Source organism: Nostoc sp. (assembly GCF_036917375.1).
Lineage (GTDB): Bacteria > Cyanobacteriota > Cyanobacteriia > Cyanobacteriales > Nostocaceae > Nostoc.
Genome location: NZ_JBALDN010000001.1, coordinates 1 through 57,671, shown reverse-complemented (window position 1 = coordinate 57,671; position 57,671 = coordinate 1). Strand labels below are relative to the sequence as shown.

The following is a 57,671-nucleotide window of genomic DNA, read 5'->3' as shown; positions in this document are numbered from 1 at the left end:
GTACTTGCGGGGCGTAACAACGTCAAAGTGATTTCTAAAGATTATTATTTGATGCCCAACCAATGTAGAAATCTGGTAATTCAGGAATCTAATCCTCATGATGATTTCTTGTGTTTCATTGAGAATGATGTTCTTGTCGAAGATGGTTGGCTATCTTATCTCATCCAAGCTTGTGAAGAACATCCGGCTAATGTAGCCATTCCCCGTATTATCGAAGGTGGTTTTGGTGCAACTCAAATTCACTGCGATCCAAACTTAGGCAAAGTTAATTCAGTAAAAACAAAGGATGGAATTAAGTTAGAAATTCTGCCACCTACAGGCGATTTACAACTCCATAAAGGTTTCCATCGCCGCAAAATAGAATTATCTGGAGAGGTTCATTGTCAACTATATCGCCGTAGTGTTTTCGAGCGAGTCAACCCTTTTGATGATGTCGTCTATTTAGATTGGATTGATTCTACTATGGCTTTGTATAATTCAAACATTTCAGTTGTGTTTGAACCGAAGGCTGTTGTTCACTTCTGGCATCCTTTTCCTCCAGAGCGTGACAACCTAGATTATTTCTTTAAAAGATGGGACCTGCAACGAGCTGCCACCGAGTTAGTTGAGATTCAAAAAAAGTGGAATCTAGCTCAAATGACAGCAGATTTATTTTTCGTTGAAGAACGCAATCGCATTGGTCATCTTTACGATTTGAGGGAGGAACTGAAGAATCTGATTTTATCAGAGAACTCTTTTATTTTAGTCGATGAAGATTTCCTCAATGGGAACAAAATCATTGAAGGTTTTCAAACTATCCCTTTTACCGAACGCAATGGACAATATTGGGGAGTTCCAGCAGATGACAATATGGCAATCAGAGAATTTGAGCGATTGCACCAAACTGGAGCCTGTGCAATTGTCTTCCTTTGGAACGCTTTTTGGTGGCTGGATTACTTTACCGAATTTCATGACTATTTACGTCAAAAGTTTCCTTATTTATTAAAAAGCGATCGCGCAATTGTATTTGGCTTACAGTAAAAGAAATGCAAAAAACTCTAGCTAGTATCATTATTAACAATTATAACTATGGACATTTTCTGCCCGAAGCAATTGAAAGCGCTCTCAATCAAAGCTATCAACCTATTGAAGTCATCGTGGTTGATGATGGTTCAACCGATAACTCCCAACAAATCATCACCAGTTATGGAGATAAAATTATTCCGGTATTAAAAGCTAATGGCGGCCAAGCATCTACATTCAATGCTGGTTTTGCTATTAGTTCTGGTGAGGTTATATGCTTCTTGGATTCAGATGATATTTTGCTATCTAGTGCGATTGAAAGAGCAGTTAAAATATTGGAAGAAGATCCAGACGCAGTTAAGGTTCATTGGCCTTTACGTATGATTGATATTAATAGCAACTTATTAGAAAAAATTGATTGTAAAGGGATTTTACCAGAAGGAAATTTCTATGATGAACAACTTAAATATGGCTTAGAAGGTCATATTTTCCCACCTACTAGTGGTAACGTTTGGTTACGCAGCTATTTAGAGAAAATCTTACCAATGCCAGAGGCAAACTATCGATTCAATTCGGAATCATACCTCGGCTTTTTAGCTCCTTTTTGTGGCAATATCAGACGCATTGATGAGTATCAGTCACTATACCGCATTCATGGTCAGAATGGCACACTTAAGCGTACTTATAGGTGGAGACTTGACCACTATTATTATGAAGAGAAAGTTCTCAAAAAATATTTAGAAAAACAAGGTATTAAAGTTAATGCTCAATTTGAATATCGGGAAGATTCTTGCCATAAGTATCTTCAACGTATGGTCAAGTTAGGTCAAGAATTGGGAGCTTTTATTGCACAAGGGCAAAATTATATCTTAGTTGATATGGATGAATTGGGTCATCATCAACTACTTGAAAATTGCCAAGCCATCCCTTTTCTAGAAAAAGAGGGTGTGTATTGGGGACCACCCAGTAACGATACCATAGCAATTCAGGAATTTGAACGGCTGCACCGTCAAGGCGCAAGTTTTATCGTGTTTGCCTGGCCTGCCTTCTGGTGGCTTGACTACTATGCTGAATTCCTTAGCTATTTGCGTTCTAAATTTCGTTGTGTTTTGGAAAACGAACGCTTGGTTGTCTTTAATTTACCCATTTTAGCTTGATACTGCCTAGCCATTATTACCAAAACAGGGGATGAGCAGAAACAATATGAAACCTGAAACCAAAGTTACGATCGCAATCCCAACCTACAATCGCTCGAAGTTACTCAAAACTAGCCTTGAAAGCGCACTGGCGCAGGACTATTCAGATTTCCAAGTTCTTGTATTGGATAATGCTTCTAGCGATGATACAGAAGCAGTTGTACGCTCATTCGCAGATGCACGAGTCACTTATGTACGCAATGATACTAATATAGGAATATTTGGCAATTGGCAGCGAACCATTGAAATAAATTCTAGCCCCTATCTCAGCATCTTATCGGATGATGATGTACTGCTGCCCAACTTCATTTGCGAGTCTGTTTTAGGATTGGACAACCATCCCCATGCTGGTCTGTCGGCTGCCCAAGCTGAATTTATCGACGCTAACGGTATTTCAGTGCAGGTCAGAAATACAGAATTTTCAGACAACTTGCCACAAGGATCGATCGAGGGTTTAGAGTTCATCCACCAAATTGCTGATGGACGGAAATGGATTTTGCGTACCAGTGCGGTGATGTTTCGCGCTTCTGCCCTCAGGGCAGTTGGGGGATTCGACATCACGCACTCTAAGTACTTGCTAGACTTGAACCTATATTTGCGTATGGCGGCGCAATTCGATTTCTTTTTTATTGCCAAACAGTTGGCTCAAGTCCGGTTTCACGTTGAACAGGATTCCCAGGTTAGCTTCCATTCCCTTAGTGGAACAGGAGCGCTGGCTGTGATGGCAGAACGTACTGATGCGATCGCTTATTTGTTACAGTCGCCGCGTGCTGAGGATGCATCTTATCGTCAGTGGCTAGCAGAGCGCCTGTTGCATATAAGTATGCGCCGTAGTGAGTTCGCGTCTAAGCTGATACCTGAACTTAATTTGAGTTGGTCAGAACGGCTAGAAATTGCCATACAAGAAATTGCATCTGTGATTCCATCAGGGAAGCGTTTGATTTTGGTCGACGAAAATCAATGGGGTTGTGAGATGCTGCCAAAATTCGATGCTCTGCCCTTTTTAGAACATGACGGTCAGTACTGGGGAGCGCCACTGGATGACGAGATCGCCATCCGAGAACTTGAACGAATGCGCCAAGCAGGAGCAAGTTTCATGGTCATTGCATGGCCGGCATTTTGGTGGCTTGATTATTACTCTGGGCTACGAAATTATCTCAGTTTAAATTTTCGCTGCATTTTGCACAACAGCCGCCTCGTCGTGTTCGATTTGTGGCTATGAGATTCTCCAACATTAATAATATGCGGTGCAAGCCTTGGGCTGCGATCGCTTGTAGTGAACTGCAAACTCTCACTGGATCGAGTTTTCATGAACTGGAAATATGAAAAAGGTAAATTCAATATCCCAGGTCGATGGCTAGCCTGGTCGGGAGTTTTGGCTCTAGCTAGCGCCGGCGGTTGGCTGACTTACTTTTTAGCTCTCAACCAACCTCCTGAACCAGTAGCAGTAAGCTTACAAACTGTCCAGCGAGGTAATGTTGAAACCACAATCAATGAGAGCGGTACTGTTGAGTTGCAAGAACAGCGGATCTTGAAATCCCCGAAAGAAGGTGCGGTCGATCGAATCATGGTCAAAGCTGGCGATCGCGTAAAAGTTGGTCAAGTGCTGCTTACCTTGCGCTATCCCGAGCGAAAAATTGCTCTTAACAATCAGCAGTTGGAAATTGAGCAAGAAGAACTCAACTTAGCGCGCAATCGCCAGAAAATTATCGAAGCCCAAGAACGGTTAACCGCTGAAGAAGCGCAACTTAAGAGGCTGGCTCCTTTAGTAGAAAGGGGTGCAATTGCCTTACAACAAGCGCAATCGCAGGAAGATGCAGTACGCCAGGCTAGGGCTGCTCTCAGAGATGCTCAAGCAGAAACACGTACAAGCAACCTCAAAATTCAAAGCTTGCGATTGGAACGTGAAGTTATTCAGCAGGAAATCCAAGATAGTATCGTGACTGCACCAATGAATGGCGTAGTCTTGGGTGTCAACGTTCAAGATGGCGATGGAGTCGAGTTGCGTACCAACCTGCTCACCATCGGCGACCCCAGAAAAATCCTGGTGAAGCTCCAGCTTTCTACTCTCAACGCTGTTCAAGTCCGAGTTAGCCAAGTAGCCCGCGTCACGGCCATCGGCCCTAAGCCCAAAACATTCATGGGACGCGTGCAAAGCCTGTATCCTCAAGCACTCACAGCTGAAGCTCAAAAACAGGAAGGCGGCAGTCAAAATCAATCATCTCAACCAATAGTACCCGCAACGGTTGTGCTAGATACTCCTACTCGTCAACTGCTCCCTGGTAGCCGAGTAAATGTCGAGATTATTTTGCAGCAAAGACAGAATGTAGTACTTTTGAACACAGGAGTTATTGGGCGTTCTGAACGATCTCCTTTTGTCTGGGTTCGGGACAGTAAAAATCAAGCTCAGAAAAGACCGATCGCTTTAGGATTGGAAGGATTAATGAACGTCGAAGTTACCTCTGGCTTGCGTGCTGGCGAACAAATTATACTGCCACCTGTAGAATCCGAACTCAAGCCAGGAATACCAATTAAAACAACTCAAAAGTAATACCAATTTGAAAACTAATCGACAGATACACGCTCTCAAAGCCTTGTGCTATCTAGTAGTCTGCCTTCGGCTGGGTAAAGGGGAACGCCTTCGGCTGGGGAAAGGGGAAGGGGTAAGGGGTAAAGGGGAACGCCTTCGGCTGGGTAAAGGGGAAGGGGTAAGGGGTAAAGGGGAACGCCTTCGGCTGGGCAAAGGGGAAGGGGTAAGGGGTAAAGGGGATTTTCTTCCCTTTCCCCTTTAACCTTTAACCTTTTCCCCTCTTCTTCCCCTTCCCTTCTTTTTCCCTTTACCCCGCCAAGTTGCCTTGGCGTACCACTAGTTTTATTAATGTATGAATTTTAAATTGGTATAAAATGGCTCTTTCATCTCTTGATTTATTAGATATCACCTTTCGTTCCTTAGGTAAGAACCCTTTACGTTCTGGCTTGACTATTTTAGGGGTATTTATGGGTGTGGCTGCTGTAAGCGCTACGCTCCAGGTTGGCAATATCAGCCGTACTGCGATCGCTCAACAACTGGCAAAACGAGGCGCACCTCAAGTTTCGATATATGCAGACTGGGATTCTGGCGGTCGTACTACCCAGCTAAAGGTGGAAGATATGGAATACTTGCGACAGCGGTTGACTAACTTACGAGCAATCAGCGCTTTTAATTGGGGCGGGCCGACATTAACTGTATTCCAAGACAAACAGGCTACTCCACCGATGTCCCCTGTTTCCCAAGATTTTTTGCTGACTTCCGGGAAAACGTTAGTGTCGGGACGGTTCTTTACGGCTAAAGATTTTGCTATTTTCCGACCGGTAGCAGTAATTGACCAATTGCTGGCAGAACAACTCTTCCAAAAGCAAGATCCTTTGGGCCAGATGATTTATGCTGGGCAGAGACCTTATGTCATCGTCGGGGTGATAGCCACTAGCCTTGATGAAAATGCACCTCCGGCGGGTCAACTGTATGTGCCGATGACTGTTTACAATGCTCTAACTGGTAGCCGCGACATTGGCAGCATCCAAATCCGCCCCAATAAACTTGAAAATGTAGAAGACTTGAGCGACCAAGCCAAGGAACTACTGCAACAAAGATTCCCCGGTTTTAAATTTAAGTATTGGAGTAATGTATCAGACATTGTTCAGCAGCAGAAAACCCTGGAGATGGCTTCTCAAGGTCTAACAGCAGTAGGAGCGATCGCGCTGTTAGTTGGCGGTGTTGGAATTGCAAATATTATGATTGCCTCAGTAAATGAACGAACCGCTGAAATAGGTTTGAGACGGGCCATAGGTGCAACCCAACGCGAAATCATGCTGCAATTTATTCTAGAGGCGATGCTTTTAAGTTTAATAGGAGGAACAGCGGCTCTAGGAGTAGTGCATGGATTGACTGTTGTAATTACCGATACCTTTAGCTTGCCCTATAAGTTTGATAGCAGAATTGCAGTGCTAGCAGTGGGTTCAGCGCTACTGGTGGGGGTGGGAGCTAGTTTGCTTCCCGCCGTGCGTGCTAGCCAGATCGATCCAGTAAAAGCCCTGCGTTCATAAGTTTCTTTCTACATGAAGTACAAAAAGGCAGCAGGCAGAAACTTTAGACTTCTTGCATAAGTTGGGAAAAGGGAAAGGGGGAAGGGGAAAAGGTTCTGTATTATCCCCTTCCCCTTTAACCAAAACCTTTTCCCCCCTCTTGCAAAAAGCACTTATGCAAGAGGTTTTTTGTATGTCTGATGTATAAGTTTTGCACTTTGTCTCGTTCCCAGTCTCCGACTGGGAATGCTGTCCTAGAGGCTCCGCCTCCTTTGCTGGCGGCTCTGCCGCCAAGAGTAGCATTTCCAGCCCAGACGCTGGAAACGAGATTTGAAAAGGCTTTCAGCTTAAATTGACACCAATGGACAGTGCCGTGCCCTACACCCCGCGATATAATGTCATACCGCGTCTGAATGGAAACCGCTAATGTCGATTGTATTCGCATCAAGATTGCAATATTCTTCATCAACATTGCAATATTTCCGATGGACATTGCAACCTTCCTCATCAACATTGCAACGTTCTTCATAAATATTGCAACGTTCCTGATTAACATTGCAATATTCCTGATCAACATTAAAATATTCCTCATCAATATTGCAATATTCATCACCAATATTAAAGCAATTGCAAAGAAAAACAGGTAAAAGCTGGAAATATAGAGAAATTACTCAGATTAGTTAGATTTTTTTTAACAAATATAATTATCGCTAATTTTACTGAACCAAAAAACAGCTTTAGTAAGGCAAAGTAGCTTTAGAAACCTCTCTAAGGAATATATTGATGTCTCGTAAAAAACGTACATCCCGTGTTCTCGAAAAAGCTGAGTTGAGATCCGCTGGACTAAAAGCAATTGATGCAAATATGAGTTTTGGTGATAATTGCGATTTGCAAAACTTGAGTCAAGCAATTGAACAGCTAAGAACCATGCTTGATGCTTATAATACTGCATTAACTGTAATTGATTCTTCCAAAACTAAAATTGATGCGATGGAGAAAACCCTAAGTAATCTTACAGACAAGATGGTAAGAGGGGTTGCTTTTAAATATGGCAAAGATAGCAGCGAATATGAAATGGCGGGTGGGGTTCGCGATAGCGAACGGATTCGCAAAGGCAGATTGAGCCGCCTGAAAGCTGCTGCTGGAGAAGCATCAGATAAAAATCCTAAAACTACCTAATATAGCCCGGATAAAAGCATAAAACAGAGGAAAAACAATGTTTTTACAAGGGATGTAGGGAACGAATAAAGGCACTTAGCTGATTAAAATTATTTTTTATCTTACTGCAATTGTTTATGTTAAAGCATAACCTATTGCAATTTTTTATATTTACTAATGCTCTTTGATAAACAACAATTATATACAGCTACTATCATGCATCATCATGCCTGTTAAAATGGGCATTTTGTAGTTATCCCTAATATTTTGCAGTACTGAAAACCTTGCTGCATAGTGTTTTCAACCATTTTGCTTGTCTAAATAGTGATTAGAGTTTATAGTGATACGGTGTTTTCCGTTCCTTGTCTCGGCAGATTCATAACATGATTTATTCTGGCAAATTACAAAAGTATTTTGCGGGCATTTCTTTGTCTGTAATTTTAGTAAGTGACTTAGTTCTCACACAAAAAACTGCTCCAGTTTTAGCTGAAACCATAAATACATCGGTCGGTGAACCTGTGACATTCAGTTGCAATGATAGTGAAGCGACAATCGCAGCTAAAAATGGGCCCAAAGTAGTTAATGGGACAGCAAGAATTTACATTGGTTATCAGCAATTCTCAAATAACAAAAACCCTATAACTATCCGCTTTAATAATGGGATAAAAGCATGGTGTCGTAATGATTACGAGACAACAGGTGACGATGGTACAGGTTACGGATTGTATTGGAATGGGAATGATGTTTTATATGGCATTTACTCTTCCACAGGCACTCAGACAGGTAATGATTTTCGCCGTTTTGCCAGTGGTCGGTGGTTGCCTAGTTATGGTAATGGAGGCGGGCCAAAAGTCGCAGTTATAGCCCGGATTAATCCAGCTAATGGCCAGGTTGATTATGCCACGTTTTTATCTTCTAAAAAGTCAGATAATGGACAAACTAACTCTTTACTTGTCAACAATCTATGGTGGAATGGTGCAAATTTAATTGTGAAAGCTCAGTCATGGTGGAATCCTCGTGGCACTAATACAAATTCCATGACCTGCTCTGGTTCATCACCTTATCAATATACAGCTGCGTTTACAAGCGATTTAAGAACGATGACCTCAGTTTCAGCCAATACTTGTTGGTAAAAGGGAAAAATTTAGCTTTCAAATTAAGGAAACATATTGTTTCTAGTTGTTTAAGAATTGGCAAAAATCTGGCGAATCGAATTTACAACCTTAAATCCTCAACTTCTTATGGATTTAAGGTTTTCTTGTTGTTCGCAAATGATTTAAAATTGACTTTGTAGAAACAGCGATTCATCGCGTCTCTTGCCTGAACCGAATTGAAAGTAACGCTTTATTTAGGGACACGAACGAAGTTTTGCGTCGATTTGTGCCCTAGACACAATGGAATAGCTATTAGACCTCTTGCAAAAGTGCTTTTTGCAAGAGGGGGAAAAGGTTTTGGTTAAAGGGGAAAGGGACAATACAGAACCTTTTTCCCCTTCCCCTTGCCCCTTATCCCCAGAGGGGACCCCACTTTCCCCTTTTCCCGACAAATGCCAATAAGTCTATTCTCCAGAATTCCCAGAGGTACCAACATGACTGTTATCACTCCTGATAGTCTCATCGTGGAGGAAAGCCCCTCTCACGCCGCGCATAAACCAAATCGTATGCTCTGGATCAGCGAAGCAGGAGGACTTACCCAGTTCGGCGCGTTCATCGAAGTCTTGCAGCCTGGCTCTCGTTCGTCAATCAAACATTGGCATAGTGCTGAGGATGAAATGGTCTATGTCCTCGAAGGCGAGATCGTGCTCATCGAAGGAGACGTAAAGACTGTACTACGTCCTGGCGACGCCGCAACTTTTCAAGCAGGAGTGCCGATAGGCCACTTTCTCGAGAATCGTAGCTCCAAGGCAACGCAATGCCTGATAGTCGGCACTCGAGCGGAAGTAGACACAATCACGTATCCTGAACACGATCGGGTTTGTCACCGCGATCGATCGCTGCCAGACGACATTTGGACTAACGGCGCGGGAGAACCTGCCTCGAGTCCCTACTAGAAATGATTGCTGGATGCTTTTTGTACGCGCAGCGTGCGGCTGTGTAGAAATGCCCGACGATGTTCTCGATAGGTGTACTATCAAAGCGTCGCCTAACAAGTTGCTGCACCGGAACGCCACAAGTTGGTCAGTTGAGTTGCCAAGGTTGTCTGCGTCCGGTGAGTTTGGTCGTTAAACACCCAGATTCTGCTGTATCTGCCCCTAATTGTTCCCATTTGGTCGCTGAATAATTGTCTCCACCACCCGCCGCTTGGCTTTAGGATCGATACCTACTAAGCGTACATATTCACCGCTATATTCTGCCAGAGTTGATTCCAGATTTGAGATGGCGTCAGACTCGGCATCGATGTGGCTATGAACACAAGTTTGCCAAGAACCTGTGCGGAAGCGACGCTCATCTACGTGTTCAATACTAATTTTGTAACCTTGAGATAATAATTGTCTAATTTGAGCTTGTGTGTCTAGTGTCAAATGTGCACTTGATGTTTCCTGTTTCTGGAATCCATTAGTTTTTACTTCTTTGGTTGCGCCATTTGACGGCTGACTAGTTGGTTTCACAGCAGCAGGTGGTGCTGATTGAGAATTTCTACCTCGATTGAGTCGATTGTAATCATCAACCAAATGGGAACTTTCTACCCGTTTTTGTTCGCCAACCAGGAAGTTACCAGACTCGATTAAGTGAGACAGCCTGAAATCTGGTTTTTTAAACTCAGGTGGCCCTTGAGTGCTGTTAACCACATTCAAGGATATCTGCTCAAAACCTACTTTATGGATGTAGTTGCGGATTTGTTCGTCATAAATGCGCGATCGCAAAGCGCTAAAAAAGTCAATGGACTGATTGACAAAAGTATTAACTAGCTGTTCAACTTCTTTCTGTGACAGTCCATCCTGTTCAAAAATCCCCTTGACAATTCCCACTTTGTCATCTCTATCTGGTTCCCAGTAGAATTTCTCCATCCGTCCATCCCGAATTAACGGTGCATAGAGGGTGGAAAAATCATTACCTGTGACAATAATCGGCACGCGATGTAAGGGTGTGGAATCATAGCTTCCCGGCAACTGCACATCTGTGGGATTATCAGCAATATTCATCAGTGTGGCATTCACCAACTGGGTGTTTACAGTATATTGAGTGCCTTCATCAAAGCGTCCTGCACCGGCATCTAAATCGTTAATCATCAGTACGCACATTTTGCCGCGTACTTTGATTAGTTCTGCTGTTTCCCGATAGCGCAACCGAATCAACCGCGCTGGATCTCCCGCATCTGGACTTTCTAATTCGCCGCCAGATACGTGAGTCACTTCGATACCCATTTTCTCGAAGACTAATTGACATTGAAATGTTTTACCTTCTCCTTTGCGTCCATGAATACCCAGGATCACGGGAACTCGCACGCCAGGAAGCTTCAGGAAATTTTTGGTAATGTGGACAGCAAGTTTGTCCAAAAAGCGGGGAGCGATGTAGTAACCCATGAGTTTATGTGATGAAAAATTAACACTTCTAAGGTTAATGTTAATTTTTTTTGGGGATAGCGATCGCTTTTCTTTCAGACAAGCTTGTGTTTGTTCGTCTGTTGGATTGATTAGACATCTCGCAAAAGTAACTTTTGCAAGATATTGGGGTGCATGTTAAAGGGTAAGGGAAAATTCCATACCTTTACCCTTTACCCTTTCCCCTTTTCCCCATTGCAAGAAGTCTATTGTCTGCTGCCAAAGTTGAACGCACGCCCAAGCATAGAAGGAGTGAAAACTGCTGTTATTTGGTAGTGCCAAAGATTTGATTACAATATCAAATGGCTTTGATGAGCCATTTGTATAATTCCAGGATTACTTAGATTAACCTATTTTTTAGAATAGAGCGTGTTTTCAAACACGCCCTAGTATTGCATATCGCTACAGTTAATGGAAATCGTTTGTATCTACTACGTCTCATTAGTCCAAATTTCTTTTAAAGCAGATAACGCCTCTTCTGTTAATATATCTGGGTTGTTAGGATCGATAAATACTTTAATACCGCGCTTTTCAAGACCAGCAATAATTTCAGGGGTTAGTCGTGAAATAGGTGGCGTTACGCCTCCGTATACACTTTTCAATTCCTCATCATCTGTTACTTCTTCAATAAACATAACTGGAGCTAGATTTAAAGTGACGTTATCTTTAAGTTTGTTTTTAGTCATAAATCACGTCTTAATTACGCCTTTTTAACTAATTATTGAATATGTACTTAATGTATCACCTAAAAAAAGGAGAAATCAAGGTTTTATCCAAAATATCCTAGTTTTATGACTAATTTTGCTACTTTTTTGATTAATCCAATTAGGCAATGGCTGAGGACGCGATACCTACGGTAAGCTACGCTAACGCACTTGCTAGCAGTCTGCTAGTTAGAAAATGTTCAGCCCAGCGCTGACGATGGCTTTTGGTGTGACAGCAAAATTGATTGTAAAAACCTTGAGAGTTTAGTCTCAACGTTACAATTGACCCAATACTTTATTTGCACTGGTTGTGGTTTAACATCACTTTTGATTTAATTTTACTTCTGTAATGCTGATGGATACTTATAATATGGTAATTAAAATTTAACTATGGAAACACAACCGATACAAGTAATTGGAGGTGGACTAGCTGGGACAGAAGCAGCTTGGCAAATAGCGCAAGCTGGAGTGCCAGTAATTCTGCATGAAATGCGTCCAAAGCGATTTAGTCCGGCTCATCATACAGAACATTTAGCAGAATTAGTGTGTAGTAATTCCTTTGGGGCAATGGCAAGCGATCGCGCGGCGGGATTATTGCACGAAGAGTTACGCCAACTCGGTTCGATTGTCATCTCAAAAGCTGATGAACACGCCGTACCTGCTGGTGGGGCTCTAGCCGTAGATAGGGGACAATTTGGCCGAGATTTAACTGAAACTTTAGCGAGTCATCCTTTAGTTGAATTCCGTCGGGGTGAAGTGTCTGCGATTCCCGAAGGGATTGTGGTTTTGGCAACCGGGCCTTTAACTAGTCCCGATCTAGCAGAAGATTTGCAACGCTTTACAGGGATGGAATACCTGAGCTTTTTTGATGCAGCCAGTCCGATTATCGTGGGAGAATCGATTAATCGTGACATTGCTTTTATGGCATCACGTTATGACAAAGGTGAAGCCGCTTATCTCAACTGCCCCATGAATAAAGAGCAGTACTTGCACTTTCGAGAAGAACTTTGTAAAGCTGAACAAACAGAACTGAAAGGTTTTGAACGAGAAACGGCGAAATTTTTTGAAGCTTGTTTACCCATAGAAGAACTAGCCCAGCGCGGAGAAGATACCATGCGCTACGGCCCCCTAAAGCCAGTGGGATTGTCAGATACTCGCACAGGGGAACGTCCTTATGCTGTGGTGCAGTTACGACAAGAAGATAAAGCTGGTCAGCTGTGGAATATGGTAGGATTTCAAACAAATCTGCGTTGGGGCGAACAAAAGCGAATCTTTCAATTAATTCCAAGTTTAGAAAAAGCAGAGTTTGTCAGGCTGGGAGTGATGCACCGCAACACTTTTATTAATGCTCCCCAATTAATGCATCCTACCTTGCAATTTAAAGAGCGTCCGACATTGTTAGCCGCAGGACAATTGATTGGTACTGAAGGTTACACTGCGGCTGCTGCGGGTGGTTGCTTGGCAGGAATTAATGCAGCGCGATTAGCCTTGGGTAAAGAAGCTTTGGTTTTACCACCAACAACCATGATGGGTGCGTTATTAGAATTTATTAGTTCTGCTTCGCCGAAGCATTTCCAACCAATGCCGCCTAACTTTGGGATTTTTCCCGATTTAGGAATGAAAATCAAAAGTAAACCAGAGCGTTATGGACGTTACCGCGATCGCTCTTTAGCTGATTTAGCAAACTGGAAAGCTAATCGTAATTAATGAGTGCTGAGTGCTGAGTGCTGAGTGCTGAGTGCTGAGTTCTGAGTGCTGAGTGCTGAGTGCTGAGTGCTGAGTGCTGAGTGCTGAGTGCTGAGTGCTGAGTGCTGAGTTTTGTTTAACTCCTTGTCCGCTTGTTCCGCACTCGCCACTCCCTATTTTTTAATAGTGACTAATCCATGTATACCTAGCGCTGTAATTACACCTCCCAGTAATCCCCAAGTACCATCGGCAAATACGTTGATGCGATGAATGTAGGTGCGATGATAGGCATACTCTAACTGTCTATCATTTACTTTTCCAACCTCTACTAGGTTTTCCACATACTTTTCAGCTTTGATCAATGCTGCATAATCAAGATTAAACCAATACAACGATACTCCCACCACTGCCAAACCTGGAAAAACCAAGGTAATTAAGAGAATTGCTATACGTGCGTTCATACATCTCACCCGCTCACATACCTGCTCAATGCTGACATAGCTGGAATTCTTGTGTTACAACTTGGCATACCAATTTAATAATGTGTTGGCGTGGGTGAATTAAATTTTGGGAATAATCCTCATAGTGTTTGAAAGTATCCTTTTGATTAGGTTCGCACTATGAGAGGGCGATTTCTAGAAAAAAAGCAGATTTATTGCTGTTTATCTATTGCATTTTGCTGTATTTTGTGGATTTGTTTGGCATTAATTCCAGCCGACGCAACATCTACAGGATCTATTGATACTCTGCGACAACAGCAGCAACAAATGAACCAGCAGCGTCAGGGTGTAGTTGGGGAGCGCGATCGCTTAAATAATCTCCAACAAGAGGCCCAAAAACACCTGACTGGTTTAAAGCAAAATCTGCAAACGACAGATAGCTATCTTCTAGAGAGCGGATCGCGATTACAACTGGCTACCCAACGCCTCCAGCAGTTAGAAGCTGATTTAGATGTGGCAGAACGTTCATATCAGGAGCGGCAAATTGCAACAGTAGCACGATTGCGTTACCTCCAGCGATCGCCTGCTTTTGCGGGATGGGCAGTTTTGCTCGAAAGTGAAAATATCAGCGACTTTTTCAGCCGTCGTCATCAGTTGAAGTTAGTGTTTCAAGCAGACCAGAAAATTTTGGCAAAACTCAACACCCAAGCAAACTCAATCGATAAACAAAAAACAGAAGTAGAACAGCAAAAAAATGAAATTGGCTTAATTCGCGAGCAATTGTTGGCACAAAAAGCCGATTATCAAACCCAGGCGCAATCACAATCAGAATTGATTCAACGCCTGAATAGCGATCGCCTCGCCTTAGAAGCCGCACAAAATCAGCTAGAAAGAGAATCAAAAAATCTGGAAGTTTTGATTCAACAAAAAGTAGCAGAAACTGAAGAGGCGCAAGGAAAAACCAACAGCCGGACAAGTATCATCATTCGGGGAACTGGTGTAATGGCATATCCTAGCGATGCTCCTACTAGCAGTCCCTTCGGCTGGCGGATACACCCAATTCTTGGCTATCGTCGCTTTCATGCCGGATTAGATTTTGCCGCCAGCTATGGCAGTAAAATTCGAGCAGCCGATTCGGGAAGAGTAATTTTTGCTGGATGGTATGGTGGTTATGGCAGAGCGGTAATTATCGACCACGGTAATGGTATGACTACACTCTACGGGCATACCAGTGAGTTATATGTTTCTGAGGGACAAGCAGTTGAACGCGGACAAGCGATCGCTGCTGTTGGTTCCACAGGTTTTTCAACTGGCCCCCATCTCCACTTTGAAGTCCGTCGCAATGGTACACCCGTAGATCCAGCTAATTATCTTTAAAGCTGCGAATTCGATCGCCGACGTGCTATAATATTGAAGAATAGGGGCGCGTGGCTCAGTGGATAGAGCAACAGATTCCGGTTCTGTGGGTCGGGGGTTCAAATCCCTCCGCGCTCGTTATTTGTACATTAACTAATTATTTGTCCGCGTTGACAAATTGTATATCATTACAACACCCTGCCATACATACAGTATGGCAGGACTCTTTTTTTATAGGGTAATTAACGCTCTTTTGTGACTCTGATGAAAGAAAAAAATGTAGGTTGGGTTGAACTTTAGTGAAACCCAACAAAACCAAAGATTTTTCGTGTTGGGTTTCGTTCCTCAACCCAACCTACTCGTAAATTTATCAAAGCCTTAACAATCAAGGGTTATGAATTTTTATTTAACGAGAGTAATAGAAGAGCGTTAATCAGTTTCAATATTAGAGCTAAAATCTCGATCGAGATAGGCAAATAGAACAGGCGATCGCACAGTTTCAAACCCCAACACCCACAGAAACACAACAGCAGCAAGCAGCAGAGGTATTAATAAACCTTGCTTGTCAACCCTTTGATAATCCCCAGTTTCGTAACTCGATCGAAGACATTAAAAGTAAGAGTAAGAACGAGCAGATTATTGATATTATCAGTCAAGATGTGGTGTTAGCGGCGGGATTTGATACAGTACTTTGCAACTGAATGAGGTACAGAACCAAGCATTCACAAATCAAATTATTCTTCTTCCTCCTGCCTTCTGCCTTCTGCCTCAAAACCAGTGACTTTGTACCTCATGCAAAAGAAAACTGCTGTATCACAGCCAGGGATAGTTCATCAGAAATTCCCGCTGACAATTGGAAGGTTACAATTCTTATACTAATCCGCATTTTCTATCGGTTGCCGCCAGAGGGTCTTACCATTTGGAATTTTAAATTGCCTGTGGAACTATATGTCAACAGTTAACAAATATATCTTTGTATTTTGCTAATATCATCCCACAGAGGTAAGGCAGGTAAGTTTGGATGGAGAAATTAATTAAACCAGTGCGATTTTGGCTTTGTGCAACTATCATAATTTTAAATTTGATGGGCTGCAATCGCTTTATCGGAAATTCTGGAGAACCAGTTGAGCGAGTCAGTGATGGCGATACTTTAGTAGTAAAAGATACTGATGGCAAAAATCTTACAGTCCGCTTTGCTTGTGTAGACGCGCCAGAAATAGCTCATACTAACAAAGAAAAGCAGAGTAAACGCATTGGCGATCGCAATCAATTTACTTGGGGTGTAAAAGCCCAAGAACGGGTGCAACAACTGGTGCAACAAGGAGGCGATCGCGTGACTTTGAATATTACGGATAGCGATCGCTATGGTCGTAAAATTGCTGAAGTCCGTTTAAAAAATGGCACTTTTGTACAACAGGTATTGTTGCAAGAAGGTCTAGCAAAAGTCTATCGCCCTTATTTAAACAAGTGTCCTAGTAAAGATTTAGTTCAACAAGCCGAAGCTAAGGCTAAGGAGCAACGGCTCGGCGTTTGGAGCGATACTAAATTTATAAATCCTTGGGAATATCGCAGCTTATATAAGAAGTAAAAACTCGGCATTGCATATTTGCGCGATAACTTAGCAACTTCCAAAGTTCCCCTCTGCCCCTCTGCCCCCTTGCCTCCTCTACTCCTCCCCCCAAGTTTGCAGTTGCAAATAAACTAGTATCAGCGTTACTGCTAATAATACAGTCGCTCCTGCTGCTGCATAACCAAAATCAAATTGACCAAAAGCCTCTTGGTAAATGTAGTAAACCAACAAATTAGTCGAATTTAGTGGCCCACCGCCAGTCATCACAAAAACTTGCTCAAAACTCCGCAATGTAAAAATTGCGGTAGTAATGACTGCAAATATCACAGTCGGGCGCAATCCGGGCAAAGTAATATACCAAAATTGTTGCCAAGCATTTGCTCCGTCTAAGTCTGCTGCCTCATAACGACTGGGAGGAATTGCTTGCAACCCTGCTAAAAAAACTACCATATTGAAACCGAGTTGTTTCCAAATACTCATTAAAATAATTACTGGCATTGCCCAAAATGTATCTCCTAGCCAGGATATTTCTGAAATGCCAAAAAAATCTAAAAGTCCGTTAACTGGGCCTGATGTTTGAAACAGCCAGCGAAATCCCAAACCTGCCGCCACAAGTGAGATAATTGAAGGCAGAAAATAGGCACTCCGCAGGATGCCCCGCAAAGGAATGGAACGGTTTAATAGTACTGCTAATCCCAAGGAGATAACTAAACTGGGAATGATGGTGGCAACAGTAAAATAAAAAGTGTTACCCAGCACTTGCAAGAAGTCGGGGTTGAGTAGCAAGCGCCAATAGTTTTTTAAGCCTATCCAATAAATACCTTTTAAAGTGAAACTACCAGCAGTGAAACTGAGATAGAACAAATAAGCGATCGGCCAAATGATAAAAACGCCCAGTAAAATTAGTGCTGGTGCGAGAAAAATCCACGCGGCTACTGTATCATTATCCAACCACGACTTAGTATATATTTTTGGCATCTATAATTTTTCCTCTTAGCTGTTATGACTCTCCGCCTTGATTCTACCCTGAGCTTAATTTCTCCCAACATTAGCGATAATTGCCAACAATTCGCCCCTTTAAAACTGGGAATTATGGCTTCTGGGAATGGCAGCAATTTTGATGTAGTTGCCCAAGCTATCCAAGATGGGCGGCTAAATGCCCAAATTAAAGTTTTAATTTACAATAACCCCTCGGCGAAAGCAGCCGTTAGAGCAGCTAATAGAGGTGTAGAAACTGTTTTATTAAATCACCGCAACTATCAAAACCGAGAAGAGTTTGATGAAAAAATTGTGCAGACATTGCGGCACTACGATGTAGAATGGGTGATTTTGGCAGGGTGGATGCGACTATTAACGTCAGTTTTCATTGATGCCTTTCCTGAGAGGATTATCAATATCCATCCTAGTTTGTTACCTAGTTTCAAGGGAATCCATGCTGTAGAACAAGCCTTAGCATCTGGGGTAAAAATTACTGGTTGCACAGTGCATATAGCTTGCTTAGAAATGGATAGCGGCCCAATATTAATGCAAGCCGCAGTACCAGTACTGCCGGATGATACAGCAGAAACACTCCACGCCAGGATTCAAATTCAAGAACATCGAATTTTACCATTAGCGATCGCTCTAGCAGCTTCTTCGTCAAAAGTTACATTAAGCGTAACGTAAAAATACATATATCAATTAAGGGCGCACAGCTGCCATTGGTGTCAACTTAACGTGAAACCGCTTGTCCGCCGGGAATTGAAATTCCCGTCTCATAGCTAAAGTCATCTGAAGATGACTAAATATCGCCAAAAATCTCCAGTCTACTTCAGTAGACTTAAACCTAAAAGCCAAAGAAATTTATTTCCGGGCGGGCATGGAAGCCAACAGTTAAGCTATTTCCAGCTTAAGTTGACACCAATGCACAGCTGTGCGCCCCTACTATTCATCAGAGTTAGCTTCAGCAGTTTGATACGCTTGTAGGAGCCTAGCATGATCGAGAGTAAATCCGACTTGCATTGCTATCTGGGCAAATAAATCAATCTCAGATTGTTGCCAATCACGGGGTTCAGAACACTGATGTGCAATTAACAAGCCAAATAGCTGCTCATCTTTAATAATTGGTGCTACTAAATTTGCTTTCACACCAAAAGATTCGAGCAGGTTAATGTGACAATCAGCCAAACTAGACTCATAAATGTTGTTGATTGCGACAACGCGACCAGACTGGTACTTTTCTACATAGCCTTGAGTGAAACAAGGGTCGTGAATTTTAGACCGCAAAACTTTGGGATAACCCGGAAGCACTGATTCAGCAATAATAATTCCGAACCAATTAGCGTAAAAGCTATAAACCAACACTCGGTCAGTACTCAGTGCTTTACGAACCTCTTCCACAGTAGTTTTGATGATATCTTCTTCCTTAAGGGATTGGCGAATGCTGCGGATAATATCCACTAGTAACTGACTTCGCATCCTTTCAGCTTCGATTCGTTGTAGGAGTCTTGCATGGTCGAGAGCAAATCCTACTTGCATCGCCATCTGGCCAAATAAATCAATCTCAGCTTGTTGCCAATCACGGGGTTTGGAGCATTGATGTGCAATTAACAAGCCAAATAGCTCTTTATCTTTAATAATCGGGGCGACCAGATTTGCTTTCACACCAAACGATTCAAGCAAGTTAATATGGCAGTCAGCCAAACCAGCTTCATAAATGTTGTTGATTGCGAGAACGCGACCAGACTGATACTCTTCTACATAGCCTTGACCGAAACATGGGTCTTCGATTTCAGCTCGCAAAACTTTTGGGTAAGTGAGAACAACTGATTCAGCAATCACTGTTCCAGACCAATCAGCATCAAAGCTATAAACCATCACTCGGTCGGTACTTAGAGCTTTGCGAACCTCTTCCACAGTTGTTTTGAGGACATCCTCTTCGTTGAGTGATTGGCGAATAATGCCGATAGTATCTGCTAACAACTGACTTTGCACACCCTCAGCCTCGATTCGTTGCAAGAGTCTTGCATGGTCGAGAGCAAACCCGACTTGCATCGCTATTTGAGCAAATAAATCAATCTCAGATTGTTGCCAATCACGGGGTCTGGAACATTGATGTGCAATTAATAAGCCAAATAACTGTTCATCTTTGAGAATGGGGGCGACCAGATTTGCTTTGACAGCAAAGGATTCCAGCAGGCTAATGTGACAATCAGCCAAACCAGCTTCATAAATGTTGTTTGTGGCTACAACGCGACCAGACTGATACTTTTCTACATAACCCTGACCGAAACAGATGTCTTGAATTTCAGACCGCAAAACTTTGGGATAACCTGGGACCACTGATTCGGCAATTATAATTCCAGACCAATTAGGGTAAAAGCTATAAACCAGCACTCGGTCAGTACTCAATGCCTTACGAACCTCTTCCACCGTCGTTTTAAGGACATCTTCTTCGTTGAGCGATTGGCGAATGCTGCGGGTAATTTCGATAAATACCTGAGCGTTATCTGCCTTGGTATCTACTTGTTGTAGAAGGTTGGCGTAGTCAAGGGCAAATCCTACTTGCATGGCTATTTGAGAGAACAAATCAATCTCAGACTGTTGCCAAAAACGAAGTCTAGAACATTGATGTGCAATCAATAAACCGAATAGCCGTTTGCCTTTGAGAATAGGTGCTACTAAACTAGATTTGACAGCAAATTGCTCCAGCAACTCAATATCATCATCACTGAAATCGCCTTGATGGATATTATCAATAGCATGGATGCTACCATTCTGATATTTTTCTATATACCCTGCCTCAAATCCCGGCTCAGAGACTGTAACCCCTAATATTTTCGGTAAACCAGGTGCTACTGATTCGGCGATAAAGGTTCCATTATAATTGGAGTCGAAGCAAAAGATGGTGACGCGATCGATACTTAAAGCTTTACGAATTTCTTCTGAGGTAGTTTTGAGAACATCTTCTTGATTGAATGATTCTCGAACCCAACGAGTAATTTTGATTAATAGTTGGGAGTAATCAGCTTCGGCTTCTTTCTCCTGTACCAATACTGAAAGCAGGTCTGTGAATAAGGTGATGTTTCTCTCTAACATCACTAATTCATCTTGGCCAGCGATGAAGACTTGAGTAAACTCACTGTCTGGACGTAGCCTCTTTTTAATATTATTAGAAATTGCAGCAACGTTGCTGACTCGACTCATAACTCGATTCGTCACAAAAACAGCGATCGCACCTGCTACAATTGCTGTCACTCCCATACCAGTTAATAAGAGTGACAATTGTCTTTGTAGAGCAAGTTCAGTTTCTGTTGAACTTTTTCTACTCTCTTGTCTAATTTGCGGAGTTTGTGTGTTAATTAAATTAATGCCATAGTTGTAAGTCGCTGTTCCAATTCCAACCACAGGAAGGACACTGATACTTAGTGCCCAAACTATTGCTTTAGTCTTTAAACTCCATTTTTGTTGCCAGAGTCTCTGTTGGCGATTTCGTCTTGTTTGGCTTTGAGAAAAAGACTGACTCATAAAGGAAACCTGGATTGCTGCAATTGAGAATCAAGTAAATAACCTCACCACCAAATTCTACATAAAACTTATAAAACAAGGACTGGCTTTCAGGAGTATTTTAAGACACTAATGTTCTAGGTCATGTCCCATAGCGCTTTGATTGCCTTTCAACTCAAAAAAATTGGGTTTGATTAACAGGCTTGTTAACAATCAGATGGCGATCGCTTGGTTAGAATGTCTTATTTTCTCATTAGGAGTTGTGGTTTTCTGGCAAGGCAGCCAAACAATCTTTATTTTTTAACAAGGTTTTACAGAATTTTCACAGTTGCCCTTCCCCACCATATCGTGTCAGCTTGATTATTTACACCAGTTTTCAAGTAGATGAGATTAAGAGTGCTAAATAAAGAGTGCTGAGTGCTGAGTGCTGAGTATTTAAAATCAGACGCAAAGAATTTCTCCTGCCTCCTGCCCCCATAGCCTAATCTGCAATCAACTCTACTGCATCTCGTCCATCACAATTTTGTAAATAAACTTTGACAATTTCTTCTTTAGCTGTAGGCAACTTCTTGCCAATAAAATCTGGGTGGATTGGTAATTCTCGATGGCCTCTATCTACTAACACAGCTAAACGAATCACCTCTGGCCTACCGTAATCGTTGACTGCGTTCAAAGCCGCGCGAATCGTCCGTCCCTTGAAAATCACATCATCCACGAGTACAACTGTTTTCCCCGTAAGATCAAAAGGAATTTCGCTTTTCGTTGGAGTCCGCAATCCAATTTTGTCAAGGTCATCTCGATAAAATGTAATGTCCAAAGCGCCGACTGATACTGCTACACCTTCGAGCGTCTCAATTTGACGCGCCAATAATTCGGCTAATAACGCACCCCTGGTATAAATACCAAGAAGCACCAGTTGAGACAAATCACGCGTCCTTTCGACAATTTGAGAAGCAAGGCGAGTCAAGGTACGACGGATTTCTTCAGATGAGAGAATTTCAACTACTTTGGCAGACATAGCGAGTGATAAGTTAGGAGTGATGAGTTAAGAGTTAGGAGTTTTTATTCTTAACTCCTGTACAGACAAGGGTTAATCGCGTCTCTAACTCCTAACTTTATATTTATCATTACCTATTTGGGAGTATTAAGAATATTGCGATCGCTATCCCTAACCATAGCAAAAAACAATATCGAGTAAGTTGTAAAGCATTCTGAATAGAAGTTGCAGTAATAGCATAAATAGCATCTCCTAGCAGTGGTTTGTACTTAGCTACCCCCCGATACCAATTTGTACCCCCCATTTGTACACCTAAAAATGCAGCATAGGCGCACTCACTCCAGCCAGAATTGGGACTAGGATCTTTAATTGCATCCCGACGACAAATTTGCCAAATATGCATCGGTTTACCCGATAGCAGCGCCAGAGTCACAACTGTTAACCGACAAGGTAGCCAAGTCAAATAATCTTCTAACCGCGCACAGAACCATCCAAAATAAGTATAGGGTGCTTCCCGATAACCCACCATTGAATCAAGGGTACTGCTGGCTTTATATGCTAAAGCTAAAGGAGTTGGCCCCACAACTGGTATAAAGACACCAACAATTGCATAAAAAAGTGGAGCCATTACCCCATCTGTGGCATTTTCTGCAACCGTTTCTAAAACAGCTCGGTAAATTTCTGCTTGTGAAAGGTTTTGGGTATCTCGACCAACGTAATTACTTAAAATCTTTCGAGCCTTCTCTAAATCTCCGACTGTTAAAGGTTGTAAAACAGCCTCCGCTGCTACTCGCAAACTTTTGCCAGCAAAACAACTAGCCAAAAGAATGCTATCTATGGCAATTCCTAAGAGTGGATGAACCCATCTGGCAATTTGAATAATCAAAAAACCAACAAGACCGCTACCAATTATTAAGATAATACCTAGTACAATTCCAGCTAGGCGTTGTGTTAGAGAACGTTGACATAATTGGAGAAAAAACTTGGTCAGGCGAGAAATTACCCACCCCATAACTTGCACTGGATGAGGCCAATCCCAAGGATCGCCAATTAAGTAATCTAAAAATGCTGCAATTATTAAGATATAGATATTATTAGTCATAAGTCACAAGTCTTGGTTTAAAAGTCAAGGGTCAATATTTAGACCATTGACTCTTGACTAAACCACAAAACTAGCTTCTTCTCCAAGGGAAGCTTGCCGACTCCGAGCATCGTAATAAAGGTCTGCCAGAGTAATACTGTATAAAGCTTCTTTGAGCTTTTGGTTGAGTCTCTGCCAGAGGCTAAACGTTACCCAATCTTCAGCTTGTGTCGGTGCTGGGGTGTGATGAGGTAAATGGCTAGTCTCGCCAACAGCTTCTAAAATTTCTCCTATAGATATTTGTGCAGGCTCTCTTGCCAATTGATATCCGCCGATGCTACCACGAATTGATTTAACTATTGATGCACGACGCATTTCTATTAGTAGTTTTTCGAGGTAAGGAGCTGGGATATCTTGGCGTTTTGCGATCGCTCTCACAGATGCAGGCCCATATCTTGGCTGTAAACTTAAATCTAGCAACGCCTTCACACTATAGTGTCCTCTGGTAGTTAATTTCATTTTCGCAAGCTTTGTTGTTTGTCCTTTGTCTTTGTTGGCGCTGCATCTCTCTGAAAAGAAATTCTGATGGTCGGCTTCCGACTCTTAGACTTCTTTAGTTTGTCGTTTCTAAATAACCAATGACTAATTACCATTGACTAATGACTAAGGATCAGTTTTGCTTATCATTCTGTGACTCAGTTCTCATCCTTAAGAAATAGACAACCTCTTGAGCGTTAGTTTAGAAAACTTAAAACTTATATAGTCTAGCAGTAATTCCCAAACTATATATATATAGTTATCAGCATTGCCAGCATTTTCTAAAATAGATTGTCTTGTCAATATTGGTAATGGCATAACAATTGTGCATCTGAGTGTAATATACTTGGCTAGGTTGAGATAAAAACTAAAGGATTATGTTCCTGTTAGCTCAACCTCAGCTAAAATAAAATCGATTCAAACACTTCAAACATTCATTTTCGACCTAAGTTGATGCCTAAACAGAAAAAAATTGAACCCTTACTCGGCGAAGAACTGCTCAAAAAAGTCAAAGAGCTAGAGAACGAGAGCAAAGAAGACAAAGCCAAGAAGTGCGGCTACTATACCGTTACCAAAAATGGTATAGAGCGCGTCAATATGATGAAGTTCTTAAATGCCCTAATTGATGCTGAAGGCATTCAGTTAGACAGTACACCCAGTGCTAATGGGCGTGGTGGACGTAGTGCTAGCTATAGAATTAGTGTGCAATCGAATGGGAACTTACTGATAGGTTCAGCTTATACAAAACAGATGAATCTTAAACCAGGAGATGAGTTTCTGATCACTTTAGGCAAAAAGCACATTCGTCTGAGACAGGTAGATCCAGAAGATCGCGAAGATGATGAAGCCATAGAAGCCACGGCTTAATAAATGGTCATTAGTCAATTCTCTGTTGTCATTAGTCAAGTGTCCTTTGTGAAAAACAATGACTATAAACAGTCATTAGTCAAGTGTCCTTTGTGAAAAATAATGACTAATGACCAATGACCAATGACTAATGACTAATGACTATATCTTTAGTAGGTAAGATTGGTAAATAGTGGCGAAGTGCCTTGCGCGTCACTGCTAAATTGCAGGTTAATCCAATTTGCTCTTTTTCTAATAAACCCAAAATGCGATCGGGTTTGTCTCGTGCTACCACTGGTAATTGATGTAAACCTCGAAGACTCATTCTGTCTAAAGCCTCAGATAAAAGTTCATCTTGCCATGCATAGAGAATTTCAGTAGTACAAATGTCTATGAGGGTTTGACTGGATAAATTATCGGGGATTTCGGTTAGAGAATTTGGGTATGTTTGCCAAATAGCAAGGGCACGGTTAATATCTTCCAAAGAAAGGATACCAACTAATTGCTCTGCTTCATCTATTACTAAAGCACTACGAACGCGATCGCGGGTCATTTCCACAGCAGCATCTAATACTCCCAAAGTTGCAGGTAACTTTTTGGGACAGGGATACATCGCATCTTCTACCAAAATTTGCTGCACAATTTCCGATTGTTCATCTTTCAATTCCGAAAGACCAATTTGTTGTAGATTAGAGTTAGAGTTAAAAGTTGGTTTAATCCTTTCTACTAGCCAAACACTCAAACCCACAGCTGCCATCAACGGTAAAACAATTCGATAGTCGCGGGTTAATTCAAACAGCATTAAAATAGCCGTTAACGGCGCTCTCACACTAGCAGCTAATACTGCTGCCATTCCCACCATTGCGTAAGCTGGGGGAGCCGCCATTTGATCGCAAATTGTCGGGAATGCTACGGCTAACATTTTGGCGTAAGCCGATCCAAAAGAAGCACCTAAAAACATTGCCGGTGCGAACAAACCACCAATAAAACCACTACCTGCACTAATTGCAGTCATCAATAACTTCACCACCAACAACACCACCAATAAGTAGAGTGGAAACTCCACATCTTGAAGCATTGCTTCTACAGTTTCATAACCAACACCCAGAATTTGCGGGAACTGCAAAGCAACAGCGCCAATGATCGCACCGCCAATAATTGGATGAATCGGCTGAGGAATTCGTCCCAAAAAATCAAAACCTGGAACTTTCCCAGCAAAGCAAGCTTTTGCTAAACGAATTGATTGAGTATAAGCCAGAGAAACGAGGCTGGCCCCTAAACCCAAACCAAGATAAAGAGGTAATTCCAAAGGACTGCGAACCTGGTAAACAGGTAAATCAAAAGCAGGTTGGGCCCCCAAACCAATTTGGGCAATTAATGCTGCTACTACCGCAGCTAAAAGCACCACACTGACAGCAGAAGTAGCGAAAGATGTCGCTCCCATCACTACTTCTAAAGCAAAAAATACTCCAGCTATGGGAGCGTTAAATCCCGCCGCTAGTCCCGCCGCCGCGCCAGCACCCAACAACAAACGTTGTCGTTCTTGAGATACATTCAGGATCACAGAGAACAACATCCCAAAATTTGCGCCAATTTCGACACTCGGCCCTTCTGGCCCCAAAGAAGCACCGCTCCCTAAAGTAACAGATGCAGCCAGCATTTTGGTAACTGGTCTTAGTGGTCGCCTAATCTCTGTTCCCTGAGAAGCGGCGATGAGAGATGAAAGTCCAGGGCCAAAGTCTTGAGTGCGCCAGCGCATCAAGCCAACAATTAATCCGCCAAGGGTGGGAACGCAGGCTAAAGTCCATGCACCCCAGGCGCCAATTTGACCCATTAAATTTTCCAGCATCAGCTGGTGAACCAACTGGATTAAATAGTGAAAGGTGACTACACCCATACCAGTACCACCGCCAATGAGCATGGCTAAAAACAGCACCACTGTTTCTGGGGATGGTTGAAAACGATTAATTAGGTGAGCTAAACGAGCGGAAGGTGTAGGAAAGGCAGGTTGTTCCGTTACCTTCCTCAGTTGAGTGGGAGGCAAGAGAGTCATTGAGAGGCGGGGTAAATGTAAGAAAAAATTTAAATTTTTATCTGTTACTTATCATTGTGAGCCATTATTTAGCAACCGGACAAGTAGACTTTATTTGCTTAACTTACAAAGCTTTAGCGAAAAATGTCATTGTGCAAAATTTGTGTGGGGAGAATGGTTAAATGAGAGACAATTATTATTTAAGGGTCAGCGATGCCTAAGTTGGGCGTAGCTATGGCTTAATGGGGTGCGAGCGAGCGCCAACACTATTTTTTCTAGAGACAACAAAGTTTTTTCGACTGGGTGGACGCACCTGTAAAGATTAACCATGAGTCATCCTTGTTTAAATCTAGCTATACTCGTGTTGCGACTATTGAGGCATCCTTGGTAGTAATAGAATGTATGTATGATTGATGCCTGATGTCAGATCGTACATTGACCCCAATTCAATATACCTATTGTTATAGAGCGAGTAAATGGACTAGGCGGATGAGGTAAATGAATATACACACTTTTGATAATCATTATGTTACTTGCCCAATTTGCCAAAGAAATGCCACGCCAAAACCAGTAAAAACGCGCATGGGCTTGTTTTGCTGTCCCTATTGCCAGGAAAGGCTAGTAGTTTGCCAAAGTGGTCATTATGTCCGCGATCCGTTTACTTGGAGACAATTGATGATGTCTTCGTCGCTACGTCGTCAAAGCCGACCTTTAGCGAGGATTATCAGAGATTTTGTCCTACTCAAGCGTCCGATGGTGGCCTTGGCTGTAGGTAGTGCGATTTTCTTTGGTGCGATCGCTTTGACCCAAGAAAAGACAAGTTACGATCGCCAAATTATTCCCACAACAGAGAAAGTTAATGGCCCAGGAAACAAATCTCAGTAAATGGATTACTTTTGTATAAATCAAATTCTACTTTGATTTTTGTAATATTATAACTAAATACTTCGATCGAACCGTGTCTTCTTGCCCCAAATAGGACGCGGTTTTATATTATGTCCCTTTTAAAGAGCGATCGCTAATTAGGTAAGTACTTTCAGCACTAAAGTGCTAACTACAAACTATTGTTTATTTATGCTTATCTAATTATCATATCGATTTGAAAATCGGGACACTACAGCATCTAAGATTTACTGTCTGCCAATACTTGGGGTGAAAACATTGCCTGCAACGACTCATAGTAAGCTAGAGAATAAGCAGCCTGTTCGGGTTCCAAAGGAGAGCGGATTTCAGTACCAAGCAAGTGAATTAATTGCCGCACCAATTCCCAACGCATTTTTAATCGAAGATACAACATGACACACAGCGGAAATAGCTCTTGTTGTATGGCACTAATGTTATTCTCCAAAATACAGATTCATATTACTTTTTGGGTAATGATTTGATTTTTCCCGATGGGGGGGGGTAGGAGAGCAGGGGAGAAGTTGCAGTCAGTTTTTCCTCTCTGCCCCTCTGCCTCTTATGCCCAATGCCCCATATTTACAGCCGATTAGTATCTTTTGTGACTAATTTCCAACCTTCAGCTTGGTCAATTAGCTTCATCGACTCTAGTTCAAGATTGTTGAAATCAGATGCATGAAGTAAAAAGTAGGGTTGACCGTTGTAGTGCCAATAATATTCCAGTTCACCAACAGAAGCGGGAATGATGGTGCGATCGCTATAATAATCCAACGAGGGACGATGGTAGGGAAAAGAAGTGTAAATCTTCCTCGTCGCTGGATTTGCCCGCACAATCATGGCGGCGACTGGTTTAACTGGATAAGCTTCAGATAATTCCCAAACCCAGTAGTTAGATTTCATTAACAGCAGCAGCGAAATATAACTTCCCCAAAACAAAATCTTCAGAAATTGTCCGTCGCCTCGTTCTGCCAAAATAGCTGCTAAGGTCATAGTTAAAGCTACGGCGGCAAAAATCAGTTGTAAGTCTGTTTTTGGTGTTGTACCCGAACTAAAATAAATACTACCAGCAGAAGCAGCCACAGCAAGTATTGCCAAACCAGCAACCCAAGCACGGGGATAAGATGAGAGTAAAGGCGAATTTTCCGTATCTGATAACTGGATACCAAAAGCTAAAGCTAAACTAGGGTAAATCGGGAATAGATACCAGGGAACTTTGGTAATCATGAAGGAAATTACCAGCAGATAAACCCCACTCCACGCCATTACTAGTTTTGCCCAGCTAAGGTTGCGATTTTCCCAAGTTAAGCGGACAGTTTGTGGTAAGAATAATAGCCACGGCCATGTGTATTTGAGAAGTTCAATCACATAGTACCAAGGTGGTTCAGAATTCCCTTCTACAACTGAGCCAATTCGGCCTAGTGATGGGTTTGCAATACCGATTTGGGCGAAAGTATAACCATAGTGAATTAGTTGCGCACCATACCAACCAGCTACAGGTAGAATGCCAATTAAGATTGCGATCCAGAGATAGTAACAAGTGAGCAGTCGTGGTGTATCCCAAAACAGAAATACAATTGCGATCGCACCGAGTAATATACCTAACAGTCCTTGAGTTAAACAAATAAACCCAAAGCTAATACCAACACCAAGACAATAACGTAAATCTCGGCGCGATCGTAACACGCACAACATCATTACCATCAAAAAACTTACCATCGCCCCATCTAACATTGCTAACCGCCCATGACGTACCACAGGTAGCATTGTTAGGTAAATCAAGGCACTATAAATAGCAGCCCAACGTTGGCGAAATATCTCTCGAGCAATGCAATACAGTAAAGGTACAGATGTCGCTGTTAAAATTGCTCCAGGTAGGCGCGTTGTCAACTCGTTTTCGCCCCCTAGAGAATAAGCCCAAGCTATTAGCAAATGCATCAAAGGCGGCTTATTGTGATATGGTTCGCCTCCTAACGTTGGGTAAAGCCAACGCATTGAACCTGCTGGGGCGTGCCAAATTTCACGAGCAACCTGTGCCACAGTACCTTCATCCCAATCTCGCAGCGGCAACCCTCCCAGATTGATGCTAAACAGTAATACTGCTGCCAACAGCAATACTATTAGCCATACCCAATCAATCCATTTGCCAACCGTGCGATGTTGTTTTTCCAGATGACTCCAAATAAAGCTTCCTTCTTGCATATTCTCTGGTAATCATTTTACTTGCTGGTTTGATTACATAGAGACATCTAGCGAATCTCCCATGTTGCCACCCAGTAACAACGTATGTTCTTAACAATTGCTAGTTTCCAAGATTAACTCAAATTTTTCTAATTAGCGCTATTTTTTGAAAAATTTATATTGGTTATTTAAATCACATTTCAGCTAATAAATGATACAAATAATACAATCAATTATTTATTACCTGTAAGATAATCCGTAAATAAACTTGTATTTTATTTTTAAGTGATGCTTAGTTTAATTTGTATTTATTTACTTTTTAAATGATATATTGAATAATTGAAAAATTTGTCTGTAAAATTTCTGAAAATTAATTTTACGAAAAACATAATTATTTATTTTATTAAAAAATAAATTCAATAATTATTAATTAAAACAATCCTTAATAAAATTATCTAAATAAACTGATTTTGCTTTTTTAATTTTAATTAAGCAACTCTTGAATTAAGATATCTATGATATACAATTTTTTAAGCACTTTCTATAACAATAAAGAACTAAAAAATATTGGAGATGTCAATGAATTTACCTGTAGTTGTAGATATTACTCTTGGCTTAGTTTTTATTTACTTGATTTTGAGCTTGCTAGCTTCCGAAATCCAGGAACTAATTGCAACATTATTACAATGGAGAGTTAAACATTTAAGAACTTCAATTGAATTACTTTTATCAGGTGGTAGTGAAAGTGAAAGATCGGATATTATTAATGCAATCCATCTAGTACAGAAACTTTATAACGATCCTTTGATTAATACCTTGAATCAACAAGCCAAAGGTAAAGTAGAAAAGCATTTCCAGGAAATTAATAAAAACCCTGATAAACGGATACTAGAAAAACAAAGTGGCCCTTCCTATCTTCCTTCTGAAACATTTGCAATCACTTTATTAGATACCTTAAAAATTCCTGAGCTAATTAATTACGTTAAACATCCTAGTGAAGAAGCAAAAACAAACTTACAGATGATATTAGCCTCTTATAAAGAACTTAAAAAAGGTATTAATAATCCCAATAGTGCAAGTTACACAAAAATTCAAGAAATTTATGGAGAGATTGACCAAAAATTTATAGATTTTGTTAATAATGAGTTACCTGATGAAGTCCCTAATAGTTTAATTAAGAGCCTTAGTGTAATTGCTCAACGTAGCAGGATCAAGATTGGCGATCTCACCGAGGAAGTAAATCAATTTAAAAATGAAGTAGAAACATGGTTCGATCGCTCGATGGATCGAGCAAGCGGTGTTTATAAGCGAAATGCCAAAGGAGTTGCTATTTTAATTGGAATATTAGTTGCCTTTTTAACCAATACTGATACATTTCACTTGGTTAAAAGGCTATCGGAGGATTCGGTTATTCGTTCTACTATTACTCAAAGTGCAAGTCAACGAATCGATTATATCAATGATGAAGCAGCCAGAAAAGATATTGAAAAACTATTAGGAAATTCTTCTATACCGATTGGATGGCAAAATATTAATCAACAGTTTGAGTTATTAGATACGACGAAATCGAATATAATTTATATCAGAATTTCACAAGTTTTTAAATTAATTTGTGGTTGGATAGTGAGTGGTTTTGCTATTGCTATGGGTGCGCCTTTTTGGTTTGATATACTGAATAAAATTATCAATGTGCGGAATGCAGGACCAAAACCTGTTGCGTATACTAAGGATCAACCTTCTCAGAAATAGTGTTTCAATGAAATCAAAAAATAAAAATAACTTGGAGTTTTAATTCTTTATTCTGACAAACAATCTCAATTTGTCTAATAAATTCTCGAAAGTAAAATCTTCGTTCTGTTTCCGACAAATCTAACCAAAATTGTGGTATAGAAACAGCTTGAGCAACAGAACGCAAGTTAACTGGAGGGAGAATTGCCAACTTTGCTTCGAGCGCAGAAATTTCTGTGCGGAGTTTGTAAGCCCTTAACTTTGCTGTTTCGGCATCTAAAATTCCAGTTTCAATTAAAGCGGGTAACTGAGCAAGTATTTCTTGCTGACGAGCGATCGCTTGCCCTAAACTGTTCTTGAATGCATCCAACTGGGGAAAATTCATTCCTGCTACCGCCAGAGGTAAATCACGGCAAACGGTTTCAATGGTATGTTCCAACACCTCTTGGTAGGGAATAGCCTTACACTTGGGGCTTTGGGGACAGCTAGTAGAACGTAAATAAAGATACTCTTTATCTTGGTTGCGTTGGGTAACACGGGTAACTGTCAGATGCGACTGACACTCAGCACAGACAACCAACCCAGCTAAAGAACGCGGCGCACTAGCAGTTCGGGATGGTAAACGGCTGTTACGGCGTAAAAGTCGGTCAACTTGGGCTGCTTCTTCCTTAGAAATTATTGGAATATGGGTATTGGAGATAATTTCACCATTTTGGTAAGCTGTATTGCCGCGATAGACTGGATTAGTCAGCCAGCGTCTTCCTGTGGTGACAGAGATTTTCTTGCCGTATTTTTTCGCCAAGTAACGCACTGAACCCCGCAAGGAACCATAAAGTAAAAAATGTTCAAAAAAATCTTTGACTACTGGTGATGTACTGCGGTCAATGGTATATTTTCCCTTACCTCTGCGATAGCCGTAGGGAACTTTTCCGGGTGGCGGTGCAACCTCAAGACGATTACGGGCGTGTCCTTGACGGATGCGACGGCTACGTTGCTGACGTTGGATTGCGTGTAGCAAATTCAGCAAGTCAGCGCCCAGAGGGTAACTTTCGGAAGTGTAGGGTTGTTCGGTGGCGATTACTGCGATTCCCATAACTTGGAGTTGATTGAGGCGATCGCTAATTTCCTCTACAGTATCTCCCAATTCTTCCAACCGACGAATCAGGAGATAATCTGCTGGTTCAGTTTGGCAATCTTTGAATAATTGTTGTAATTGCGATCGTTCAGAAGAGTCTGGCTTGCCCAAATCTTCATAAACCCGATCCACCTCCCATCCCCAATCGGCTCGATCGGGAGAAGATTCTAATAGCGGATCGGTGTAAGAGTAGGCAATTATTTTCAAAGCTTTAGCGCAGCCTCACAAAGAAATGGTATTAGTTATAACTACTAGCTTGACGACAAAACATCAAGTGATACTGTCCGCCTAGTGCCATGAGTTCGTCATGAGAGCCTACCTCGATAATTTGACCGTGTTCTAGTACTACTAATCGATCTGCTAGTTTTGCCAAAGCGAGGCGATGGCTAACTACAACGGCTATTCTTCCCTTCGCCAGGTTACGCAAAATATTGTAAATCTCATGTTCTGTTTTCGGATCGAGGTTTGCTGTTGGTTCGTCAAAGATGACTAGTTCGGCTGGAGAAAGTCGCAGGCATCGCTTCCATAATTGCGTCATCATCTTTTATTTTAAGTAAATCCCCAAAAACAACATTCTCGCGCACAGTAGGCTGATTGCTATTGGGATAGGTAAAGGATAGATTTTTGATGTCAATACCTGTTTGCGATCGCATTACTAACCAAATTTACTAGCAGTGAACCTACAATACTGGACACAAAAAAGCCCAGTCATCTCTAACTGGGCTTTTAGCTATCTCAATCAACTATTGGAGGTGAGAAGTTTCGCACTTATGCAGCAAGTTGTTATAGATTAACCTTGACAACTTTATTCTTTTCTTCCTCGGACTTAGGCAGTGTCAAATTCAAGATACCGTCTTTATAATCTGCGGTGACATTGGTATTTTGAACCCTAGCAGATAGAGGAATTACACGTTGGAACTTGCCATAGTAAAATTCGCTCTTGGTAATACCATTGTCTTGGGTTTTAGTTTCAGACTTGCGCTCACCGCTAATGTGAACAGCGTCTTGGGTGACTTGAATATCTAAGTCTTTAGCTTCCAGTCCTGGCAGCTCTAGCTTGAGATGAATCGCATCATCGGTTTCGTGTAACTCAGCAGCCGGAACTCTGACAAAGCCTTTTTTAAGCCGTGCAGATGGTACTCTGGTATCTCCAAATAAGCCGTTGATGTGACGTTCTAAAGCGTTCAATTCTTGCCAGGGGTTGTAACGGACTAGTACCATAACTCTTTCTCGGAAAAATTCAGCTATTGTTTAATCGTTGTTGCACTTGATTTTGTGCTTATGTATTCATAATAAGTATGGTTCCAACTCCTGTGAATTCGGTAATTATCACCTCATCAAATGATGATTACCGTACTTAATTAGACCTAAAAAAATTACGGCTTACCGGAATTTATCAGTTCGGTAAACCAGAATAACAACTATTAAGACCAATAATAATCAACTACTTAATCTGCTGTTGAGTGGAGGCTTAAGAATAGGTTTAGCTGATTAGGTTCCACCAAGATGATCGCTAGTAATTACAAACCAGTAGATTATCTCCCACAACCAAAAACAATCAAGTATGCAATAAACTTGGTAGCAGCTTTACAAGAGTGATGAAGGATATCGTTGGTGGGATTAATATCTCGAACACACCACTAATTAAAAACCCCGTAGTCACACAAGACGCTACGGAGTAGTAAGGTAAGCTGTTGACTTTGGCTATTTTTCGAGAGTTTTCCAAAAAATTATTTGTGCTGGTTTCTGCTTGTGTGAAAGTGCCTGCAACACCAATTGTTACGCCAAAACAAAAAACACAGATTTTGCATAAAATCTTGTGGGCTAAAGGGTACAGAGTCAATAGCCTAGTACACTTGTGGCAGGTATCAGTTCCAATACTTGTCGGTTAAGGGGAAAAGGGGAAGGGGAAAAGGGAAAGAAAAAACCTTTAACCTTTACCCTTTAACCTTTTTCCCAAATCCAATTCCGACTTAAAAATGCTTAACCGAGCAGTATTGGTATCAGTTCTATTTCATTGGTTGTCACCCTATAGGTAGTGTTGGGGAATTAAAGGAAATGCCGTCTTCTGGTGTAGATAGTGCTACAACTTCAAAACCTGCAAAGGTAAGAAAGTTGTAAAAAAAGCTTTCTCCAGGAGTAGTTTCAATTTGCCTCGGAGAGACTCCGGCGTTTGAAGAATCAGAATCATATAAGACAGTTACTTTTTGTTCGGGAATGTTTAGTGTTACTGTATCTCCCGATGACCAGAATGGTTGTAGTGTACCTGCTTGTATTACCTTTCCACATGCTCCGAGAACAGTGAACTTTATATCTGGACCGACATTCCTGTTTTTGAATGTGTAGGTAGCACCTCCGCTTATTTTTTCCGTAGTTTGATCGCTTAGTTCTTCATAGAGATTCAAATTTGCGTCTTTCATGGATTTAACTCAATCAAAGTTATCTTTAATGGAAAGGTCTGATAATAGCGGAATGAAATTATTTTATTGGTTAAAGAGAAATGGAAAGAGGGTATTAGTCCAATTACAGAAGGTGTAAGTAAAATCACCGCTGAAAGTTGCCCCTTTTTTAGGAGTCAATTGAGCGAGTATTTGTCGATCATCAATACAAAAACGTCAGAATGAGGATGGAATGACTTTTGTCGATAGCATATTTTTATGCTTTTTTAATTAAATGCATATACAAATAATTACGTAAGTTTTAGTTCCCTATCTCTGTACTGCCATTCTCTACGACGACTTTTAGTTTTTATGCACAGAGAATGAAAGTTTTTTGAGATTCGGTGAAATCCTCACAGAGTAAGGAATTAGGTTTTATCTGTATAATTTAAATCTGTCAAATAATTATGCCTTTGATATTCAATCCGTACTTGCTTAACGTCAAGCTCAGATTCTAAAAATACGAGTTTTTCTACTTGCTCTAATCCCACATTTTCAAACTGTGCTAATTCTGAGTCTGATAATGGCCAAGGTGGACCAGAAGGTTCAACTTCTGTATCTCGAACACGAGTAATTAGTAAAAGTGTGCCACTAGGAGCAACAAAGGAAGTAACTGAAGAAATAACCCAAGAACGCACATTCAACGGCAAAGCTTGAATATTACGACATTCAAAAACAAAATCAAAAGCTTGATGCCATTGTGAGGGAATTGCTAACAAATCTGCAACTACATAGTTGACAATCGAATCTGGAAATCGCTCTTGACACCAAGCGATCGCTGTCGGTGAAATATCAAAGGCAGTTACTTCAAATCCCAGATGAGCTAAAGCTTCGGCATCATCTCCCAAGCCGCAACCAATGATTAGCGCCTTTTGCCCAGAAGCGAACGGTTGATGGTTCGTCAACCAATCTTGTAGATAAGGGTGAGGAGTTAACTTTGCCCAAGGAATTTTTGCTGTATCACCTTTAGCTTCGGTATATAACACTTCAAACCATGCCGATGGTTCTGATTTTTGTACAGCTTCGGTAGCTAACTGTTTAACATAAAATCGTAAATCTTCAGGTTGCTGTTCAAACATAAAAACTGACATTACTAACAATTGTGCAAAACTTCGGAATACCCTAAGTATTGTAGATGAGGAAAAGCGATGCCTACGGTTTACTCTATTACACTATCAGGCAAGGATTTGTCGCAGTTAAAATTGCGTTGGCAGAAGTATGGAGCCGTAGAAACGCAGGTATATAGTAGCGAAGCCTCTGTTTGGGTGAAAAGAGCAAAACAAGAGGTAGTAGATTTTTTTAATTAGAGCAAAGAAAGGGCTTTAAAGCTACTCTTGTAATTCAAGAGCCTTGGACTGGCTGTAATAAATTAAATTAGCAACCATATATTTAGCCGAGTTTTACAGGCTGATTTTGGACAATAATTCTTTAAAACTGGTTTCAACTCTGGACAATAATTCTTTAAAACTGATTTAATTGCTGAAAGCCGCATAACTACGTAACTTATGCCCCTGAACTTGGAAAAAATGGACATTAATTATTTAAAAGTGACAATAATTATTTAATGTACACATGGAGAATAACGGATTCGAACCGATGACCTCTGCGGTGCGATCGCAGCACTCTACCAACTGAGCTAATTCCCCTTAATTGGTGCTAAGTCAAGAGTAATATTACTCATTAACTCAAAACATTATCACCATAGATTATTCTAACATTCTGTTACCGATGGTTGAGGCTGTTTTTGAGAATAAACTTTTTGCACCCGTTCGAGTTCCAAATCACTGAGATAATCAACAGTCCAGTTACAGCAGCGCTGAAGCATGTGGAATGGGTAAGTATTCGCTACACCAACAACTTGCATTTGCGATCGCTTCGCCGCTTCGATACCTGCTGGAGTATCTTCAATTGCCAGACACTCTTGTGGTTGGAGATTCAATTCGGGATATTCTTTATTTAGGCGTTTTACCGCTAGTAGATAACCATCGGGTTCTGGTTTACTGGTAGTGATGTCATCACCCGCGACAATAATTTTAAAATATTCAGCTAGTTTAGCGCGATTGAGTACCAGTTCTATTTCTGTGCGAATCGCGCCACTAACTAATCCTAGTTTCAGATTGCGCGATCGCACCTGAAATATTAAGTCTTCTACACCTGGATATAAAGGCAGTTTCTTTATTTTCTCTAGTTCCACCGTATAAGCTTGGGCTTTGCGGTACAGCAACTGAGTTAAATAGTTTTCATTGGCTACTCTACCACGATTAGCGAGTAGCTGCTGAAAACAAGCGCGATCGCTGCGTCCTAAAGAAGCTTGACGCTCGCTCACCTTTTGGGGTTGGAGATTTTCTTCAATGAGAATTTCATCGATCAGTTGCAGGTGGATTGGCTCATCGTTAATGATGACACCATTAAAATCAAAGAGAACTGCCTTTAAACTCATGCCATTATGCCAAACGCTGGAGAACCAAGTCCCTCCAAATCATTATTATCTACTGATGTGGGAGTATAATGACGGACATTTTCGGTTGCTATTGGTTTTATGCCGCTAGTTACCTGATTTATCCACCATACATCCTGCGATCGCACTGCTTCAAATCCGGCTGCACCCATATTCGCTTCTGTACTACTAGCAGCATATTCACGAATATATGGCTCCTCAAAAACATCATTGAGCCATTCTAACTGACGCAAAGTCTTCTGATTCCCATCTAGAATTAATGCTTGTCCTCCAGTTACCAGCAACCGGAAGCTTTCTCGCAGAATTGCTAGAGACACCGCATCTGGTGTTTCGTGGAATAGCAAAGAAGCTGTTACTAAGTCAAATGTTGCATCCCTCAAACCAGTTTTTTCAGCATTTCCATGTCGCCAAAGGATCTCCAAGCCAGCATTTCTAGCTTTATCTTCCGCCCTTACCAACATATAGGGTGATAAGTCCAAACCAATAACTTCCGCATCCGGGAAAGCTTGTTTTAACATTAAAGTAGTGGAACCAGTACCGCAGCCTAAATCGAGTATGCGTCGTGGTTTCACTTGGACAGCATCAACTAAAGCTTGACGGACAATACCTTCATTAGGCGGTAGAACGTATTGAGTAATCGGATCGTAAGTAACTGCTGCATCGGAATTGAGATATCCGCCAGCAATCCCGTGAAAGTTTTGATTACTGTAGTACGACGGAATTATGACATCATCTCGTCGATAGCGATCGCTCTCTTTCTCCCAATCAATACTATCAGCGTAACGCCGTAACCCATCTTCATCAATCAAAAGACGCACTACAGGGGATAAAAAACGTTCCCAGATTGTATCTTGACGCACTGCCATATTGTGTCGGAAGTTTAAGGAGTTATTTAAATACAGTGATTTCCTTTACAAATTTTAATACATTGGGAAAACATTTGCTTTCTCCCTGTGGTGATAGATTGACGACTGTAATCAATAGTGTTACATTTATAATACAAAGATATAACTCCTAAAAGTAGTTCTTCAGCTTCACGAAAATTCAAGGAGCTAAATGAAAGACAATACAACATATAAATTGCTACAACTAACTAGGTAATGGGTTATATGTCATACCGATAAGTGTCACTGCCCTATACCAAATCCCTACGGGTTCAGCAGTTGCTCATGGGGGAAACCCCCAAGACCGCACTGCCTCACCAAAATCTAAAATTTAAAATCCAAAATAGAAAAAAATATGCCCTACGAAAAATTAGAAATTACCACACCAGCACCCGTCTTATCTTGGGCAAATCATTCTTTGGGGCCAGAAGAAACCAAGATGGCCAAGAATGTGGCATCATTACCGTTTGTATTTAAGCACGTGGCATTAATGCCAGATGTTCACTTAGGAAAAGGTGCTTTAGTGGGTTCTGTAATTGCAACCAAAGAGGCAATTATACCCGCAGCTGTGGGTGTAGATATTGGTTGCGGTATGAGCGCTATTAAAACAGCATTTACCGCCGAACAACTAGAAGGTAAACTCAAGAAAATTCGCTTGGATATTGAAGCAGCAATTCCGACTGGATTCAACGAAAACAAAGACGTTGAAAAATCCGTCAGCAATTGGCAACACTGGGATGATTTTAAAGACTTGCATCGCGGCGTGCAAGACCTACAAGGTAAAGCAATGAAACAGATGGGTTCTCTCGGTGGAGGAAATCACTTTATTGAAGTGTGCCTCGATACAGAGAATCAAGTTTGGCTGATGCTGCATTCTGGGTCGCGTAACATTGGCAATAAACTCGCCCAGTGTCATATTCACACAGCCAGAGAATTAGCAAAAATGGCAGGTAATAAATTACCTGACCCAGATTTAGCTCACTTTGTCGCTGGTACGCCAGAATTCCAAGCATATTGGCACGATTTACAATGGTCACAAAACTATGCGCGTGTCAACCGCGATGTGATGATGGCGCGTTTTAAGCACATCGTTGAGAAGCATCTGGCAGGTGGGAAGGCAACTAAACCTTTATTGCAGGTTAATTGTCATCACAATTACGCCGAAAAAGAAGTGCATTTTGATGAGGATGTGTACGTTACTCGTAAGGGTGCAGTCCGCGCCCAGACTGAAGATTATGGGATTATTCCTGGTTCGATGGGGGCAAAGTCTTTCATCGTTAAGGGTAAAGGTAATGCCCACAGCTTCTGTTCTTGTTCTCATGGTGCAGGGCGTTTGATGTCTAGAAATAAGGCAAAAAATGTCTATACACTTGATGATTTGATCGAGCAAACAAATGGTGTAGAATGCCGCAAAGATGAGGGTGTGTTAGATGAAATTCCTGGTGCTTATAAGCCGATAGAACAAGTTATGGCAAATCAAGCGGATTTGGTTGAGGTTGTAGCGACTCTCAAGCAAGTTCTTTGTGTGAAGGGATAAGTTTGTCGGGTGGGTAATGCCCACCTTTTTTATTTTTTTAAACGCAAAGGGACGCTGAGGTAAGCGCTGAGGTACGCTGAGGAAGAAATGATTGTTTTAAGCGATAAATTTATGTAGAGACGTGATATCGCCACATAGTTTGTCCATCAAAATTTAAGTTTAAGTATTGTTTGTTGTTAGCGCTACTTTACGACAAACTGCTGCTCGTTAATAGCGCTAACATTTAAATTTGGTGTTTTTTCAAAACTACAGTGTCAAAGATTGAGGATTTGTCTCAATCAATTTTGCTAAATCTTGCAAGAACGCCGCAGCATGGGCACCATAAATAATCCGGTGGTCAGAAGTAATATTTACTTGCATTTGTTGGCGCACGCCAAATAAACCGTCGGGTGTTGCTACTACTTGCGGGCGGGATGCCCCGATCGCTAAAATTGAACCTTGTCCAGGCGGCAAAATCGCATCAAATTTATCCACGCCAAACATCCCCAAATTGGACAGGGTGAAAGTACCACTGTTGTACTCTTGGGGCTGTAGTTGTTTTGCCCTGGCACGTTCTACCAAAGACTTCCAAGTACGCGACAGAGAATATATATCCACTGCGTCGGCATTTTGCAGCACAGGTGTAATTAATCCGCCATCATCCATCGCCACAGCTACAGAAATGTTGATATCAGAATGATAAACAATACCCTGGTCTGAGTAGCTAGCATTTAACAATGGGTGTTTTTGCAATGTCACTGCTACAGCTTTCGCCAGTAGCGCTGTCATTGTCACGCCTTTGGATTTAATTTGTTTATAAAGTTTGTCTAACCCATCAGTGGTAATTGTATAACCGACACGGAAGACGGGCACGGATATGGTAGCTACCATGTTCCGCACTACGGCATTTTGGAAGGTAGTTAAAGGCACGGTTTGACCAGGAACAGCCGCCGCCACGGGTGCGGGTGCTGGTGTCCGAGGTGCTGGGGGTGCAACTGGGGCGCTGGTTGGTACAGGTGCGGGTGGAGCAACTGGGGTAGGTGCAGGTTGCTTGCCCTTGTTAGACAATGCTTCTATATCTTCGGCGACAATGCGTCCGTGGGGGCCACTACCTTGAAGTGTAGTTAAATCAACTTTGAGTTCTTTGGCTAACTTGCGGGCACGGGGTGAAGCTACAAGCCTTCCTTCTTTGTGGTTAGACCCGTTTTGAGACGCTAAGGCAGGTGTTGCGGCTGAGGCTGTGGCAGCAACTGGTTCAGGGGAAGAGGTTGGAGTAGCAGCCGCGCTGCCAGAATTGGCAAGAGATTTGGCCTGTTCAATTTCAGCTTCCGTTTCAGCGATGAAGGCGATCGCAGATCCTACTGGGGCAGTTTCACCAGCTTCAACTATGATATGGGCAAGAAATCCCTCATAAAAGGTTTCTACATCCATATCTGCCTTATCTGACTCTACAACCACCACTGTTTCGCCTTTTTCCACTTTGTCCCCAGGCGATTTCACCCAAGAGACGATTTTGCCTTCCGTCATGGTGGAACTCAGCGCCGGCATAAATACTTCGTGAATGCTCATAGGGTGGTTTGGAAATCAATGGTTTATGGACTTTAACAGTTTTTATCAGATCGAATTGTATCTTGATGGGAGGGTTTTAGACTGTTTATATTTTAGGTTGGGCATTGTGAATTGGGAATTGGGCATTGGTTATTCACTAATGACTCTAGTAGCTCGCCAAAGAAACTTTGCAGGGTAAAGGGTAAGGGGGAAAGGTTTTAAATCCCTTACCCTTTTCCCTTTACCCTTTCCCCAGCCCTCACAAGCACATTTTTGGGTTGGCAGACTACTAGGAACCTAAATATAGCTTAGAGGTCTATAATACAGAGCTATCCTCTATGGTTAGCCAATATCTCGATCTTGTTTTAGTCATTGACTTGCAAAAACCACCACGAGTTTCTCACAGATTAAATGGGATTGCTATTTAATATTTCTCATAACCACTACTTAAGATACACGAGCTTCTCACGGATAGAGGATATGGGATGTAGTTCAATCTAGAATTCAAAATTGGTAATAAACCTATTTGAAATTCCTGTTTACTTTTATGTCGGCAAAGCTGAAATTCTTTTTGATTGTGATATTAAGTATCTCTGCCACGGCTGGTGCTGGAGTTTATATTATTCAGCACCAGCAATCTGCACCGATTGTTGAGACTAGTGATGAGCAAACCCAGCACATGGGAGGAATACATCAGTCTCAGGAAGTTGCAGCATTCTCAGAGCGTTCCGATTATCAAACTATACCTTTAGAAAAACTTAACTCATCTCTCCAAGGCAGTAATCCTACTACCCTCGCCCTGAATGCTTTTGAGGAGATAGCAGTGGGAGGAACGCGAAAGATAGAGGTAGTTTATCCGCAACCAAATCAGGCGTTAGTGACGATTACGCAAATCAAGCGGGGTAATAATTCAGTTGGGACGGTTAAATATCGAGCAAAGATGACAACCTTTGGGCGATCGCTTTTTATTAGCTCACCTCCAGTGTGGCAAATTGTTTGGGCTGGCTCCCAGGTAGAATGTTGGGCTGGGAGCCGCTCTCATACTAAGTTAAATCACATCTGTCATTAGTCATTGGTCTTTGCTCGCAAAACAAATGACAAATGACTAATGACAAATTTAAATGTCCCCGCGAATTTCTTCTACAACGCCATCGCGCAGAACGATTTCGACTTGCATTTTGCTAATCAGGTTATCACCGATTTCCACCCGGAAAAAGCCTTCCATTTGGAATTGGTTGACTTCTTGATCTTGCTGGAGAAATTGCACTTGCTGGAGGTTTTGCAGCAACTGATTTTTCTGCTCTAAAAATTCACTTTTCTTTTGATTGACTTGGAGTTGGATATTGTCAATTTGTTGGAGAGTCTGGGGACCAGGTGGTTGCAGACTCTGCTTTTGAATTGCCGCGATCGCTCTTTGTCCTTCAACGTCTAGCTGTTGCAATTGCTGATCGAGTTGATTGATCTGGGTTTGCAGCTGCTGTTGTACTTCCTCTTTCCAAAGGGGAGTCACAATAACTTTGACGTTAACGACACGTTTCAGAAGCAAATTAGATTTGGAGACATCCATAAATATTTCACGTTCACTCTTTACAGTTAGCAGGTGGAATGATCAGGCAAACATGCCGTCAATAATATCGCGATAGCGTTCCGTGACGACATGTCGGCGAACTTTTAGTGTTTGTGTCATCAAGCCATTTTCGATGGAAAACGGTTCCAGGATGAGTTTAAACGTTCCGATGCGGTCATCCGGTCGATAGCCTGGACGATTTTGGACTTCCCGATTCAATTCTTGGCGAAATAAATCCTGGATCATTCTACTCTCCAAGTCAATTTTTTGACTATCTGAGGAAGTCACCCGATCGCCCAGCGTATCCAGCGTTAGATTTTGACTTGCTGCCCATTTTTCTATGGCTTCGACATTGGGGACAATTAAGGCTCCCAGGCTGCGCCGATCTTGACCGATGAGCATAATTTGATCGATGTATGGCGATCGCAAACACGCATCTTCAATCGGCTGTGGCTCGATGTTTTCCCCGTTAGTCAATACAATCGTATCTTTAGACCTGCCAGTCAGCACTAAGTCATCTTGTGGTGTCAGCCAACCCAAATCGCCGCTATCAAACCAACCCTCAGCGTCAATTGCTTTCGCTGTCGCTTCGGGATTTTGGTAATAGCCTTGCATAATCTGCGGGCCTCTCAACAATACTAAGCCTCGCTTCTCTATTGGTAAAGGCGCTTTTGTCTCAGGATCGACGATTTTAGCTTCTGTAGCCGGGAGTGGTAGCCCTGATGCGCCAATCAAATTCCGCCAAGGACGCCGTACATGGGTGACAGGAGAAGTTTCTGTCAAGCCATAGCCTTGTAAAATCTGCACGCCAATAATTTCAAAGAAATTATCTATGTGTCTGGGAAGCGCACCGCCACCGCTAATCATCTGCTTAACTTGTCCCCCTGTGGCTTCCCGAACTTTGGCGTAAACCAGTCGTTCTCCCAAGGCATGGAGGGGTAATAGAGCTGATGCTTGGATCTTAGCTGCTAATCGTTCGGCGGCTGAAGCATGAAGATTATTTAAATCCAATCCCTGAGCAGTTCGCTGGGCTTTGATATATTTGTCGCTAATGCCCAATAAAAATTTAATTAGGCGTTGCTTGTTGGCTGGTTGTTCGCGGAACTGCTTTTGCACTCCTTCATAAATCGACTCCCACAGGCGGGGTACACCGACCATGTAATTGGGTTTAAATTGTCTCAAATCCCCTTTTACAGAGCGCAAGTTGGTATAAACTTGCGTACAACCTTGAGATAGTAGGTAATATTCAACAGTTCGTTCATAGCTGTGCCACGAAGGCAAAATACTGAGAACTATATCACCCACGTTTGGTTGCAATACTGTGCCAAAAGTTATCACTTGGTGCATCAAGTTACTATAAGACAGCATTACACCCTTGGGTTTACCCGTAGTGCCAGAGGTATAAATTAGAGTTGCCAAAGCGCCACGATTTTGCTTGGCTGGCAGAAAATTATGATTTTTACCGATTTCGAGCAACTGCGAAAAGTTGAGTACCTTTAGGGTTTCGTCTGTTGGTGGTGCTTCATCGGAAAGTAAGATGACTACTTGAATGGGTAAATCTTTGAGGCGGTCTTGGAGTTTTTTAAGTGTTTTTAAATCTTCAACGACGATCGCTGTACTGCCGCTATTCGCGATAATAAACAGCAATTCTTCTTTTTCGGCTTGGGAACTACGCACCGCGTCAACGCCTCCAGCAGTCATGATGCCTTGATCGGCAATAAACCACCGAGGACTATTGTCAGCAATTAGGGAAATGCGATCGCCTACCTTTACTCCTAACGCTTGTAACCCAGCAGCAAATAGTTGCATTTGCTCTGCCAACTGGGTATAAGTAATCACTACTTCTGGTTTAGCGTGAGGATTGCGGAGAGCGACAACATCACCAAATCGTTGAGCTGCCAAAGGCCAAATTTCTGGTAGCGATTCCACATTTGTGTAATCTACCAACCGCTTTAATGCCTGCCGTTCTCGCTCGCTGATATTAGATAAAAAAGAAGACGCGGTTTTGGTTGTTGACATAACACCTTACTTAAAGATTTTAAACTGATTATTTTCCAGCTTATTTTGTTATTCCGCTACAATAACCAACCTTATTATCCACATACCCTTCTGTGTACGATCATTCCAGGAATTCCACGTTTATATTTACAAAAATTTATGTTAAAGTTAATTTACATAGAGTGCAAGCAATGGATTGTGTTTGCATCTAAAAACAGCAATCGCCTATGTTTCACAGGAGATGATTACCTATGAATTTTATCGACGCCATAATGCTAACGTTGCTCAATATTGCTGCTTGCATAGCGTTACCGAAGCTTTTAGCTATCCTTTTGGCTGATAAAACCAAACTTACTGAAACATTGGCGAATGGTTCCAAATTACAAGCAGCCAAAATTCAACTTACAAGTTTTCCTTATTGTACAGCTTACCAATTGACAGGTAGCCAATACTGTAAATTCAGTCCTGATTTTTGTGCCAATTGTTCTCCCAATTGATGGATTATTCGTCAGGAAAAATTCCTTGGCACTTCCGAAAACCAGCAATTCAATTAATTCTGCAACACATATTCATTCTCATTTCGACAGCTTGAAATCCCCGACTTATTGAAAAAGTCGGGGATATTTTTGTTAGTAACTCCTGCAAGGATTCCTAAACTACGTCCATATTCATAGTTAAACTTGTCTCTGTAGTAAGCTCTTTAGTAAACTCACAGCAATCTGCTTCAGGATCAAATACTAGCCAGACATGGCATGAGTCAGACAATTTTGAATTTTAGATTTTGGATTTTGGATTGACCCCAGGCTTGGGAATTTTAGATTTTAGATTTTAGATTAACTCCATAGATGAATCTAGGGGCTTGTATCATCAAGGAATGTCGGTCAATAGCCATAGGGTGCGCATCGATCGAAGGTATTAGGATTTTCAGGGTTTACATAGCGTTACTACAAAAAAGTTTAATTAAATTTACATTATGTAATATAGGTTGTATTATTCTTGCCTACTTAGTTAGATTCAAGAAATTTTCCAGCTTAGTCAGTATAATTACTAATTGAACTAAAGCTACATATATAACTAATATAACAATTATTAAATCTATTACATGACAGTCAAGCAGCCTGTAATGCCCAAGCAGCAGGAAGTTGGCCAGTTTATTTAGAAAATTCACAAATTTCTAGTAGGCTACCAAGTCAAAGATGCTGGGTAAATCAGTTTGTAGTCAAGACCTTAGTCCTGCGTTAATCACTTAAGTGTTTACTACGTAGCAGGCAAAGTTAGCTTAATGGATTACTAGAGTTCATGTTATTGATTCTGATAGATAAGGGATACGAGATCCTCGACTTCTGGAATAAGTCGGGGATTTCGCAACCCCGCAAAATTAATTAGACAGATTCTAGTAGTCTGCCAACCCAAAAATGCTAAGTGAGGACTGGGTAAAGGGAAAAGGGGAAAGGTTAAGGGATTTAAACCCCTTCCCCCCGCCCCTTATCCCCAGAGGGGACCCCATCTTCCCCCTTACCCTTTACCCCACCAAGTTCACTTGGCGAACTACTAGTCAGATGTCAATCAATAAATGATGCGTGGGGAGAGTATGGGCAAAAGCTTAATGAAATGGGAGAAAAAAGTAAAGAATTGCTAGAGAAGTATTTAACGAGTTAACCATTAAATGAAAATAAGATTACAAAATTTTCGGCAAACTCTTTTGATGGTCAACACATTAAACTATTAGTTCCAAATCACAGGTTTCACTATGAATCAGAAACAGATCGCAGAGTTTTCTCTCAAAGATGGCACGAAGTTTTTAGCTGAAGTTGATGAACCAGAAAATAGCAATGCTCTTGTACGTGTTGCTAGACCAGATACAGGGCAAATGGTAGTTGAAGCTAAAAAGAAATTTGAAGATGTATTAGATCAAATACAACCTGTCGCTTCAGCAATTATCACCAAACTGAGTCAGCTTAATACACCTGCCAATGAGGTAGAGGTTAAGTTTGGTATTAAGTTAAATGCGGCGGCGGGTGCAATTTTTACCTCTGTAAGTGGTGAGGCTAACTACGAAATTACCTTGAAATGGAAGCAAGACAAGGCATAGTATGGTAGCGACTACAGATAATTATATTCAAACTTTTAGGTCAGCGATCGCCCGGATTTTTCATGCCAATGGTGCGGTAGTTGGTGTAGGTTTTTTAGTCTCTGGGCAAACTCGAAATTATATTTTGACGTGCGCTCACGTTGTTACTTCAGCTCTATCTTTACCAGAAGATATAGTTGAAGCTCCTAATAATGATATTTTTTTAGATTTTCCCTTAATTGCATCAGGACAACAACTAAAAGCTAAAGTTGTTTTTTGGCAACCCGTTGTCAGTAATGCATCAACCTCTGAGCCTGAAGATATTGCCGGGTTGCAAATCGAAGGGCAGTTGCCTAAAGAAACCCAAGCTATCCAACTAATAAGAGCTAACAATATTTGGCAGCATCCTTTCCGCATATTCGGTTTTCCCAACGGACATAATGATGGCGTTTGGGCCACAGGCGTGTTGCGAGATGGACAAGGAAAGGGATGGGTGCAACTAGAAGACAATAAAGTAACTGGCTACAGAATAGAACCGGGTTTTAGTGGTGCGCCGATATGGGATGAAACTCTTGTAGGAGTGGTTGGAATGGCAGTCGCGGCAGAGAAGCGGCGAGAAGATATTAAAACTGCTTTTATGATTCCTGCGTATGTATTGATTGAAGCATGGGATGAAATAGGCTTGTCTGTTTTCTCAAATGCACATATCCAGAATATTCCTAGTAGAGTTCAACAACTCAAAATCAAAACTTTGCAACAACGTTTTGACGTTCTCAGTAGTGATTATGAGGCGGCTTACAATCAACTTAACTATACACTTAGTGCGAGCGATCGCAATATCATTCAACGCCAAATTGATAGCATATTACAAGAACTAGAGCGAGTAGAAACCGAACTTAATACTATAAACCATTAATTTAATACCTAAATAAAATGAGCATCTCTGTAGATTTACGAAAGAACTATCTAGAACAGTTAATAGCCAACTTAAAAACTGAGGTTGAAAGTCTCAGTAAGCAAATGGCTCGGACGAATAATGATGTAGAGAAAAATAAATTACAACGGCAAGTTGATGATAAATTCGAGGAAATGTACAAAATCGAATCAGAGTTAAATCAGCTAAATCAACAATCTTTAGTGCAAGTTGAATCTGATAATATTCCATTTACTAATCGCGATGCTGCGATTAATGAAATTACAGCAATTAATTCTCCTCCTTATCGTCTAGTGACAGCACCTGAAGGTTATGGAAAAACAGAATTTCTCAAGCAAATACTGGGACGGTTTCAAGAATTGCAATGGTGTTGTGCTTACGCTCCCATCTCTGGTTATGAAACTATTGAAAACTTAGAAAAACGATTAGCAAATTCTCTGCAACTTACGCTCCCTGAAGGACATGATTTAACTTGGGGAGAACGTTTAGGCTCACTATTGCATAGAAATTGGGCTAGATGGCAATCACAGGGCAAAAAAGGTATTGTGTTGCTAATCGATCTGGATGGCTCTGCTCCACAAAAGCAACGTTTAAATGAACTTTTTAATGACTTTAAGGAATTTGCCTGGAGAATTGAAAAATGTTTAAAAGAATTACAGTTCTTTAAAGATAATTCGCGGAGACTTCGAGTTGTAATTGCAGCTCGTTGTCTGATCGATCTTCCATTAGATCGGACTTTTCCTAAACTAATACTCTCTCCTTTTAACTGGGAAGTAATTCAGGATACAGCAACAAAATATCTCAAGCCTATAGAGATGACTTCTGAAAGTCTTGCTTTACTAGCAGGACACTTACTGTATTTAACTGGTGGACATCCAGGGGGAATTGCGGAAGCACTAAAAGTTTATCGAGATGGTTGTTACACAGTTAGTTGGCTTTTAAATAGTTATGGCAACCAATTATGGGAAAAAAACCTCAAAAAGTGTAGAGATCAGATTAAAGAAAGCTTGACAAAAGAAAATAATCATCTCTACGAATCTATTGAAAAGTTGAGTATATTTCCTATACTCAATGGGACTTGGATATTAAAGGAAGCTGTTCGGAGATTTAAGTTACCTTTCAGTGACGATAGTTTTAAATTAAATGCTGAATTGACAAAGACATCTATTTTTACTCGTGATAAAACGATTATTAAAGATGGGATGACACGGCGGCTGTTAGTTATTGGTCTGCTCCGAGAAACCTCACCTGATAACTTTCAAGAGCTTTGTAGTGAAGCGGCTCAAATCTGTTGGGAATATATTCACGAACTGAAATCAAAGAATAATTCTGCTGTTGCGGGGACTTGGTCTATGCAGTATTTTTTTCAAAGTCTTCAGAAACACGCTGGATTTATCAATTATGGCCCAAATAGTCTGGCTTATCGACAAGAACTCCGTAATGATTTCTTTGATAAAACCGTTGAGGAAACTCTGGGAATATTTCGCGATACAGATCGAGAGCAATTCCATGAATTTATTTATACGCTTAAATCTGAAGTAGAAAATGACTGGGAATTTCAGTTTCTTGTCAATTACTATCTACACAATGATGAATATAATGACGCACCCTATCGAGATTTAATTCAGAAGCTTGATGAAGCCATTCAAAATAACTAACAATTAAATAGGAGTATATTATGTCTGAACTAAATAAATTAGAGTTTGTTGGTCGTGCAGAACATCTAAATCGAATTATTTCCCTTGTGCAGGATTCTAATAAACTGCGTGTAGTTTTAATAGAAGGTAGAGGTGGAATTGGCAAAACTTGGTTGCTTCATGCATTAAAATCCCGTCTAAACCAAGTTCAAATTGGCACAAGTGAAATTATTGATTGCGATATCCCTGTTTTTAATGATGCAGAAGATTTATACACTCAAATCGCCAAACAATTATACGACTATACATATAAAGAATGGTTGCTGCGGTTACGACAACTCCGAGAAGATGAAAACCGCCTCAGTCAAATTGCATACGAACAAGAACGCAGACAACTTGAAAAGTTCTTGGTCGATGAAATTAATCGAAAATCCAGCCAACAGAGATTAGTATTTCTAATTGATACGGTTGAGAAGTTAGGACAAGCAGATGTCAGAGAGCAAGTTTGGGAGTGTATTGGCAATTTATGCCATCAACTAGAGAATGCCGTATTTATTTTAGCAGGTCGTCCTAGTATTGCTCATGAAATTCTACAAGAATCATTCCAAGAAGAAGAATTAACTTATTTGGAATTAAATGAATTTACCCATGAAGATGTACAAACATACATTCGTTGCAAGGAGGAACAACTTCACTTTACTCTCGGACAAGAATTGGTTAAAAAGATCATAGTTCTTTCTGGTGGTAGCCCGATCATGATTGAATTTGGAGTAGAGTATGCTTATCGGGAAGTCATACCAGATTGGTTAGAGAGCGAAGATATAGAAACTATTCCCAGCAGGTTAGGAAAAACTGGTGGATTTGAAGCTGAGATGGTTCGGCATATTACGCAGCTTCGGACATCAATGGATCGGTTAACTCTATTACTTTCACGTATTTACCCATTAGATAGCTCTGATATTGCTAATTTATTAGAATTATCTACAGAAGATGCTCAAAGATTATTTATTGATGCACAAAGCTACTTTTTTATCAAACCAGTAATCGGTGGTTCTCAAATATCATTACATGATATTGTGCGAGACTTAGTTGAGAAATATGTATGGGCAGATATTGACCCCGATTTGGAATGGAGAAAACGAGATAGTCGGATTGCTGCCAAATATTTCGAGCAAAAAGATTACGATTTAGGGCCACAAAAAAGGATATTGGAGGTTCAACGTTACTCTGATGATTCTCATAAAGTTGCTAATATCGAGTTTATGATTGAAGAAGTTAAGCAACTGCGAGAATTCAATACTACGCGATGGCTCTGGAATGCTTTATATGCCGATCCGATAATCGGGTTTGAAACTTGGCACGAAGTTACTGATAGGATACGTCGCCAATCGAAAAAATTTGGCTTTGTAAATCAATTGTTGGCAATTGCCAAACAGTTTGAAACAGAAGTAAATTCGGATCAAAAATTCAAACTGATTATTTTTGAATCAAAGATTGTTCACGCTCTTAAAGATAAGAGTACAAAAGAAAATGAACTAGTAAAGCTGGAGGGAATGCTATCCACTCAATCTTCTAATTCTTCTCATCAAGCGGATATTTACAATGTCTTAGGAATGCTAAATACCAAGTTACACCTTTATGAAGAAGCTTTAAAATATCAGCAAGAGTGTTTATCCCTAGTTCAAGGCAAAAAGCTATCATACGCTATTCCTGCTGTGGCTAACTTAGTTGGTTATCTGCATCGACAACTCAACAACTTTCAGGAAGCTGAGAAATATTACAAACTAGGTTGGGAGGCTGCTATGGAAATTGATACTCCTGACAAAGGCTTAACTCAAGTTATGGCTAGCATTCAGAATAATTTGGGATTTTTGTACGGACAACAAAAAGATTATGTCAAGGCTGAACAATGTTTTAAGGCTGCTATTGATATGTGGTCGAGTGTTGAGAGTGAACGCGAAATAGCCAACGCCGAAATTGCCTCTGCTACTATTTTGGTAGATAATGGTAATTATGTTAAAGCTCAACAGCTACTTGAACGAGCGTTAAGTCGTTGTGACAATGAAGAAAACGATAATCAAATATTGTGTAGGGCATATTTTCAGTTAGGCTTAAATCAGTGGTTTAGTGCTGAGGTAGTAAATGAAGCTGTTTGGGATGTGACACAGGTGCAGTGGGATCTTAATGTGCTAAGTCTTGCTCAAAATGCTTTAGAAAAAAGCCTGAAATTGGCAGAGAAATATGGACTTGAAGAGGAATTACCTGGAATTTTGCACCAAATTGCTAGTGTCTATTGGCATCTTGGGTTTCAAACAGGCGATCGCACGCTACAAAACCAAGCTTTAAAACTCAACGATCGCTCTTATCAGACTAGTTTAGAGTACAATGACATGCGGTATGCCATCGATAGCCTGGTAGGTAAAGCAGAGTTTGATTATTATGCAAAAGCCTACGAGCATATTTCCGATTATGCACAAGAACTTAGCGATCGCTTCCAATCATATCAAAATATCCATACACTATACTTTGGCCGCATGTTACGCATAGAAGGTGATGTTGCATTTCAACAAGCTAACTACAATTTTGCTTTTAGTAAATATGCTCAAGGAATACCCCAAATCTTTCAACATGGAGGTTTCGGCCCGTATTCGATCAAACATGAGCTAAATCTGCTCCAAAAGAAAATTGAACGGTTGCCTATAGAACTTTCTAAAACTCTGATTCAACAACTAAAATCTCAGTGGAAAGATCATAAAGCTCTCAAGGAATGGTGCGATCAACAAATGTTTTTGACTAGAATACGTGCCACAAAACAGCCATCTTCTCATGCTTAGTAAAAAAATTGATCGACCCCAAATTTTAGTTTCTCTTAATTCTACTTATCTACCAACTGGGCAATGCGATTGTGATGGAGGGGATTGTGCCTGTGACTTATCCCCTTTAACAAAATTAAGCTTAGATATCCGATTATCTCTGGGGATGTTTGAGACAGAGTTTGTGAGAGTTCCTAACTCGCAAATTATGAATTTAGATGATACTTATTCTATCTGTTTTGGTACTTATCATCAAGTAGCAGTTCTGAATCAATCAGCGATATTTTTGCTCGAACAATTTACAAATCCTCATAAATTAGATGATATTGCAATAGAGCATTCTGAGATTGATCCAATAAATTTACAAGAAGCTATTCAGGAACTATATCAAGCACGTTTAATTGCACCCAATAATTATTCATCATTTAACTTAAATGAAATACCAGAAACTTTAACAGCATGGTTGCATATCACCGATCGCTGTAACTTAAGATGTGACTATTGCTATCTTCCGCACGAAGCGAAAGATATGTCAATCGATATAGGTAAAGCAGCTATTGAATCTACATTTAGCTCTGCAACCTTAAATAATTACCGCCGTGTCAAACTGAAATATGCAGGAGGAGAGGCATTACTCTGCTCTCCTTTAATTAAGGATCTCCATTTGTACGCTCAATCCCTTAGCAAAGAAACAGACATTATATTAGATGGAGTGGTTCTCAGTAATGGAACATTGATTACGCCTGAAATTATTGAGATGCTAAAAATATTGAATCTGCGTCTAATGATTTCACTAGATGGATTATCAAATTTCCATGATATTCAACGTTCTTATACAAGCGGAAAGGGATCGTTTCAAGATGTGGAACGAGGTATTAAAATTGCCTTGAAAAATGGTATTATTCCAGATATCTCCATAACAGTTAGTGGGCGGAATGCAGAAGGATTGCCCGATCTTCTGGAATGGATATTAGAATATAATCTGCCCTTTAGTTTAAATTTCTACCGAGAAAACGAACTGTCAGCTTCCTATGAAGACTTGCAACTAGAAGAATCTCGCTTAATTGAGGGAATGTTGGCAGCATTCAAAGTTATCGAATTGAAATTACCTAATCGGAGTTTACTAGGTTCATTGATCGATCGTGCTAATTTAGCATCTCCTCATAAACGAACTTGTGGAGTTGGGCAAAGCTATCTCGTATTTGATTACAAAGGGCAAATTGCTAAATGCCAGATGCAGTTACATAAAACTATATCTGCCTCTAAAACTCAAGATCCTTTAACTCTTGTGCGACAAGATAAAGCAGGTATTCAGAATTTGTCAGTTGAAGAAAAAGAAGGCTGTCGTACATGTGAGTGGAAATATTGGTGTACGGGTGGTTGTTCTCTAGCAACATTTAAAGCTACAGGTCGTTACGATATTCAATCTCCAAATTGCAATATTTACAAAGCTCTCTATCCTGAAGCTCTTAGACTAGAAGGGTTACGCTTAATCAAATATAATTCCCCAACTAAGTCATAACTAATTATACGGACATGAGAGAATTTGAATTTTTCAGATTTTGGTAGATATATAGAGAAGATATTGTATTTAAATCCGCTTCTTTAGGCTGATCTTCATCCTCATTAGTATTTTTAAACAGGACTGTAAACGCACCAGCACCTAACCTATCTTGAGGAAATATCCGATAACAAGGCATCGTCGTTAAATGCGATTGATATTTGGTTAAATTACTAATTTCTATCGCTTTAAACTGAGGAAATCTCTCCAAAAACCATTCACAAACTTGCTCATTCTCTTCGGGCGAATATGTGCAAGTCATATAAGCCAGATAGCCTTGCTGTGAAACAATTTTAGCAGAGTTAGCTATAATGCGTTTTTGCCGATTTGCACTCTTGTTAATAGCAGTCGGGTGAAAACATCCAGGTGCTTTTTCACCTTTGGCAAGTAAAGATTGTCCAGTACACGGAGCATCTACGATGACTAGATTGCTAGAGCCGGAAAACATTTCGGCAAATATGCTCGAATCTCGATTAACCACCGCGCTAGGGCTAACCTGGCAACGCTTCAAATTAGAAATTAGCATTCCCAGACGTTTGCCAATTACTTCATTACTGATGAGTAATTCAGGTTTTAAAGCTCTCCAAGCGAAGATACTTTTACCTCCTGGTGCGGCACACATATCAAAAACTAAACGCACTGACTCAGGAATAGCTAACAAAGTAGTAGCTGCAAACACTGAAGAAAAATCTAAACAATAGAAATATCCTTTTTCATGCAAGGGATGCTTACCAGGTTTTTCTCCCAGAGATAAGCGGTCTATAAATTGTGGTTGCCAAGAGGTTGGTGTTTCCACTGCCAAAGGCGAAATATCTGGCTTTTCTTGACACCAAAGAATACTAGGTGAAAAAGGCTGAGGATTCATTAAAGCCTCAATAAATTTTTCTTGCTCGTCTACATTGGCGAACAAACGCCGCGAGACTTTAAGTAATAAATTAGAAGGTTTTTCCATCAAGATTATGAATTAGGAATTAATAGAAGTACGTTGTATCTGAATCAAAATAAAACTGTTACACAAGAACAATGTAATTAAGGCTTTTGGCTTCATACTCAAAATATAATGACCGCCATTGGGATCGCAATGGCCAAGCTACCCCACTGCACCGGAGAAGGTCATGTTTTTAGATAGTTTTCAGGAAAAATTACGCAAACAAGCACAACTATGGAGGGATGAAGGATTAATTAGTTCTTCGCAGTATGAGCAGATAGCAGAACGTTATCAATTTAAAAACCTGGAAGCTGCTGCACGCGATCGCAATAAAGCGATCGCGATCGCTATCGGTAGCATACTTTTATGCTTAGGCATAATTACCTTTGTATCAGGAAACTGGCAAGGAGGATCGCGAGAAATCAAAATTATTCTGATGATGAGTTTGTTTTTTGCGATCGCCATCACTGGATTTTACACCTGGAGGCCACCTGAAGGGAAGAAGCCAGAACGAAGCAAACGCCTACTAGGAGAGGGGTTGCTAATTTTAAGTGCCTTCATCTTCGGTGCAAATTTACTGCTGATGGCCCAGATGTTCAATATCATCGGTTCAGCTTCCCAACTGTTTCTCGCTTGGGGATTCGGTGTTGTGGTCATGGCCTTCAGTTTGTCCTTAAATTCTTTAGGAATTCTGTCAATTGTCCTCGTGGAAATCGGCTACTGGACTGGACTAGAAGACTTATGGTACGCAACAGGAGAGTTAACTTGGTCGCGGCTAGTAGTACAGCATATGCCTTTGTTGGCATGGCTGGTATTTGTACCCTTAGCCTACTTCTGTCGATCCCGTTGGATTTTTGGTCTAGCAGCTTTTGTTTTTGCTAGTTCCTTACAAGCTAACCTTAATCCACTGCCACTGCTGAATTATGCTGATATAGCCCCTTGGGTGGCATCTTTTGCTTTTACACTGCCACCTGCATTATTCTGGAGTTATGATGATTTACTCTTTCCAACCATAAATTACAGATTGTTTCAATCTCTAGCCCGTAATTTAGCGTTGTTAAGCTTTGGCATCGTCTTTTACGTTTTGTCTTTTCGTTGGGTCTGGGAATCTCCAGATTATACTTATAATCAGCCAACGAATTTGACAAACTTATTCGAGTCTCTGCCGATTATCGATTTGGGAATTCTCAGCGGCTTGGCGGTTTTACAATGGTTGTTTTTACTGCGCCAAAGAAATAATCCTCCGCGCCGCGAAGTGATTTTCACAACTGCTGTCATTAGTACATTTCTCGTCTTTATTGCAATAGTACCTTTTTGGCATCAAACTATCAGCCGGATTGATGAACTTGGCATTTTTATTTTCAATGTACTTCTTGCAACATTAGCCTGGGGACTAATTCAAGAAGGATTGAAATTAAGCAACAGAAGTTCCTTTTGGGGCGGTATGCTGTTAGTAACACTGCAAATTATCAGTCGCGTGCAGGAGTACGACACCGACTTACTTTTTAAGTCGCTAGTCTATGTCCTATGCGGTTCTGCTTTAATTAGCGCTGGACTCTGGTTTGAACGCCGCCTACCTGGTGGTAGCTCTACAAGTAAAAAGTAGTGCAAAAAATGAAAGAATTCAGGAGTCAGAATTCAGGAATTGAATAATTCCTAACTCCTAACTCTTAACTCCTAACTAAAAATCTCTGTGCGTCAAAGTTTTTAAAGTTTCTCTGCGTTAGTCCTAATCTCGTTACTTTTAACCTCTTCAAGACCTCTGCTTTTTAGGACTACGCTCATGACTAATACTTCTTCTGAATCTAAGAATAAACCCTTGTCTCCTGAAGCCGAATTTTCCAGTAAGGTGACTTTTCGGGATTACTTGATTGCTACTGAACAAAAATCGAATAAGCCCTTACCTTTTTGGCGGTTACTTGCTCCCCTGGCGCTGCAAACAGGGCTAATTATGGCAGTACCAGCCCAAGCAGTTTATACAGACGTAACAGGTAAGACGGTGATTTTGCAAACCGTACCTGTAGACCCTAACAATGCGATCGAAGGTAACACTTTAGCCTTAGATTACAACATCTCCCGTACCTCAAATTTGAGCAGATTACCTGGCTGGCAAACATTAGTCAGCAGAGGTCGTGGAAGTGGCAGAAGATTGCCTGAAGGAACCAATATCTACGTGACTTTGCAAGAGCAATTCTCTACTGGGCGCGGTGTTCCGAGAGCTTGGAGACCGTTACGAGTAAGTAGCGATCGCCCCACAACTCTTAGAGCTAACCAAGTAGCCTTAAAAGGTGTTTATCAGGATGGCTCTGTTAACTATGGCTTAGAAACATATTACATCCCAGAAAACCAACGGCAGCAAATTCGGAACGACTTACAGGCCCAACGCGCCCGCAGAGGACAAGTACCACCAATTGTGGTCAAGGCGAAAGTAGATCCACAAGGTAAAGCAGTACCAGTTAGTATGTGGGTGCGCGATCGCAACTATCGTTTTTAAGCTGTTAGGCAAAGCGTGTAAACATGCAAGGTTTGTCTTTAAAATTCTGAGTGTCGGAAGTCGGCGCTCAGAATTTTCTGTTTGTCATTTATAAATCAATACGGTTCAGTTAAGGCTGAAAATCTTGTAAAGTAAGCATTGTCCCAAGAATGAAAATCAGCGTGTGGAGCATCTCAAAGATTTTTCATTA

51 protein-coding genes and 2 tRNA genes (1 of these 53 running past the window's edge) are annotated in these 57,671 nt (G+C 41.1%); 27 read left to right on the top strand and 26 right to left on the bottom strand.

The features are described from left to right. The 5 genes from V7K45_RS00265 to V7K45_RS00245 form a co-directional block, all read left to right on the top strand. Positions 1 to 1,020 carry the 3' portion of a glycosyltransferase family 2 protein gene (locus V7K45_RS00265; RefSeq protein ID WP_334999257.1) on the top strand. 153 nt of this gene lie to the left of the window's left edge, so 1,020 of the gene's 1,173 nt are visible here — the last part of the coding sequence; its start codon lies off the left edge, out of view; its stop codon occupies positions 1,018 to 1,020. A 5-nt stretch (positions 1,021 to 1,025) separates the two neighbouring features. Next, complete coding sequence (locus V7K45_RS00260; protein WP_334999255.1) at positions 1,026 to 2,159, top strand: glycosyltransferase family 2 protein; 1,134 nt, start codon at positions 1,026 to 1,028, stop codon at positions 2,157 to 2,159. A gap of 46 nt (positions 2,160 to 2,205) precedes the next feature. Next, entirely contained in the window at positions 2,206 to 3,420 is a 1,215-nt protein-coding gene (locus V7K45_RS00255; protein ID WP_334999253.1) for a glycosyltransferase family A protein, read from the top strand. An 87-nt stretch (positions 3,421 to 3,507) separates the two neighbouring features. Beyond that, the gene (locus V7K45_RS00250) at positions 3,508 to 4,749 is read left to right on the top strand and encodes an efflux RND transporter periplasmic adaptor subunit (RefSeq protein ID WP_334999251.1); all 1,242 of its coding nucleotides are present in this window, start codon (positions 3,508 to 3,510) and stop codon (positions 4,747 to 4,749) included. Positions 4,750 to 5,102: 353 nt separating this feature from the next. Next, on the top strand, positions 5,103 to 6,281 hold the full coding sequence (locus V7K45_RS00245; RefSeq protein WP_334999249.1) for an ABC transporter permease: 1,179 nt from the start codon (positions 5,103 to 5,105) through the stop codon (positions 6,279 to 6,281). Positions 6,282 to 6,396: 115 nt separating this feature from the next. Here V7K45_RS00245 and V7K45_RS00240 read toward each other — a convergent pair whose 3' ends face one another. Further along, a complete protein-coding gene (locus tag V7K45_RS00240) occupies positions 6,397 to 6,753 on the bottom strand; it encodes a hypothetical protein (RefSeq protein ID WP_334999247.1) in 357 nt (118 codons plus the stop codon). A gap of 290 nt (positions 6,754 to 7,043) precedes the next feature. On the opposite strand from V7K45_RS00240, the gene V7K45_RS00235 reads away from it, so the two are divergent. The 3 genes from V7K45_RS00235 to V7K45_RS00225 all read left to right on the top strand — a co-directional run bounded on the left by V7K45_RS00235 (position 7,044) and on the right by V7K45_RS00225 (position 9,468). Continuing rightward, a complete protein-coding gene (locus V7K45_RS00235; protein ID WP_334999245.1) occupies positions 7,044 to 7,439 on the top strand; it encodes a hypothetical protein in 396 nt (131 codons plus the stop codon). A gap of 362 nt (positions 7,440 to 7,801) precedes the next feature. Then, positions 7,802 to 8,551, top strand: coding sequence for a hypothetical protein (locus V7K45_RS00230; RefSeq protein ID WP_334999243.1), 750 nt, complete (start codon positions 7,802 to 7,804; stop codon positions 8,549 to 8,551). 413 nt (positions 8,552 to 8,964) lie between these two features. Beyond that, a complete protein-coding gene (locus V7K45_RS00225) occupies positions 8,965 to 9,468 on the top strand; it encodes a cupin domain-containing protein (protein WP_334999241.1) in 504 nt (167 codons plus the stop codon). 92 nt (positions 9,469 to 9,560) lie between these two features. Here the strand turns inward: V7K45_RS00225 and V7K45_RS00220 are convergent, their stop codons facing one another. The 3 genes from V7K45_RS00220 to V7K45_RS00210 form a co-directional block, all read right to left on the bottom strand. Then, positions 9,561 to 9,683, bottom strand: coding sequence for a hypothetical protein (locus V7K45_RS00220; RefSeq protein WP_334999239.1), 123 nt, complete (start codon positions 9,681 to 9,683; stop codon positions 9,561 to 9,563). Further along, positions 9,670 to 10,941, bottom strand: coding sequence for a ribulose bisphosphate carboxylase small subunit (locus V7K45_RS00215; RefSeq protein WP_334999237.1), 1,272 nt, complete (start codon positions 10,939 to 10,941; stop codon positions 9,670 to 9,672). Before V7K45_RS00215 ends, V7K45_RS00220 begins: the two co-directional genes overlap by 14 nt. 449 nt (positions 10,942 to 11,390) lie before the next feature. Next, entirely contained in the window at positions 11,391 to 11,645 is a 255-nt protein-coding gene (locus V7K45_RS00210; protein WP_334999235.1) for a hypothetical protein, read from the bottom strand. Positions 11,646 to 12,053: 408 nt separating this feature from the next. Here V7K45_RS00210 and trmFO point away from each other — a divergent pair, with 408 nt between their 5' ends. Then, positions 12,054 to 13,370 carry an FADH(2)-oxidizing methylenetetrahydrofolate--tRNA-(uracil(54)-C(5))-methyltransferase TrmFO gene (gene trmFO / locus V7K45_RS00205; protein ID WP_334999233.1) on the top strand — a complete coding sequence of 439 codons (1,317 nt, stop codon included), beginning with the start codon at positions 12,054 to 12,056 and terminating at the stop codon, positions 13,368 to 13,370. Here the strand turns inward: trmFO and V7K45_RS00200 are convergent. Next, a complete protein-coding gene (locus V7K45_RS00200) occupies positions 13,367 to 13,519 on the bottom strand; it encodes a hypothetical protein (RefSeq protein ID WP_334999231.1) in 153 nt (50 codons plus the stop codon). The genes trmFO and V7K45_RS00200 overlap by 4 nt on opposite strands. A gap of 3 nt (positions 13,520 to 13,522) precedes the next feature. Further along, a complete protein-coding gene (locus V7K45_RS00195) occupies positions 13,523 to 13,810 on the bottom strand; it encodes a hypothetical protein (RefSeq protein ID WP_322694718.1) in 288 nt (95 codons plus the stop codon). Positions 13,811 to 13,969: 159 nt separating this feature from the next. Between V7K45_RS00195 and V7K45_RS00190 the strand changes: the two genes are divergently transcribed. From V7K45_RS00190 to V7K45_RS00180, 3 genes are all read left to right on the top strand, one after another. Further along, positions 13,970 to 15,166 (top strand): murein hydrolase activator EnvC family protein, encoded by a 1,197-nt coding sequence (locus V7K45_RS00190; RefSeq protein WP_334999228.1) that lies wholly within the window; start codon positions 13,970 to 13,972, stop codon positions 15,164 to 15,166. A gap of 44 nt (positions 15,167 to 15,210) precedes the next feature. After that, positions 15,211 to 15,283: transfer RNA gene (locus V7K45_RS00185), tRNA-Arg, on the top strand. Between the two features lie 883 nt (positions 15,284 to 16,166). Further along, a complete protein-coding gene (locus tag V7K45_RS00180) occupies positions 16,167 to 16,733 on the top strand; it encodes a thermonuclease family protein (RefSeq protein ID WP_334999226.1) in 567 nt (188 codons plus the stop codon). Between the two features lie 78 nt (positions 16,734 to 16,811). Here V7K45_RS00180 and V7K45_RS00175 read toward each other — a convergent pair whose 3' ends face one another. Then, positions 16,812 to 17,693 (bottom strand): carbohydrate ABC transporter permease, encoded by an 882-nt coding sequence (locus V7K45_RS00175; RefSeq protein WP_334999224.1) that lies wholly within the window; start codon positions 17,691 to 17,693, stop codon positions 16,812 to 16,814. Between the two features lie 24 nt (positions 17,694 to 17,717). Here V7K45_RS00175 and purN point away from each other — a divergent pair, with 24 nt between their 5' ends. Beyond that, the gene (gene purN / locus V7K45_RS00170) at positions 17,718 to 18,380 is read left to right on the top strand and encodes a phosphoribosylglycinamide formyltransferase (RefSeq protein WP_334999222.1); all 663 of its coding nucleotides are present in this window, start codon (positions 17,718 to 17,720) and stop codon (positions 18,378 to 18,380) included. A 258-nt stretch (positions 18,381 to 18,638) separates the two neighbouring features. Here purN and V7K45_RS00165 read toward each other — a convergent pair whose 3' ends face one another. From V7K45_RS00165 to V7K45_RS00150, 4 genes are all read right to left on the bottom strand, one after another. Next, entirely contained in the window at positions 18,639 to 21,221 is a 2,583-nt protein-coding gene (locus V7K45_RS00165) for a GAF domain-containing protein (RefSeq protein WP_334999220.1), read from the bottom strand. A 460-nt stretch (positions 21,222 to 21,681) separates the two neighbouring features. Next, positions 21,682 to 22,218 (bottom strand): bifunctional pyr operon transcriptional regulator/uracil phosphoribosyltransferase PyrR, encoded by a 537-nt coding sequence (gene pyrR / locus V7K45_RS00160; protein ID WP_094353001.1) that lies wholly within the window; start codon positions 22,216 to 22,218, stop codon positions 21,682 to 21,684. A gap of 109 nt (positions 22,219 to 22,327) precedes the next feature. Further along, positions 22,328 to 23,299 carry an adenosylcobinamide-phosphate synthase CbiB gene (gene cbiB / locus V7K45_RS00155; protein WP_334999218.1) on the bottom strand — a complete coding sequence of 324 codons (972 nt, stop codon included), beginning with the start codon at positions 23,297 to 23,299 and terminating at the stop codon, positions 22,328 to 22,330. 57 nt (positions 23,300 to 23,356) lie between these two features. Then, positions 23,357 to 23,797, bottom strand: a complete 441-nt coding sequence (locus tag V7K45_RS00150; protein ID WP_289798377.1) for an Rrf2 family transcriptional regulator — start codon at positions 23,795 to 23,797, stop codon at positions 23,357 to 23,359. Positions 23,798 to 24,268: 471 nt separating this feature from the next. Here V7K45_RS00150 and V7K45_RS00145 point away from each other — a divergent pair, with 471 nt between their 5' ends. After that, a complete protein-coding gene (locus V7K45_RS00145) occupies positions 24,269 to 24,682 on the top strand; it encodes an AbrB family transcriptional regulator (protein WP_104909531.1) in 414 nt (137 codons plus the stop codon). A gap of 127 nt (positions 24,683 to 24,809) precedes the next feature. Here the strand turns inward: V7K45_RS00145 and V7K45_RS00140 are convergent, their stop codons facing one another. After that, entirely contained in the window at positions 24,810 to 26,714 is a 1,905-nt protein-coding gene (locus tag V7K45_RS00140) for a chloride channel protein (RefSeq protein ID WP_334999216.1), read from the bottom strand. Positions 26,715 to 27,191: 477 nt separating this feature from the next. Here V7K45_RS00140 and V7K45_RS00135 point away from each other — a divergent pair, with 477 nt between their 5' ends. Continuing rightward, positions 27,192 to 27,578: a hypothetical protein gene (locus V7K45_RS00135; protein WP_334999214.1), complete on the top strand. Its 387-nt coding sequence runs from the start codon at positions 27,192 to 27,194 to the stop codon at positions 27,576 to 27,578. A 238-nt stretch (positions 27,579 to 27,816) separates the two neighbouring features. Here V7K45_RS00135 and V7K45_RS00130 read toward each other — a convergent pair whose 3' ends face one another. Continuing rightward, positions 27,817 to 28,041, bottom strand: coding sequence for a hypothetical protein (locus V7K45_RS00130; protein ID WP_334999212.1), 225 nt, complete (start codon positions 28,039 to 28,041; stop codon positions 27,817 to 27,819). Between the two features lie 131 nt (positions 28,042 to 28,172). Beyond that, on the bottom strand, positions 28,173 to 29,792 hold the full coding sequence (locus tag V7K45_RS00125) for an ArnT family glycosyltransferase (RefSeq protein WP_334999210.1): 1,620 nt from the start codon (positions 29,790 to 29,792) through the stop codon (positions 28,173 to 28,175). 558 nt (positions 29,793 to 30,350) lie between these two features. Between V7K45_RS00125 and V7K45_RS00120 the strand changes: the two genes are divergently transcribed. Continuing rightward, a complete protein-coding gene (locus tag V7K45_RS00120) occupies positions 30,351 to 31,520 on the top strand; it encodes a hypothetical protein (protein ID WP_334999208.1) in 1,170 nt (389 codons plus the stop codon). Positions 31,521 to 31,533: 13 nt separating this feature from the next. On the opposite strand, the gene V7K45_RS00115 is transcribed toward V7K45_RS00120, so the two are convergent. From V7K45_RS00115 to V7K45_RS00095, 5 genes are all read right to left on the bottom strand, one after another. Then, positions 31,534 to 32,841 carry a recombinase family protein gene (locus V7K45_RS00115; RefSeq protein WP_334999206.1) on the bottom strand — a complete coding sequence of 436 codons (1,308 nt, stop codon included), beginning with the start codon at positions 32,839 to 32,841 and terminating at the stop codon, positions 31,534 to 31,536. 31 nt (positions 32,842 to 32,872) lie between these two features. Further along, the gene (locus V7K45_RS00110; RefSeq protein ID WP_334999204.1) at positions 32,873 to 33,175 is read right to left on the bottom strand and encodes an AAA family ATPase; all 303 of its coding nucleotides are present in this window, start codon (positions 33,173 to 33,175) and stop codon (positions 32,873 to 32,875) included. A gap of 242 nt (positions 33,176 to 33,417) precedes the next feature. Beyond that, a complete protein-coding gene (locus tag V7K45_RS00105) occupies positions 33,418 to 33,855 on the bottom strand; it encodes an Hsp20/alpha crystallin family protein (RefSeq protein WP_334999202.1) in 438 nt (145 codons plus the stop codon). An 803-nt stretch (positions 33,856 to 34,658) separates the two neighbouring features. Continuing rightward, complete coding sequence (locus V7K45_RS00100; RefSeq protein ID WP_334999200.1) at positions 34,659 to 35,054, bottom strand: hypothetical protein; 396 nt, start codon at positions 35,052 to 35,054, stop codon at positions 34,659 to 34,661. 386 nt (positions 35,055 to 35,440) lie between these two features. Further along, positions 35,441 to 36,151, bottom strand: coding sequence for a class I SAM-dependent methyltransferase (locus V7K45_RS00095; protein ID WP_334999198.1), 711 nt, complete (start codon positions 36,149 to 36,151; stop codon positions 35,441 to 35,443). A 69-nt stretch (positions 36,152 to 36,220) separates the two neighbouring features. Between V7K45_RS00095 and V7K45_RS00090 the strand changes: the two genes are divergently transcribed. Then, a complete protein-coding gene (locus V7K45_RS00090) occupies positions 36,221 to 36,379 on the top strand; it encodes a hypothetical protein (protein WP_334999196.1) in 159 nt (52 codons plus the stop codon). 266 nt (positions 36,380 to 36,645) lie between these two features. On the opposite strand, the gene V7K45_RS00085 is transcribed toward V7K45_RS00090, so the two are convergent. From V7K45_RS00085 to V7K45_RS00075, 3 genes are all read right to left on the bottom strand, one after another. Next, positions 36,646 to 36,718 (bottom strand) — tRNA-Ala (locus tag V7K45_RS00085). A gap of 65 nt (positions 36,719 to 36,783) precedes the next feature. Beyond that, positions 36,784 to 37,512 carry an HAD family hydrolase gene (locus tag V7K45_RS00080; RefSeq protein WP_334999194.1) on the bottom strand — a complete coding sequence of 243 codons (729 nt, stop codon included), beginning with the start codon at positions 37,510 to 37,512 and terminating at the stop codon, positions 36,784 to 36,786. Then, positions 37,509 to 38,396, bottom strand: a complete 888-nt coding sequence (locus tag V7K45_RS00075; protein ID WP_334999192.1) for a class I SAM-dependent methyltransferase — start codon at positions 38,394 to 38,396, stop codon at positions 37,509 to 37,511. Before V7K45_RS00075 ends, V7K45_RS00080 begins: the two co-directional genes overlap by 4 nt. 373 nt (positions 38,397 to 38,769) lie before the next feature. Here V7K45_RS00075 and V7K45_RS00070 point away from each other — a divergent pair, with 373 nt between their 5' ends. Then, positions 38,770 to 39,951 (top strand): RtcB family protein, encoded by a 1,182-nt coding sequence (locus V7K45_RS00070; RefSeq protein WP_334999190.1) that lies wholly within the window; start codon positions 38,770 to 38,772, stop codon positions 39,949 to 39,951. Positions 39,952 to 40,197: 246 nt separating this feature from the next. Here V7K45_RS00070 and V7K45_RS00065 read toward each other — a convergent pair whose 3' ends face one another. Continuing rightward, complete coding sequence (locus V7K45_RS00065) at positions 40,198 to 41,499, bottom strand: dihydrolipoamide acetyltransferase family protein (RefSeq protein WP_334999188.1); 1,302 nt, start codon at positions 41,497 to 41,499, stop codon at positions 40,198 to 40,200. A gap of 526 nt (positions 41,500 to 42,025) precedes the next feature. Here V7K45_RS00065 and V7K45_RS00060 point away from each other — a divergent pair. After that, positions 42,026 to 42,547, top strand: a complete 522-nt coding sequence (locus V7K45_RS00060; protein ID WP_334999186.1) for a hypothetical protein — start codon at positions 42,026 to 42,028, stop codon at positions 42,545 to 42,547. A 48-nt stretch (positions 42,548 to 42,595) separates the two neighbouring features. On the opposite strand, the gene V7K45_RS00055 is transcribed toward V7K45_RS00060, so the two are convergent. Then, the gene (locus V7K45_RS00055) at positions 42,596 to 43,045 is read right to left on the bottom strand and encodes a YlqD family protein (protein WP_012412623.1); all 450 of its coding nucleotides are present in this window, start codon (positions 43,043 to 43,045) and stop codon (positions 42,596 to 42,598) included. Between the two features lie 42 nt (positions 43,046 to 43,087). Then, the gene (locus V7K45_RS00050; RefSeq protein WP_334999184.1) at positions 43,088 to 45,064 is read right to left on the bottom strand and encodes an AMP-dependent synthetase/ligase; all 1,977 of its coding nucleotides are present in this window, start codon (positions 45,062 to 45,064) and stop codon (positions 43,088 to 43,090) included. A 230-nt stretch (positions 45,065 to 45,294) separates the two neighbouring features. Between V7K45_RS00050 and V7K45_RS00045 the strand changes: the two genes are divergently transcribed. The 6 genes from V7K45_RS00045 to V7K45_RS00020 all read left to right on the top strand — a co-directional run bounded on the left by V7K45_RS00045 (position 45,295) and on the right by V7K45_RS00020 (position 54,020). Next, complete coding sequence (locus tag V7K45_RS00045) at positions 45,295 to 45,540, top strand: hypothetical protein (protein ID WP_334999182.1); 246 nt, start codon at positions 45,295 to 45,297, stop codon at positions 45,538 to 45,540. A gap of 1,253 nt (positions 45,541 to 46,793) precedes the next feature. Further along, the gene (locus V7K45_RS00040; RefSeq protein ID WP_094352373.1) at positions 46,794 to 47,135 is read left to right on the top strand and encodes a CU044_2847 family protein; all 342 of its coding nucleotides are present in this window, start codon (positions 46,794 to 46,796) and stop codon (positions 47,133 to 47,135) included. 1 nt (position 47,136) lies between these two features. Continuing rightward, complete coding sequence (locus tag V7K45_RS00035) at positions 47,137 to 48,030, top strand: trypsin-like peptidase domain-containing protein (protein ID WP_334999179.1); 894 nt, start codon at positions 47,137 to 47,139, stop codon at positions 48,028 to 48,030. Between the two features lie 17 nt (positions 48,031 to 48,047). Then, a complete protein-coding gene (locus tag V7K45_RS00030; protein ID WP_334999177.1) occupies positions 48,048 to 49,706 on the top strand; it encodes a hypothetical protein in 1,659 nt (552 codons plus the stop codon). A gap of 20 nt (positions 49,707 to 49,726) precedes the next feature. Further along, positions 49,727 to 52,519, top strand: coding sequence for a tetratricopeptide repeat protein (locus tag V7K45_RS00025; protein ID WP_334999175.1), 2,793 nt, complete (start codon positions 49,727 to 49,729; stop codon positions 52,517 to 52,519). Next, positions 52,512 to 54,020, top strand: a complete 1,509-nt coding sequence (locus tag V7K45_RS00020; protein ID WP_334999173.1) for a radical SAM/SPASM domain-containing protein — start codon at positions 52,512 to 52,514, stop codon at positions 54,018 to 54,020. Before V7K45_RS00025 ends, V7K45_RS00020 begins: the two co-directional genes overlap by 8 nt. A gap of 4 nt (positions 54,021 to 54,024) precedes the next feature. Here V7K45_RS00020 and V7K45_RS00015 read toward each other — a convergent pair whose 3' ends face one another. After that, positions 54,025 to 55,011: an RsmB/NOP family class I SAM-dependent RNA methyltransferase gene (locus tag V7K45_RS00015; protein WP_334999171.1), complete on the bottom strand. Its 987-nt coding sequence runs from the start codon at positions 55,009 to 55,011 to the stop codon at positions 54,025 to 54,027. 163 nt (positions 55,012 to 55,174) lie between these two features. Here V7K45_RS00015 and V7K45_RS00010 point away from each other — a divergent pair, with 163 nt between their 5' ends. Next, on the top strand, positions 55,175 to 56,593 hold the full coding sequence (locus tag V7K45_RS00010; RefSeq protein WP_334999169.1) for a DUF2157 domain-containing protein: 1,419 nt from the start codon (positions 55,175 to 55,177) through the stop codon (positions 56,591 to 56,593). A 177-nt stretch (positions 56,594 to 56,770) separates the two neighbouring features. Continuing rightward, the gene (locus V7K45_RS00005; protein ID WP_334999167.1) at positions 56,771 to 57,481 is read left to right on the top strand and encodes a GDYXXLXY domain-containing protein; all 711 of its coding nucleotides are present in this window, start codon (positions 56,771 to 56,773) and stop codon (positions 57,479 to 57,481) included. The last annotated feature ends 190 nt before the right edge of the window (positions 57,482 to 57,671 follow it).

Coding starts and splice junctions, on each gene's coding strand:
- V7K45_RS00110 (WP_334999204.1), bottom strand. CDS start 33,175: ATGATGACGCAATTATGGAAGCGATGCCTGCGACTTTCTCCAGCCGAA.
- cbiB (WP_334999218.1), bottom strand. CDS start 23,299: ATGACTAATAATATCTATATCTTAATAATTGCAGCATTTTTAGATTAC.
- V7K45_RS00075 (WP_334999192.1), bottom strand. CDS start 38,396: ATGGCAGTGCGTCAAGATACAATCTGGGAACGTTTTTTATCCCCTGTA.
- V7K45_RS00100 (WP_334999200.1), bottom strand. CDS start 35,054: ATGAAAGACGCAAATTTGAATCTCTATGAAGAACTAAGCGATCAAACT.
- V7K45_RS00150 (WP_289798377.1), bottom strand. CDS start 23,797: ATGAAATTAACTACCAGAGGACACTATAGTGTGAAGGCGTTGCTAGAT.
- V7K45_RS00245 (WP_334999249.1), top strand. CDS start 5,103: ATGGCTCTTTCATCTCTTGATTTATTAGATATCACCTTTCGTTCCTTA.
- trmFO (WP_334999233.1), top strand. CDS start 12,054: ATGGAAACACAACCGATACAAGTAATTGGAGGTGGACTAGCTGGGACA.
- V7K45_RS00015 (WP_334999171.1), bottom strand. CDS start 55,011: ATGGAAAAACCTTCTAATTTATTACTTAAAGTCTCGCGGCGTTTGTTC.
- V7K45_RS00215 (WP_334999237.1), bottom strand. CDS start 10,941: ATGGGTTACTACATCGCTCCCCGCTTTTTGGACAAACTTGCTGTCCAC.
- V7K45_RS00080 (WP_334999194.1), bottom strand. CDS start 37,512: ATGAGTTTAAAGGCAGTTCTCTTTGATTTTAATGGTGTCATCATTAAC.
- pyrR (WP_094353001.1), bottom strand. CDS start 22,218: ATGTCTGCCAAAGTAGTTGAAATTCTCTCATCTGAAGAAATCCGTCGT.
- V7K45_RS00235 (WP_334999245.1), top strand. CDS start 7,044: ATGTCTCGTAAAAAACGTACATCCCGTGTTCTCGAAAAAGCTGAGTTG.
- V7K45_RS00020 (WP_334999173.1), top strand. CDS start 52,512: ATGCTTAGTAAAAAAATTGATCGACCCCAAATTTTAGTTTCTCTTAAT.
- V7K45_RS00095 (WP_334999198.1), bottom strand. CDS start 36,151: ATGTTTGAACAGCAACCTGAAGATTTACGATTTTATGTTAAACAGTTA.
- purN (WP_334999222.1), top strand. CDS start 17,718: ATGACTCTCCGCCTTGATTCTACCCTGAGCTTAATTTCTCCCAACATT.
- V7K45_RS00120 (WP_334999208.1), top strand. CDS start 30,351: ATGAATTTACCTGTAGTTGTAGATATTACTCTTGGCTTAGTTTTTATT.
- V7K45_RS00135 (WP_334999214.1), top strand. CDS start 27,192: ATGAATATACACACTTTTGATAATCATTATGTTACTTGCCCAATTTGC.
- V7K45_RS00260 (WP_334999255.1), top strand. CDS start 1,026: ATGCAAAAAACTCTAGCTAGTATCATTATTAACAATTATAACTATGGA.
- V7K45_RS00145 (WP_104909531.1), top strand. CDS start 24,269: ATGCCTAAACAGAAAAAAATTGAACCCTTACTCGGCGAAGAACTGCTC.
- V7K45_RS00045 (WP_334999182.1), top strand. CDS start 45,295: ATGAATTTTATCGACGCCATAATGCTAACGTTGCTCAATATTGCTGCT.
- V7K45_RS00180 (WP_334999226.1), top strand. CDS start 16,167: ATGGAGAAATTAATTAAACCAGTGCGATTTTGGCTTTGTGCAACTATC.
- V7K45_RS00070 (WP_334999190.1), top strand. CDS start 38,770: ATGCCCTACGAAAAATTAGAAATTACCACACCAGCACCCGTCTTATCT.
- V7K45_RS00060 (WP_334999186.1), top strand. CDS start 42,026: ATGTCGGCAAAGCTGAAATTCTTTTTGATTGTGATATTAAGTATCTCT.
- V7K45_RS00195 (WP_322694718.1), bottom strand. CDS start 13,810: ATGAACGCACGTATAGCAATTCTCTTAATTACCTTGGTTTTTCCAGGT.
- V7K45_RS00220 (WP_334999239.1), bottom strand. CDS start 9,683: ATGGGAACAATTAGGGGCAGATACAGCAGAATCTGGGTGTTTAACGAC.
- V7K45_RS00125 (WP_334999210.1), bottom strand. CDS start 29,792: ATGCAAGAAGGAAGCTTTATTTGGAGTCATCTGGAAAAACAACATCGC.
- V7K45_RS00175 (WP_334999224.1), bottom strand. CDS start 17,693: ATGCCAAAAATATATACTAAGTCGTGGTTGGATAATGATACAGTAGCC.
- V7K45_RS00030 (WP_334999177.1), top strand. CDS start 48,048: ATGAGCATCTCTGTAGATTTACGAAAGAACTATCTAGAACAGTTAATA.
- V7K45_RS00065 (WP_334999188.1), bottom strand. CDS start 41,499: ATGAGCATTCACGAAGTATTTATGCCGGCGCTGAGTTCCACCATGACG.
- V7K45_RS00255 (WP_334999253.1), top strand. CDS start 2,206: ATGAAACCTGAAACCAAAGTTACGATCGCAATCCCAACCTACAATCGC.
- V7K45_RS00225 (WP_334999241.1), top strand. CDS start 8,965: ATGCCAATAAGTCTATTCTCCAGAATTCCCAGAGGTACCAACATGACT.
- V7K45_RS00025 (WP_334999175.1), top strand. CDS start 49,727: ATGTCTGAACTAAATAAATTAGAGTTTGTTGGTCGTGCAGAACATCTA.
- V7K45_RS00190 (WP_334999228.1), top strand. CDS start 13,970: ATGAGAGGGCGATTTCTAGAAAAAAAGCAGATTTATTGCTGTTTATCT.
- V7K45_RS00010 (WP_334999169.1), top strand. CDS start 55,175: ATGTTTTTAGATAGTTTTCAGGAAAAATTACGCAAACAAGCACAACTA.
- V7K45_RS00040 (WP_094352373.1), top strand. CDS start 46,794: ATGAATCAGAAACAGATCGCAGAGTTTTCTCTCAAAGATGGCACGAAG.
- V7K45_RS00210 (WP_334999235.1), bottom strand. CDS start 11,645: ATGACTAAAAACAAACTTAAAGATAACGTCACTTTAAATCTAGCTCCA.
- V7K45_RS00250 (WP_334999251.1), top strand. CDS start 3,508: ATGAACTGGAAATATGAAAAAGGTAAATTCAATATCCCAGGTCGATGG.
- V7K45_RS00140 (WP_334999216.1), bottom strand. CDS start 26,714: ATGACTCTCTTGCCTCCCACTCAACTGAGGAAGGTAACGGAACAACCT.
- V7K45_RS00105 (WP_334999202.1), bottom strand. CDS start 33,855: ATGGTACTAGTCCGTTACAACCCCTGGCAAGAATTGAACGCTTTAGAA.
- V7K45_RS00055 (WP_012412623.1), bottom strand. CDS start 43,045: ATGGATGTCTCCAAATCTAATTTGCTTCTGAAACGTGTCGTTAACGTC.
- V7K45_RS00230 (WP_334999243.1), top strand. CDS start 7,802: ATGATTTATTCTGGCAAATTACAAAAGTATTTTGCGGGCATTTCTTTG.
- V7K45_RS00240 (WP_334999247.1), bottom strand. CDS start 6,753: ATGTCCATCGGAAATATTGCAATGTTGATGAAGAATATTGCAATCTTG.
- V7K45_RS00035 (WP_334999179.1), top strand. CDS start 47,137: ATGGTAGCGACTACAGATAATTATATTCAAACTTTTAGGTCAGCGATC.
- V7K45_RS00050 (WP_334999184.1), bottom strand. CDS start 45,064: ATGTCAACAACCAAAACCGCGTCTTCTTTTTTATCTAATATCAGCGAG.
- V7K45_RS00090 (WP_334999196.1), top strand. CDS start 36,221: ATGCCTACGGTTTACTCTATTACACTATCAGGCAAGGATTTGTCGCAG.
- V7K45_RS00005 (WP_334999167.1), top strand. CDS start 56,771: ATGACTAATACTTCTTCTGAATCTAAGAATAAACCCTTGTCTCCTGAA.
- V7K45_RS00165 (WP_334999220.1), bottom strand. CDS start 21,221: ATGAGTCAGTCTTTTTCTCAAAGCCAAACAAGACGAAATCGCCAACAG.